The organism is Acinetobacter oleivorans DR1 (assembly GCF_000196795.1).
In the GTDB taxonomy this organism is placed as follows: domain Bacteria; phylum Pseudomonadota; class Gammaproteobacteria; order Pseudomonadales; family Moraxellaceae; genus Acinetobacter; species Acinetobacter oleivorans.
This window is the reverse complement of record NC_014259.1, coordinates 2,824,053-2,881,723: the sequence shown is the minus strand read 5'-3', so window position 1 is coordinate 2,881,723 and position 57,671 is coordinate 2,824,053. Positions and strand designations below refer to the sequence as shown.

The 57,671-nt window shown below is 39.4% G+C and carries 53 protein-coding genes and 3 pseudogenes (1 of these 56 only partly in view); 27 read left to right on the top strand and 29 right to left on the bottom strand.

Annotated elements, in window-relative coordinates; all coding sequences use genetic code 11:
• Positions 1-472 carry the 5' portion of an NADP(H)-dependent aldo-keto reductase gene (locus AOLE_RS13535; protein WP_013198496.1) on the bottom strand. It extends 578 nt beyond the left edge of the window, so the window shows 472 of its 1,050 coding nt (coding positions 1-472); its start codon is at positions 470-472; the stop codon falls past the left edge of the window.
• A gap of 159 nt (positions 473-631) precedes the next feature.
• Entirely contained in the window at positions 632-1,339 is a 708-nt protein-coding gene (crp, locus tag AOLE_RS13530; RefSeq protein ID WP_004793675.1) for a cAMP-activated global transcriptional regulator CRP, read from the bottom strand.
• 241 nt (positions 1,340-1,580) lie between these two features.
• On the opposite strand from crp, the pseudogene AOLE_RS20765 reads away from it, so the two are divergent.
• The 3 genes and pseudogenes from AOLE_RS20765 to AOLE_RS13520 all read left to right on the top strand — a co-directional run.
• Positions 1,581-1,643: pseudogene (locus AOLE_RS20765) on the top strand (hypothetical protein); the annotation flags it as partial.
• A 135-nt stretch (positions 1,644-1,778) separates the two neighbouring features.
• Positions 1,779-2,201: an OsmC family protein gene (locus tag AOLE_RS13525; RefSeq protein WP_005041936.1), complete on the top strand. Its 423-nt coding sequence runs from the start codon at positions 1,779-1,781 to the stop codon at positions 2,199-2,201.
• A 94-nt stretch (positions 2,202-2,295) separates the two neighbouring features.
• Positions 2,296-2,721 carry a GNAT family N-acetyltransferase gene (locus AOLE_RS13520; RefSeq protein WP_013198495.1) on the top strand — a complete coding sequence of 142 codons (426 nt, stop codon included), beginning with the start codon at positions 2,296-2,298 and terminating at the stop codon, positions 2,719-2,721.
• On the opposite strand, the gene AOLE_RS13515 is transcribed toward AOLE_RS13520, so the two are convergent.
• On the bottom strand, positions 2,718-3,527 hold the full coding sequence (locus AOLE_RS13515; RefSeq protein ID WP_013198494.1) for a M23 family metallopeptidase: 810 nt from the start codon (positions 3,525-3,527) through the stop codon (positions 2,718-2,720). The genes AOLE_RS13520 and AOLE_RS13515 overlap by 4 nt on opposite strands.
• A 300-nt stretch (positions 3,528-3,827) precedes the next feature.
• Here AOLE_RS13515 and clpB point away from each other — a divergent pair, with 300 nt between their 5' ends.
• Positions 3,828-6,407, top strand: coding sequence for an ATP-dependent chaperone ClpB (gene clpB, locus AOLE_RS13510; protein WP_013198493.1), 2,580 nt, complete (start codon positions 3,828-3,830; stop codon positions 6,405-6,407).
• Positions 6,408-6,457: 50 nt separating this feature from the next.
• Here the strand turns inward: clpB and AOLE_RS13505 are convergent, their stop codons facing one another.
• Positions 6,458-6,952, bottom strand: coding sequence for a CinA family protein (locus AOLE_RS13505; protein WP_013198492.1), 495 nt, complete (start codon positions 6,950-6,952; stop codon positions 6,458-6,460).
• Positions 6,953-7,221: 269 nt separating this feature from the next.
• Between AOLE_RS13505 and AOLE_RS13500 the strand changes: the two genes are divergently transcribed.
• Complete coding sequence (locus tag AOLE_RS13500; RefSeq protein WP_013198491.1) at positions 7,222-7,638, top strand: hypothetical protein; 417 nt, start codon at positions 7,222-7,224, stop codon at positions 7,636-7,638.
• Positions 7,639-7,656: 18 nt separating this feature from the next.
• Here the strand turns inward: AOLE_RS13500 and rlmKL are convergent, their stop codons facing one another.
• Positions 7,657-9,867 carry a bifunctional 23S rRNA (guanine(2069)-N(7))-methyltransferase RlmK/23S rRNA (guanine(2445)-N(2))-methyltransferase RlmL gene (rlmKL, locus tag AOLE_RS13495; RefSeq protein WP_013198490.1) on the bottom strand — a complete coding sequence of 737 codons (2,211 nt, stop codon included), beginning with the start codon at positions 9,865-9,867 and terminating at the stop codon, positions 7,657-7,659.
• A gap of 239 nt (positions 9,868-10,106) precedes the next feature.
• Between rlmKL and AOLE_RS13490 the strand changes: the two genes are divergently transcribed.
• From AOLE_RS13490 to AOLE_RS13470, 5 genes are all read left to right on the top strand, one after another.
• Positions 10,107-10,451 (top strand): hypothetical protein, encoded by a 345-nt coding sequence (locus AOLE_RS13490; RefSeq protein WP_013198489.1) that lies wholly within the window; start codon positions 10,107-10,109, stop codon positions 10,449-10,451.
• Between the two features lie 122 nt (positions 10,452-10,573).
• Positions 10,574-11,590: an aspartate carbamoyltransferase catalytic subunit gene (locus tag AOLE_RS13485; protein ID WP_013198488.1), complete on the top strand. Its 1,017-nt coding sequence runs from the start codon at positions 10,574-10,576 to the stop codon at positions 11,588-11,590.
• A 12-nt stretch (positions 11,591-11,602) separates the two neighbouring features.
• The gene (locus AOLE_RS13480) at positions 11,603-12,838 is read left to right on the top strand and encodes a dihydroorotase (RefSeq protein WP_013198487.1); all 1,236 of its coding nucleotides are present in this window, start codon (positions 11,603-11,605) and stop codon (positions 12,836-12,838) included.
• Positions 12,839-13,051: 213 nt separating this feature from the next.
• The gene (locus AOLE_RS13475; RefSeq protein WP_013198486.1) at positions 13,052-14,467 is read left to right on the top strand and encodes an OmpA family protein; all 1,416 of its coding nucleotides are present in this window, start codon (positions 13,052-13,054) and stop codon (positions 14,465-14,467) included.
• Positions 14,468-14,560: 93 nt separating this feature from the next.
• Positions 14,561-15,340, top strand: coding sequence for a Rossmann-like and DUF2520 domain-containing protein (locus AOLE_RS13470; RefSeq protein WP_013198485.1), 780 nt, complete (start codon positions 14,561-14,563; stop codon positions 15,338-15,340).
• 13 nt (positions 15,341-15,353) lie between these two features.
• Here the strand turns inward: AOLE_RS13470 and AOLE_RS13465 are convergent, their stop codons facing one another.
• Complete coding sequence (locus tag AOLE_RS13465; protein WP_013198484.1) at positions 15,354-15,980, bottom strand: glutathione S-transferase family protein; 627 nt, start codon at positions 15,978-15,980, stop codon at positions 15,354-15,356.
• A gap of 281 nt (positions 15,981-16,261) precedes the next feature.
• Between AOLE_RS13465 and AOLE_RS13460 the strand changes: the two genes are divergently transcribed.
• From AOLE_RS13460 to AOLE_RS13445, 4 genes are all read left to right on the top strand, one after another.
• The gene (locus tag AOLE_RS13460) at positions 16,262-16,873 is read left to right on the top strand and encodes an immunity protein Imm33 domain-containing protein (RefSeq protein WP_013198483.1); all 612 of its coding nucleotides are present in this window, start codon (positions 16,262-16,264) and stop codon (positions 16,871-16,873) included.
• A gap of 33 nt (positions 16,874-16,906) precedes the next feature.
• The gene (locus tag AOLE_RS13455) at positions 16,907-17,113 is read left to right on the top strand and encodes a hypothetical protein (protein WP_013198482.1); all 207 of its coding nucleotides are present in this window, start codon (positions 16,907-16,909) and stop codon (positions 17,111-17,113) included.
• A gap of 2 nt (positions 17,114-17,115) precedes the next feature.
• Complete coding sequence (locus AOLE_RS13450; RefSeq protein ID WP_013198481.1) at positions 17,116-17,331, top strand: hypothetical protein; 216 nt, start codon at positions 17,116-17,118, stop codon at positions 17,329-17,331.
• 257 nt (positions 17,332-17,588) lie between these two features.
• On the top strand, positions 17,589-18,434 hold the full coding sequence (locus AOLE_RS13445) for an ADP-ribosylglycohydrolase family protein (RefSeq protein WP_013198480.1): 846 nt from the start codon (positions 17,589-17,591) through the stop codon (positions 18,432-18,434).
• Between the two features lie 59 nt (positions 18,435-18,493).
• Here the strand turns inward: AOLE_RS13445 and trmB are convergent, their stop codons facing one another.
• Positions 18,494-19,210: a tRNA (guanosine(46)-N7)-methyltransferase TrmB gene (gene trmB, locus AOLE_RS13440; protein WP_013198479.1), complete on the bottom strand. Its 717-nt coding sequence runs from the start codon at positions 19,208-19,210 to the stop codon at positions 18,494-18,496.
• 145 nt (positions 19,211-19,355) lie between these two features.
• Here trmB and AOLE_RS13435 point away from each other — a divergent pair, with 145 nt between their 5' ends.
• Both AOLE_RS13435 and AOLE_RS13430 read left to right on the top strand, forming a co-directional pair.
• Entirely contained in the window at positions 19,356-21,794 is a 2,439-nt protein-coding gene (locus AOLE_RS13435) for an ExeM/NucH family extracellular endonuclease (protein ID WP_013198478.1), read from the top strand.
• 207 nt (positions 21,795-22,001) lie between these two features.
• Complete coding sequence (locus tag AOLE_RS13430; RefSeq protein ID WP_005303579.1) at positions 22,002-22,613, top strand: glutathione binding-like protein; 612 nt, start codon at positions 22,002-22,004, stop codon at positions 22,611-22,613.
• A gap of 64 nt (positions 22,614-22,677) precedes the next feature.
• On the opposite strand, the gene AOLE_RS13425 is transcribed toward AOLE_RS13430, so the two are convergent.
• A complete protein-coding gene (locus AOLE_RS13425) occupies positions 22,678-23,022 on the bottom strand; it encodes a hypothetical protein (protein WP_005303582.1) in 345 nt (114 codons plus the stop codon).
• A gap of 172 nt (positions 23,023-23,194) precedes the next feature.
• Positions 23,195-24,760 (bottom strand): alkyl hydroperoxide reductase subunit F, encoded by a 1,566-nt coding sequence (gene ahpF, locus AOLE_RS13420; protein WP_013198477.1) that lies wholly within the window; start codon positions 24,758-24,760, stop codon positions 23,195-23,197.
• 267 nt (positions 24,761-25,027) lie between these two features.
• Between ahpF and AOLE_RS13415 the strand changes: the two genes are divergently transcribed.
• Positions 25,028-25,246 (top strand): DUF1653 domain-containing protein, encoded by a 219-nt coding sequence (locus AOLE_RS13415; RefSeq protein WP_013198476.1) that lies wholly within the window; start codon positions 25,028-25,030, stop codon positions 25,244-25,246.
• A 45-nt stretch (positions 25,247-25,291) separates the two neighbouring features.
• Positions 25,292-25,879 (top strand): O-methyltransferase, encoded by a 588-nt coding sequence (locus tag AOLE_RS13410; RefSeq protein ID WP_013198475.1) that lies wholly within the window; start codon positions 25,292-25,294, stop codon positions 25,877-25,879.
• Here the strand turns inward: AOLE_RS13410 and AOLE_RS13405 are convergent.
• Positions 25,871-26,905 carry a helix-turn-helix domain-containing protein gene (locus AOLE_RS13405; protein WP_013198474.1) on the bottom strand — a complete coding sequence of 345 codons (1,035 nt, stop codon included), beginning with the start codon at positions 26,903-26,905 and terminating at the stop codon, positions 25,871-25,873. The genes AOLE_RS13410 and AOLE_RS13405 overlap by 9 nt on opposite strands.
• A 120-nt stretch (positions 26,906-27,025) precedes the next feature.
• On the opposite strand from AOLE_RS13405, the gene AOLE_RS13400 reads away from it, so the two are divergent.
• Entirely contained in the window at positions 27,026-28,219 is a 1,194-nt protein-coding gene (locus tag AOLE_RS13400) for an alkane 1-monooxygenase (RefSeq protein WP_013198473.1), read from the top strand.
• Positions 28,220-28,270: 51 nt separating this feature from the next.
• Here the strand turns inward: AOLE_RS13400 and AOLE_RS13395 are convergent, their stop codons facing one another.
• Both AOLE_RS13395 and ahpC read right to left on the bottom strand, forming a co-directional pair.
• Positions 28,271-28,480 (bottom strand): KTSC domain-containing protein, encoded by a 210-nt coding sequence (locus AOLE_RS13395; RefSeq protein WP_004793625.1) that lies wholly within the window; start codon positions 28,478-28,480, stop codon positions 28,271-28,273.
• 253 nt (positions 28,481-28,733) lie between these two features.
• Positions 28,734-29,297 (bottom strand): alkyl hydroperoxide reductase subunit C, encoded by a 564-nt coding sequence (ahpC, locus tag AOLE_RS13390; protein ID WP_003652649.1) that lies wholly within the window; start codon positions 29,295-29,297, stop codon positions 28,734-28,736.
• Between the two features lie 352 nt (positions 29,298-29,649).
• Here ahpC and hrpA point away from each other — a divergent pair, with 352 nt between their 5' ends.
• Positions 29,650-33,507 (top strand): ATP-dependent RNA helicase HrpA, encoded by a 3,858-nt coding sequence (hrpA, locus tag AOLE_RS13385; protein ID WP_013198472.1) that lies wholly within the window; start codon positions 29,650-29,652, stop codon positions 33,505-33,507.
• A gap of 95 nt (positions 33,508-33,602) precedes the next feature.
• On the top strand, positions 33,603-34,709 hold the full coding sequence (locus AOLE_RS13380) for a beta-ketoacyl-ACP synthase III (RefSeq protein WP_013198471.1): 1,107 nt from the start codon (positions 33,603-33,605) through the stop codon (positions 34,707-34,709).
• A 104-nt stretch (positions 34,710-34,813) separates the two neighbouring features.
• Here the strand turns inward: AOLE_RS13380 and AOLE_RS13375 are convergent, their stop codons facing one another.
• From AOLE_RS13375 to benA, 7 genes and pseudogenes are all read right to left on the bottom strand, one after another.
• On the bottom strand, positions 34,814-36,070 hold the full coding sequence (locus tag AOLE_RS13375; protein WP_013198470.1) for an OprD family outer membrane porin: 1,257 nt from the start codon (positions 36,068-36,070) through the stop codon (positions 34,814-34,816).
• Positions 36,071-36,113: 43 nt separating this feature from the next.
• Positions 36,114-37,472 (bottom strand): aromatic acid/H+ symport family MFS transporter, encoded by a 1,359-nt coding sequence (locus AOLE_RS13370; protein ID WP_013198469.1) that lies wholly within the window; start codon positions 37,470-37,472, stop codon positions 36,114-36,116.
• Between the two features lie 478 nt (positions 37,473-37,950).
• A complete protein-coding gene (benE, locus tag AOLE_RS13365) occupies positions 37,951-39,144 on the bottom strand; it encodes a benzoate/H(+) symporter BenE (RefSeq protein ID WP_013198468.1) in 1,194 nt (397 codons plus the stop codon).
• Positions 39,145-39,201: 57 nt separating this feature from the next.
• A complete protein-coding gene (locus AOLE_RS13360; protein WP_013198467.1) occupies positions 39,202-39,987 on the bottom strand; it encodes a 1,6-dihydroxycyclohexa-2,4-diene-1-carboxylate dehydrogenase in 786 nt (261 codons plus the stop codon).
• Between the two features lie 21 nt (positions 39,988-40,008).
• Positions 40,009-41,025, bottom strand: coding sequence for a benzoate 1,2-dioxygenase electron transfer component BenC (benC, locus tag AOLE_RS13355; RefSeq protein WP_013198466.1), 1,017 nt, complete (start codon positions 41,023-41,025; stop codon positions 40,009-40,011).
• Between the two features lie 52 nt (positions 41,026-41,077).
• A pseudogene (benB, locus tag AOLE_RS13350) lies at positions 41,078-41,597 on the bottom strand (benzoate 1,2-dioxygenase small subunit).
• Positions 41,594-42,976, bottom strand: a complete 1,383-nt coding sequence (gene benA / locus AOLE_RS13345) for a benzoate 1,2-dioxygenase large subunit (protein WP_004793610.1) — start codon at positions 42,974-42,976, stop codon at positions 41,594-41,596. Before benA ends, benB begins: the two are co-directional and overlap by 4 nt.
• 106 nt (positions 42,977-43,082) lie before the next feature.
• Between benA and AOLE_RS20005 the strand changes: the two are divergent.
• Positions 43,083-43,212 (top strand): annotated as a pseudogene (locus AOLE_RS20005) (hypothetical protein).
• Between the two features lie 44 nt (positions 43,213-43,256).
• Complete coding sequence (locus AOLE_RS13340) at positions 43,257-44,216, top strand: LysR family transcriptional regulator (protein ID WP_004702719.1); 960 nt, start codon at positions 43,257-43,259, stop codon at positions 44,214-44,216.
• Positions 44,217-44,265: 49 nt separating this feature from the next.
• Here AOLE_RS13340 and AOLE_RS13335 read toward each other — a convergent pair whose 3' ends face one another.
• The 7 genes from AOLE_RS13335 to AOLE_RS13305 form a co-directional block, all read right to left on the bottom strand.
• Complete coding sequence (locus tag AOLE_RS13335; protein ID WP_013198465.1) at positions 44,266-45,147, bottom strand: SphA family protein; 882 nt, start codon at positions 45,145-45,147, stop codon at positions 44,266-44,268.
• 183 nt (positions 45,148-45,330) lie between these two features.
• Complete coding sequence (locus tag AOLE_RS13330) at positions 45,331-46,392, bottom strand: NADH:ubiquinone reductase (Na(+)-transporting) subunit F (RefSeq protein ID WP_013198464.1); 1,062 nt, start codon at positions 46,390-46,392, stop codon at positions 45,331-45,333.
• 14 nt (positions 46,393-46,406) lie between these two features.
• Positions 46,407-46,769 carry a phenol hydroxylase subunit P4 gene (locus AOLE_RS13325; protein WP_013198463.1) on the bottom strand — a complete coding sequence of 121 codons (363 nt, stop codon included), beginning with the start codon at positions 46,767-46,769 and terminating at the stop codon, positions 46,407-46,409.
• A gap of 59 nt (positions 46,770-46,828) precedes the next feature.
• Positions 46,829-48,355 (bottom strand): aromatic/alkene/methane monooxygenase hydroxylase/oxygenase subunit alpha, encoded by a 1,527-nt coding sequence (locus tag AOLE_RS13320; protein ID WP_000211828.1) that lies wholly within the window; start codon positions 48,353-48,355, stop codon positions 46,829-46,831.
• 45 nt (positions 48,356-48,400) lie between these two features.
• Positions 48,401-48,667, bottom strand: coding sequence for an MmoB/DmpM family protein (locus tag AOLE_RS13315; RefSeq protein WP_000049450.1), 267 nt, complete (start codon positions 48,665-48,667; stop codon positions 48,401-48,403).
• An 11-nt stretch (positions 48,668-48,678) separates the two neighbouring features.
• The gene (locus AOLE_RS13310; RefSeq protein ID WP_013198462.1) at positions 48,679-49,680 is read right to left on the bottom strand and encodes an aromatic/alkene monooxygenase hydroxylase subunit beta; all 1,002 of its coding nucleotides are present in this window, start codon (positions 49,678-49,680) and stop codon (positions 48,679-48,681) included.
• Positions 49,681-49,701: 21 nt separating this feature from the next.
• Positions 49,702-49,989 (bottom strand): phenol hydroxylase subunit, encoded by a 288-nt coding sequence (locus tag AOLE_RS13305; RefSeq protein ID WP_000193471.1) that lies wholly within the window; start codon positions 49,987-49,989, stop codon positions 49,702-49,704.
• A gap of 370 nt (positions 49,990-50,359) precedes the next feature.
• Here AOLE_RS13305 and mobR point away from each other — a divergent pair, with 370 nt between their 5' ends.
• The gene (mobR, locus tag AOLE_RS13300; RefSeq protein WP_013198461.1) at positions 50,360-52,030 is read left to right on the top strand and encodes a phenol degradation transcriptional regulator MobR; all 1,671 of its coding nucleotides are present in this window, start codon (positions 50,360-50,362) and stop codon (positions 52,028-52,030) included.
• Between the two features lie 57 nt (positions 52,031-52,087).
• Here mobR and AOLE_RS13295 read toward each other — a convergent pair whose 3' ends face one another.
• Positions 52,088-52,288, bottom strand: a complete 201-nt coding sequence (locus AOLE_RS13295; RefSeq protein ID WP_075382609.1) for a heavy-metal-associated domain-containing protein — start codon at positions 52,286-52,288, stop codon at positions 52,088-52,090.
• Positions 52,289-52,454: 166 nt separating this feature from the next.
• Here AOLE_RS13295 and AOLE_RS13290 point away from each other — a divergent pair, with 166 nt between their 5' ends.
• From AOLE_RS13290 to AOLE_RS13280, 3 genes are all read left to right on the top strand, one after another.
• Complete coding sequence (locus AOLE_RS13290; protein WP_013198459.1) at positions 52,455-54,926, top strand: heavy metal translocating P-type ATPase; 2,472 nt, start codon at positions 52,455-52,457, stop codon at positions 54,924-54,926.
• Between the two features lie 75 nt (positions 54,927-55,001).
• Positions 55,002-55,403, top strand: a complete 402-nt coding sequence (gene cueR / locus AOLE_RS13285; RefSeq protein ID WP_013198458.1) for a Cu(I)-responsive transcriptional regulator — start codon at positions 55,002-55,004, stop codon at positions 55,401-55,403.
• A gap of 28 nt (positions 55,404-55,431) precedes the next feature.
• Complete coding sequence (locus AOLE_RS13280) at positions 55,432-55,839, top strand: GFA family protein (protein ID WP_013198457.1); 408 nt, start codon at positions 55,432-55,434, stop codon at positions 55,837-55,839.
• Positions 55,840-56,473: 634 nt separating this feature from the next.
• On the opposite strand, the gene AOLE_RS13275 is transcribed toward AOLE_RS13280, so the two are convergent.
• Entirely contained in the window at positions 56,474-56,830 is a 357-nt protein-coding gene (locus AOLE_RS13275) for a four-helix bundle copper-binding protein (RefSeq protein ID WP_013198456.1), read from the bottom strand.
• Positions 56,831-57,283: 453 nt separating this feature from the next.
• On the bottom strand, positions 57,284-57,613 hold the full coding sequence (locus AOLE_RS13270) for a hypothetical protein (RefSeq protein ID WP_023274287.1): 330 nt from the start codon (positions 57,611-57,613) through the stop codon (positions 57,284-57,286).
• Positions 57,614-57,671 lie beyond the last annotated feature (58 nt).

Sequence of the window (57,671 nt, the reverse complement as noted above, 5' to 3'; positions counted from 1 at the left end):
TGGTATCGTAATCATTTTGTGCTTGCTGGTTGCCATAAGCTAGCGTACCGAAAAAGTTGGTATGACGTTCAGGCCAATGTAGTTGATAGAGATCGATATAGTCGGTTTGGAGACGTTTCAGGGAGCCATCTAGGGCTTTAGCAATATGATCGTTGTTGAAGCACGTATGGCCTTCTCTGATGTGAGTTCCTCCAAAGCCTGGCCCTGCAATTTTAGAGGCAAGAAAGACTTTGTCACGTTGACCATTTTGGGCAAACCAATTGCCAATAATCGTTTCAGTTGCACCATAGGTTTCAGGTTTTGGCGGAACCGAATACATCTCTGCCGTATCCCAAAAATATAAACCGTGTGCCAGAGCATAATTGAGTTGTTCAAATGCTTCTTGTTGGGAGTTTTGCTCACCGAATGTCATGGTGCCTAAACAAATTTCTGGAAGTTTGAGGCCTGTGCGACTAAGTGGGTTAAATTGCATACAGCGGAATCCTTGGAAATTTTGAGTTAGCCTAACGGAGAATATGTATTCAACTTAAATCATAAAATTAGAATAGTTTGTAAGTTTTGTGTATTAACTCATTGTTGCATATAAAAAAAGCAAACCGAAGTTTGCTTTTTATTAAAAACTTAATAAATATTATTCTTCATCATCATAGTCTTCATCAGAAACAGGTGCTTCTTCTAATGAAACATCAAAAATAAGAATAGCTTTACCATCTGTCTGTATCATGCCTTGATCTTCTAAGGTCTTAAGTACACGGCCAACCATCTCACGTGAACATCCCACAATACGGCCAATTTCTTGACGTGTAATACGAATTTGACGACCGTTTGGCAAAATCATTGCTTCTGGCTGTGAAGATAAGTCAATTAAACAACGTGCAATACGGCCAGACACATCAATAAACGCAAGATCTGTCATTTTACGAGTTGTATTTTTTAGACGGCGAACAAGTTGTGCAAAAACAGCATAACTTAAGTCCGGATATTGTTTGCTAAGTTCGTGGAAGTTGTCATAAGAAATTTCTGCAATTTCACAGACATCACGAGTACGAACTTCAGCTGTACGTTGAGGGTTCGGTTCGAAAAGCCCCATTTCCCCAAAGAAGTCGCCCGGATTCAAATACGCAACAACAATTTCACGTTCGTCATCTTCACGTAAAATAATTGAAACTGAGCCTTTTAAAATTAAATATAAAGATTTCGACTCTGTTCCGGCATCAACAATTGTGGTTCGTTTTGGATATCTGTTGATGTGAGCACGTTTTAACAATGCTTTAACGGATTCAGGTAGTTGCCCCGGAGATAAAGCATCTGTGCTGAGTTGTGAAAAATTTGAAGTCATGCTTAATATGTTCCGAATAGGGTAAACAATTCACACAAGCCCGAGATGAGCTATTACACAGAAGAGATGAAATTCCTTATCAACTCATTTTATGTTAGTGTACAAAACAAGGGTCTGTTGACATTTCACAGATGGTTGCGACATAAGACAATTCTTTTAGACGTTACCAAGCAAGAGCTATGAAATTTAGCCATTCTAAATAAATAGATCTTAACAACGGAACGTACAAAATAACATGGTCTTGCGCTGTGCCTGCGCTGCTTAAATGGCAACTCAGATTATGGCTGAAATTTCACAAACTATATAACAAAACTGGACAAAGGATTGCCATTGTCTGGGTTTTGCGTCTTATTTGGATTAATTTTTAGCTCTAACGCAATCCATAGATGAAATGTCAACAGACCCTGCTTAAATTTATAATTTTTTTTAGGTAGTTGCAATGCAAACAAGTGTACATTGGCTAGAGAATGTTGCTTTTGAAGCGAAATCGGATAGTGGGCATAGTGTCATTATGGATGGCTCACCTGAGTATGGTGGTGAAAACCGTGGTCCACGTCCTATGGAATTGCTATTAATGGGACTTGGTGGGTGTGCTTCGTTTGATATTGTGACCATTTTAAAGAAATCTCGTCAAGATGTGACGAATGTTGTATGTAATTTAAAAGCTGAGCGTGCTGACACAATTCCGGCTGTTTTTACTAAAATCCACTTACACTTTGTGGTAACGGGTAAAGCTGTTAAAGAAAAACAGGTTGCAAAAGCGGTTGAATTGTCTGCTGAAAAATATTGTTCAGCGAGTAAAATGCTTTCCGATGGTGGTGTAGAAATTACCCACGACTTTGAAATTATTGAAGCGGAATAAGACAGTTTTTTGATAGCTAAAAATTAAAAGAAGCTGACATTAGGGTTGGCTTTTTTATTGTCAAAAATAACTAAAAAATAAGAGGAGGGATGAAATGAATATTCGTACTGCTAAATGGGAAGATACTCAAGCAATATGCGATTTACTTAAACAGATGGGCTACCCACAGCCACTCACTCTTATCCAAGAAAAATTTGAAATACTGCATAATGACGCTAACTCACAAATTTTGGTTGCTGAAGAAAATGGCAAGATTTGTGGCTTTTTATCTCTTTATTTTATTCCGCAAATTGCCTTAGAAGGTGACTTTGCCAAAATATGCTATCTGTGCGTTGATGAGAATATACGTAGCAAAGGTGTAGGGCACTTACTCGTACAAGAAGCTGAGCAACAAGCCAAGCGCCGTGGTTGTGATCGAATGGAACTTCATTCTGGAGTGCAAAGACCTTTGGCACATCAATTTTACCTAAGAGAAGGCTATATCGAAGCACCAAAGTATTTCCGTAAAGCTTTAAATTAACGAGCTGTATTTAGAAAAAGCTGCGGATCTACCCGAGCATTATTAAGGCTCATGCCCCAATGCAGGTGAGGGCCTGTCACACGTCCAGTTTTGCCCACTAAACCTAGTGTTTCTCCTTGGCGGATATGTTGGCCTTTTTCTACTTTAATTGCGCTTAAATGGCAGAACATGCTGACTAGGCCTTGGCCATGATCAATCAACACGGTTTGACCATTAAAAAAATAAGATCCGGTTTGAATGACGACACCATCTGCTGGTGCAACAACTTTTTGTCCTATTGGCGCAGGGATATCTAAACCTGAATGGGGAGCACGTTCTTCACCATTAAAAAAGCGCTTTCTTCCAAAAGAGTTAGAAAATTTCCCTGAAGTCGGGCGTATAAATGCTGGTAAGGTTTGCCATGAACTCTTTGTAAATGAGCTATACACATCATTTTGTTCTTTAGCTTCTTGAGCATAACGGTCTAACTGGCTTTGGTTCGGGTTCACATAATCTTGGTTAGTGACTTTAATCCGTTGCTCCGCATAGGGATAGGGCTTAATTTCTATTTGAATAGGGGTTTTATTCGTGTCGAGTTGTACACTGCCAAGTGGGGTAGATAACGGAATACCCACAATAGCATAACGCTGCTGACCTTCCTGACTAATTAAAACCGGCTTTTGTTGAAAAGTGACCTGAGTAATATCAGCGGTTAATGGGACAACTGCGATGCCACCGGGTCTTCTTGAGTCTTGCGGAACTTGAGCGATTGCCAGTGCCGAAGTAAAAAGACAAGTTGTTGTTAATAGAAAGTGTTTAAAGTGCATTTTTCATTTCAAAACGAGTAGTAAACTAACAAGATAAACTAAAGCTTAATCAATAAATTCTCAATGAAGAGTTTGTGAAAACCGTAGTATGAATAAGCATGAAGCTAAATATTCAAGTATTTTAATAAAATGTAGCTGAACTGTACTTGAAATATATACAAAACAATCCCATATTATAATGGAGTTTTACTCATTGTTATTTTAATAACATTATGAAAAATATATAAAAATTTATTTGAAATCCGAAGAAATGTTCCCATCTATTAGACAAGTACAAATTTGTTGTGAGGAATAACAAGAATGCGTTTTGAAAAATTTACAAACCGCTTGCAGCAAGCCCTTTCAGATGCTCAATCTTTAGCGATGGGTAAAGACCATACCGCGATCGCGGGTATTCATATTTTGAGTACCCTTTTAGAAGAGCCATCAAATATTAGTTTGTTGCAACAAGCAGGTGCACGGTTACCTGAACTTAAACAAAAGCTTGAGCAAGCTATAAAAGATGCTCCGACCATTGCGAATCCGACTGGGGATGTCAATTTAAACCCTGAAGCTGTTAAAGCGCTTAATCTTGCAGATAGATATGCACAAAAAGCGGGTGATGAATTTTTGTCAACTGACTGGGTGCTATTAGGTCTAGCAGAAACAGGCGAAACTAAAAATATTTTAAGTGCCGTAGGTGTAACTCCCGACAGTCTACGCAAAGTAATTGAACATATTCGAGGTAGTGACAAAGTCATGAGTAATAATCACGAAGATCAACGTGACTCACTTAATAAATATACGATTGATTTAACTGAGCGTGCCTTATCTGGAAAACTTGATCCGGTGATTGGGCGTGATGACGAAATCCGCCGTACCATTCAGGTTTTATCACGTCGTACAAAAAACAACCCTGTTCTTATTGGTGAACCGGGTGTAGGTAAAACCGCTATTGTTGAAGGTTTGGCTCAGCGTATTGTCAATGGTGAAGTACCAGAAGGCTTAAAAAGCAAACGTGTTTTATCTTTAGATTTAGGGTCATTACTTGCTGGTGCTAAATATCGTGGTGAGTTTGAAGAACGTCTAAAAGCTGTTTTAAAAGATTTGGCAAAACACGAAGGCGAAATCATCCTGTTTATTGATGAGCTACATACGCTTGTAGGCGCAGGTAAGGGCGATGGCGCTATGGATGCAGGTAATATGTTAAAACCTGCATTGGCTCGTGGTGAATTGCGCTGTGTGGGTGCAACAACCCTAGATGAATATCGACAATATATTGAAAAAGATGCTGCATTAGAGCGTCGTTTCCAAAAAGTGTTGGTTGATGAACCAAGTGTTGAAGATACCATTGCGATTTTACGTGGTCTAAAAGAGAAATATGCCACTCACCATGGCGTGCAAATTTTAGACTCAGCGATTATTGCAGCGGCAAAAATGTCTCATCGCTATATTACAGATCGTCAATTACCAGACAAAGCAATTGACTTGATTGATGAAGCCGCTTCTCGTATTAAGATGGAAATTGACTCTAAACCTGAAGCACTTGATAAACTTGATCGCCGTTTAATCCAGTTGAAAATGCAATTGGAAGCTGTGAAAAAAGATGAAGATGTCGGCAGTAAAGCTGAAGTTAATCATCTTGAAAAACAGATTGCTGAAGTCGAGAAAGAATATAACGATCTTGAAGAAATCTGGAAATCTGAGAAGACTCTTGTTGAGGGTACTAAACAGGCTCAGGTTGAACTTGATAAAGCGCGTATTGCTTTTGAGAAAGCTCAGCGTGAAGGCGATTTGGCTGAAGCAGCGCGTTTACAGTATGGCGTAATTCCAGAGCTACAAAAACAACTAGAGCAAGATGAAGTTGCTGAAGAAAACGAAGAGCCAAAACTTATTCGTACTAAAGTGACTGAAAATGAAATTGCCGAGGTTGTGAGTGCTGCAACAGGAATTCCGGTTGCTAAAATGATGCAAGGCGAGCGTGAAAAACTGCTTAATATGGAAGAGTTTTTACATGACCGTGTTGTAGGTCAAGATGAAGCTGTTGTAGCGGTATCGAATGCAGTACGTCGTTCACGTGCGGGCTTGTCTGACCCGAATCGTCCTAGCGGATCATTCTTGTTCTTGGGTCCAACAGGTGTTGGTAAAACAGAATTAACCAAAGCATTGGCTAATTTCTTGTTTGACAGCGATGATGCCATGATTCGTATCGACATGAGTGAATTCATGGAAAAACATTCGGTTAGCCGTTTGGTTGGTGCGCCTCCAGGATATGTGGGTTATGAAGAAGGCGGTGTTTTAACCGAAGCTGTTCGCCGTAAACCATATAGTGTGGTGTTGTTTGATGAGGTTGAAAAAGCGCATCCAGATGTATTCAATATCTTGCTACAAGTATTGGATGACGGTCGCTTAACAGACTCACAAGGTCGAGTAGTAGACTTTAAAAACACTGTGATTGTGATGACCTCGAACTTAGGTTCACAAGATGTACGTGAGCTAGGTGAGGGTGCAACAGACGATGAAGTGCGTACCATTGTAATGAATGCAGTAAGTCAGCATTTCCGTCCGGAATTTATTAACCGGATTGATGAGCTTGTGATTTTCCATTCACTCAAAAAAGCACAGATTCGAGGCATTGCCGATATTCAGTTGGATCGATTACGTTCACGTCTGGTTGATCGTGATATGAGTTTAACTGTAGATGACACTGCTTTTGATTTATTGATTGATGCTGGTTTCGACCCTGTTTATGGCGCGCGTCCATTAAAACGTGCGATTCAACAACAGATTGAAAACACATTAGCGCAAAAAATCTTGTCGGGTGATTTTGTCGCAGGTGATACCATTTTGGTTAAAGGTGAAAATGGTCATTTAGTCTTCGACAAAATGAAACTCAGCTAAGCTTGTTCTGCTAAAACCGAAAAGAGAATATGGAAACATATTCTCTTTTTTTATGGCGAGGCTATTTGGTTTTTTGATGTGAGTAAAGCAATTAGGGTATCTGAAACTTTCTGAGTTAATGTCTTTAACTTTTGTTCGGGATGGCCAGATAAAAAATAATGGTAATGATAAATACGTTCTTGATAAGAAATGCAGATAAAAAAGGTACCTACAGGTTTTTCTGAAGTTTCACTTCCCCCAGATTTTAATAGCCCAGTACAACTTACAATAATATCGGCTTTTGGAAATAAAGTTTGTCCAAGCTTGCACATTTCCTCTGTAACTTGTGGCGACTCAGCTGTGTAAGTCTCTATTAACTTGGGATTAATATTTAAAATGCTAATTTTAATGCTGGGGTCATAACTCACTAAACCACCGAGTAAAATGTCTGCACCGCTATTTTTATGAATAGAAAATTGACTGGTTAAATAACCGGAACTGGCACTTTCAATAAAGGCAATTTTGAGTTGAAGATTTTCTAATAGTTGGCAGCAGTGCTGAAGCATTATTTCACCTCGAATGGTGTTTATTTATAAATAAAATCAATTTACAGATAAATTATAAAATTACAGTAAGTGATTTAAGGGAGTCATTCAAGTCTGGGATAAAAATCTATAAAACTACTTGAATATTCACAAAATGCCTGTGAAAAAAATCAGGTTTTAAAATGTTCAATGTTAATTGTCGGGAAGTTTATTTATAACATTGCGACATGCGTAAAAAATTGTTAATTTTGTTCGATATAACGAACAATAACAATTTTAGGATGAATGAAATGAACAATAAGCAAGGGTATATACTGGGAATTTTGAGCGGTGTATCTGTATTATTATCAAACACATGGGCAGCACAACCTATGTCGGAAAGTGCGCTTGCCACTCAAACAGGGGCGATAAACGCATCTTTACCCGTAATTATTGCTAAAGCTCAGGATGATGCTAAAAAACCTGCGATAGAACAAAAACAAGTACAGCAGGCGTTAGGAGATAACTATTTACAGCAAGTTCGATGGGATGCACTTAGAACCAGCGTACTTTCTCCATATCAAGAACAAAAACAGAATCATGTTGTTGATAGTAAAGAAAAGAAGAAATTAGAAATGATTGCGTTACCGGAAAGAGCAGATCGTTTTACTAAATATGATTTTGAGTCAAAAAATGTTCATGGTGAGGTTATTATTACCGTGAAGTAATAATAACCTCTAGTCTCATTAATACTGATCTAAACCAGGGTGCTGAATTTTCCATGCACGGTGGATTTTTTGATTACGTTTAAAATCAAGGCCGATAGTTTCAGAAGTGATTTCTTCAACCTGAAAAATAGCTTCGATCTCTTCGTCCATTTCAAAACCACGATAGTTATTCGAGAAGTACAGCGTGCCTTCACTGTGTAAACGGTTCATTGCACGTTTAATAAGTGAGATGTGGTCACGTTGTACATCGAATGTACCATAGAATTTTTTCGAGTTTGAGAATGTCGGCGGGTCAATAAAAATAAGATCGTATTGTTCATGACCTTCTTTTAACCACTCAAAACAGTCACTTGCAAAGAACATGTGTTGTTCATCTGCATGATCTACAGTTAAGCCATTTAAAACAAAGTTTTCTTTTGACCAGTTTAGGTAAGTGTTAGATAAATCCACACTTGTCGTACTTGCAGCGCCACCAAGCGCAGCATGTAAGCTTGCAGTAGACGTATAGCTATATAAGTTCAAGAAGTGTTTGCCACGTGCTTCTTGAGCAATACGTAAACGCATTTGACGGTGGTCAAGGAATAAACCTGTGTCGAGGTAATCAGTCAGGTTAACTAAAATTTTAGCTTTACCTTCTTGAACAATAAAACGTTTTGAAGCTGTACTTTGCTTCGTATATTGAGTTGTACCAGTTTGGCGTGCACGTGTCTTAATAAAGATAGCATCACGGTTTAAACCAGTAACAGCACGAATTGCAGCAAGCGCTAAATTAAAACGTTTTTTAGCTTTTTCTGGATCAATTGTTTTTGGTGGTGCATATTCCTGAACGTGTAAACGGTCACCATATAAGTCCACAGCGACATTAAAGTCAGGTAAGTCTGCATCATACAAACGTAAGCAATAAACATTTTCTTTCGTTGCCCATTTTTTCAAGGCAGTCATATTTTTTTGCAAACGATTAGCGAAGTCTTGAGCTTCTTCCATTTCAATAGGTTGAGCTTGCCAAGTTGCTAAAAATGGTTGAGTTACTTTTTCAGGTTTGATTACACCGAAACGAATATAAATTGGTAATTTACCATTCATTAAGCGTAAGGTTTCAGGTGCTTCAAATGCTAGAACATCAGATTGTTCAATTTGAGCTGCAATAACTGCTGCATATTGATTTGGGAAATGTTTTTGTAAAAGCGCTGATAAACCTAAGTATAGAGAACGGTTTGAAGCTTTTTCACCTAAACGTTCACCATAAGGCGGGTTGGTCACAATGAATGCAGTTTTGCCTTCAGCAGCAAAATCTGGCCAATCAGCTAAAGTACGCTCTTCGATTTGAATCTGACCTAATAAATTTTCAAAGCCTGCCGCAATAATGTTTTCACGGGTTGCTTTAATTGCTTCCCAGTCTGCATCGTAGGCATAAAATTTAGGTAAAGGTAATTGAAGTGCTTTTTCGTGACGTTCTGCTGCTTCTGCTTTAAGTGAAAGCCAAAGTTCGCGGTCATGACCATGCCAGCCATTAAATCCAAAACGGCGAACAAGTCCCGGTGCACGGTCAGTTAAAATCATTAATGCTTCAATGATGAATGTGCCCGAGCCACACATTGGGTCAAGTACAATCTCTGGATTACGCTGTTTGAGCTGAGCTTTTTGTAAAATTGCCGCAGCAAGGTTTTCTTTAATTGGTGCATCCGTCATGTAACGGCGGTAACCACGCTTATGGAGCGAGTCACCTGATAAATCTAGACAGTAAGTATGTTCAGTTTTACCTGCCAAAGCATAGATCGTAATTTCTGGTTGTTTGGTGTCAATGCTAGGACGGCGACCTACAGCTTCCATAAAGGAATCAACGACACCATCTTTTACACGCAGAGTAGCAAATTGCGAATTGACCATGATTTCACGTTCGGCATGCAAGCGAATTGCAAAGGTACTTTGTGGTGCAAAAACAAGTGACCAGTCAAAGCTCATTGCACCTTCGTAGAGTTCTTCTGCGACATCACGTGCATCGTGCGTAAAATCAAGTTCATAAGTATGAATAGGAAGTAAAATACGAGAAGCGAGACGCGACCACATACAGATGCGGTAAGCTTGTTCAAGCGTTCCTTCAATGATTAAACGTCCTGCTTTACGTTCTGTCACTTTGGTGCCAAGTTGTTCTATTTCTTCTTGTAAGAGGGGTTCTAAACCATCAGCACAAGTAATCCAATAGTGGTTTAAACGTAAAGAGGTATTCATAAACTCGATTGACCAAAACATATAAATATTAACGATGCAAAGTTTAACTTATTTTGATGTCTAAAGGTTTTTAAATTATTGCAACCTATCATTTAGCAACCAATAAACTGATTTTTAAAGAGTAATACCTTGTAATTGGTATGTATTTTGCTAGACCAAGATAATTGATGGTTATTTATTTAACAGACAAAGTCGATTTTTAACCATTTTTATAATTTTAATGGATGGGGACGTTATAAATGAAAGACATGATGGGGAATGGTTTTATTACGAATGCGGATGCTTTCTCAGTGGCCACACAAATATATGTACGTATGCGTCGGATAACAGGTCGGGTAATAGATGCAATGTATGTGATTCAAAATAAAGATTACGCAAAATATGTAATTACGGTGGCGTTAGAAACAGAGGATGATGAATTAAAACGATGTGTTGAGCGATTAAGAGCGTTAGTTGACACACTGCCAGAACCTTCTCAAAAAGAAACGCTCGCTGTTGCTAAGGTCGATGAAGAGCCAGAAATAACAGCCGAAGACATTTATCGGGCACAAGTTCCACATCATTATATTGGTGCTTTAAGGTAATCTCGAATAAGACCTTAAATTTTGGTCAATTTAGGGTCTTATTCTGTAAAGTTCTTCTGCGAAAAGAGCGGAATTCAGCTACACTATGCACGTTTTCGCGATTCGACCCATAGGAATCCATTATGCATATTGCAGCGTTGCATCAGCCGAGCCAGGTTCAGCTCAATCAGGACGGAAATTTAAAACATTTTTTAACAATTGAGGGACTTTCAAAAGAAAACCTCACGAAGATTTTAGATACCGCACAAAGCTTTTTAGATGATAATAATAATTTAATTAATCGTCCGCTCTTAGAGGGATTGACGGTTATGAATCTTTTCTTTGAAAACTCCACCCGTACTCGTACTACTTTTGAAGCAGCAGCAAAACGCTTGTCTGCCAATGTATTGAATATTGATATTGCACGTTCAAGTACATCAAAAGGTGAAACGCTACGAGATACGCTTTGGAACCTTGAAGCAATGGCTGCCGATATTTTTGTTGTCCGCCATTCATCTTCGGGCGCTGCACATTTCATTGCTAAAGATGTATGTCCAAAGGTCGCGATTATTAATGCTGGAGATGGACGTCATGCTCATCCAACGCAAGCGATGCTTGATATGCTTACAATTCGCCGTGAAACAAAGAAACCTTTTGAAGAGTTGAGTGTTGCCATTATTGGAGACATCAAACACTCTCGCGTAGCACGTTCTGATGTAGCAGCATTACAAACACTAGGATGTAAAGATATTCGCGTGATTGCACCGAATACATTATTGCCAGTGGGCTTTTCAGAATATGGCGAACACGTTCGCTTATTTAATAACATGGATGCTGGGATTGCGGATTGTGATGTGATTATTGCTCTACGTATTCAAAATGAACGTATTGACTCTCCAGCATTATCTTCACAGTCTGAATTCTACAGAATGTATGGTTTAAACAAAGAGCGTCTTGGTTTAGCTAAACCGGACTGTATTGTCATGCATCCAGGGCCAATGAATCGTGGTGTAGAAATTGACTCAAGTATTGCGGATGGGGACCAATCAGTTATTTTGAAACAAGTAACCAATGGTATTGCTGTTCGTATGGCTGTGTTGGCGCTGTCAATGCAAGGCCAACTCCAAGAGCAAGGTTTAATTGAAGCGATTACGTTGTAAGGAATGGATCACATGAGTATTGTAAAAATTGAAAATGTACGTGTGTTAGACCCAATCCAAAAAACAGACAACGTACAAACTGTATATATTCAAAATGGCAAGTTGGTTGCTCAATCAGAGCAAGTTGAACAAACCATTGATGGTCAAGGCAAATGGTTAATGCCAACCATGGTTGATTTGTGCGCGCGTTTACGTGAACCTGGTCAACAGCAACACGGTACACTTAAATCTGAAGGGAAGGCAGCACGTGCTAATGGTATTTTGCATGTGATTACTCCGCCAGATTCAAAGCCGATTGTACAAGACAACGGTGCGCTTATTCATGGCTTGATTGAAAAGGCATGGCTTGATGGCGGCATTCATATGCATATTATCGGTGCTCAAACCCAAGGTCTAAATGGTAAACAACCTGCAAATATGGCCGGTCTTAAAAAGGGTGGTTGTACTGCTGTTTCAAATGCTAACGCTGCTTTTGAAAATGATGATGTGGTTATTCGTACTTTGGAATATGCAGCGGGTCTTGGCTTAACGGTTGTGTTCTATGCCGAAGAACCACAAATTGCTAAAGATGGATGTACACACGAAGGCTTTATTGCTTCTCGCCAAGGTCTGCCAATGATTCCGGCGCTTGCTGAAACTGTAGCGATTGCAAAATATTTGCTTATGATTGAAGCAACTGGCGTAAAAGCTCACTTTGGTTTGTTGTCTTGTGGTGCATCGGTTGAATTAATTCGTGCGGCAAAAGCAAAAGGCTTACCTGTGACTGCTGATGTTGCAATGCACCAGTTACATTTAACTGAACACTTAATCGACGGTTTCAATTCACTTGCACACGTTCGCCCACCATTGCGTTCTGAGCAAGATAAAGAACTTTTACGTCAAGGATTAAAAGAAGGCGTAATTGATGCAATTTGTACGCACCATGAACCTTTAAGCAGTTCGGCAAAAATGGCGCCATTTGCTGAAACTCAGCCAGGTATTACCGCTTTTGATACTTATGTCTCTTTAGGCGTTCAACTCATTAATGAGGGTTTATTTGAACCTTTAGAATGGGTTGCTAAAGTTACGAGTGTGCCAGCACAGGTTGCGAATATGACCTCGCGTTGGGAAGATGAAGCTGGATGGGTATTGGTTGATCCTGCTTTAAGCTGGACAGTAAGCAAAGACACTATTTTATCGCAAGGAAAAAATACCCCATTGTTGGGTCAAACCTTGACGGGTAAAGTACTTCAAACTTTTGCTAACTGATAAAGTGCTTAGTTAAAGTAAATTTAAAATATGAACAGGTAGATCAATATGATCTGCCTGTTTTGTAAATACTAGATGGAAAATTGTATATAAATTATATAAAAAACAACAAAAGATTGAAGGAAGATTAGAATAAAAAACTATCAGCAAAGAGAAGTATTTGAATAATCAAAAATTGCTGGTTACGACGTATAAGATTCGGGAGAATAACCAATGTCGATAAACCCTATAGAATTGCTTAAAGAAAAAGTATCTTCAATATTATTAAATGAACAGGATGGATACCTAGGCGAAAAATCGAATGCTTTATCTAAGTTTTATCCAATTTTACTTTCATTATTAGCTGCTAAACCTGATCTTATCGGACAATTGAAAAATAGTTTGGCTCCTTCCTTATCAGACCTTTTTTCTCATAATGACCAAATCAAAAATACTGTACTTACCCATTTAAGTGGTACAGCACCAAATAATGAAATTGAAAGCACGCTCAACAGTGCGATTAAACCCAGCCTTAATGCAATTTCAGATGTTGCAGGAAATGACCAGCAAAGTATTGTGAATTACTTGCGCCAGCATGCAGATACTATTCGTTCATATTTACCAGCATGGGCAGTGGGTCTATTAGCTCCGCTAGGACTTGGTGCAGGTTTATCTTCTGTCACACCATCAACTGCACCTCCGCTTGCAGCAGCAACTGAAAATACAGGCAAGTCTCGTGGATTCTTACCGATTATTGCCCTCATTATTCTGGGTCTGATCATTGCGTGGTTATGGCGTTCTTGTCAGCATAAAGAAGCTGTACCAGCACCAGAACCGACGGCTGCCAGCGGTGTTGAAGCTGCTGCTGCACCCGCTAGCTTAACTTTAAGTACCGATGATAAAGGTACAGTGAGTGAGTGTCAGGCTGGAATTGGCGATCAGGGCTTCTTGGCAACGCTACAAACCAACGTTAAAAAGGTTTTTTCGACAACTCAAGATTGTAAGGTGGATACAAGCCAAACTTATGCAGCCTCATTTACCGACAAAGATGCGCTTGCAGGTGTGTTAGGTGCATTAAAAGGTGTACCAAATGCATCTTTAGAATGGGTAGGCGACAAAATTACTTTGAAAGCGGGTGATGCGGCAGCATTAGAAGCATTAACTGCAAAAGTAAAAGCATTGGTGCCACATACAGAAGTTGTCGGTGCAGCACCAGTAACAGCTGAGCAATCTGTAAGCAATAGCTTAACTGCTTCGCAAACTGCTCTAGGCTCAATTGACCCGAACAATGTCGATGTAAATGCTTTGGTGAAAGCACTTAACTTGCAAATTATTAATTTTGCGAGTGGTTCAAGTGACATACCTGCCGATAACAAAGCCATTCTTGACCAAGCTGCAACACTTTTAAATAAAGTGACTAGCGTCAAATTAAATGTGGGTGGTCATACCGACTCAACAGGTAACGCTGCTGCAAATAAAGCTTTGTCTCAACGCCGTGCTCAAGCAGTTGTAGATTATTTAAAATCTAAAGGTGTGGATGCTTCTAAATTAGTTGCAGAAGGCCATGGTTCTGATCAGCCAGTTGCAGAAAACACAACAGAAGAAGGTCGCTTTAAAAACCGTCGTATCGAGTTTTCAGTAGCCCAATAATCGACTGATTTATGAAAAATTAGTTATTTTAATTTGAAAAAAGCTTCTTATTTTGAGAAGCTTTTTTGTTGAGACAAATAATGTTGGATTGATATGAAAATCAGTTTGGTGGGAAGTGGGCGAGTTGCCTTTCATTTGGCAAAGGCTTTATTGGACCAAGGTCATAACATCGTACAAGTCTATGCGCGTGATTTTGATAAAACCCAAAAATTTGCAGAGAAAATTCAAGCAAAAGCATGCCAAACACTTCGCGAATTTCAACCGACTGATCTTATCATTCTAGCGGTTTCAGATAGTGCAATTGCAAAGCTTGTAAAACAAGTTCATGAATTCTTTCCGGACACACTCATTGTCCATACTTCAGGTAGTACTGATATTGAAGTCATCCGTCATGTACATGAAAAAGCAGGGGTGTTTTATCCATTACAAACATTTAGCTTAGAAAGAGATGTTGATTGGACTTCAACGCCGTTATTTGTTGAAGCAATAACAGATGTCGACCAGAAACTACTTTTAGATTTAGCAAATAGCCTAAGCAATCGAGTATATCAATACACCTCAAAACAACGTTTAACTTTACACTTAGCGGCTGTGTTCGCTTGTAATTTTAGTAATTACTGTTTTGATATGGCAAAGCAGGTTGTAGATAAAGAGCAGGTGGACTTTAGTTTGCTATATCCTTTGATTTTGGAAACAGCAAAAAAAGCGACTGAAAATGATCCAAAGCAAATGCAAACTGGGCCTGCGATGCGGGGTGATCAAAACATTTTAGCAATGCATCAAGACTTATTGGCTCAAGCAAATCAAGATGATTTAAAACAGGTTTATCAACTTTTAAGTGATGGCATCGTGAAACGCCATCACTCGGACTAAAAGTGATTTAAAATTAAGGTTCGCCGTTATTTCCCCATTTTAAGAAACCAGCACGTTGATTTAAACGTTCAAAATATTGGTCGACATTCTTAAGCGTTGGATGGTCAAAAGGAGTGGCCTTCCAGCGCTGTACAGATAGACCAATTGGAATGTCCGCTAGAGTGAACTCAGTACCTGCAACATAGGCCTGAGTTTTTGCGAGTTGTTGATCAAGAATCTGCATATGATGATTCCAGTCATCAATACCTTGCTCTAACAACTTTGGATCTTGATGATCTGGTGAGTGTCTCAAGAGAGACATAATTGTATAAGTCCAACTGTTATTCAGCTCGATCGCTTGCCAATCAATCCACTGGTCGACAAAGAATCTTTCTTTCGCTTGAGTAGGGTAAAGCTGATACTCTTTGTCATAAGCATTTGCTAAATAACGGATAATACTGTTGGACTGCCAAAGGACTAAATCACCATCTAAAACAACAGGAATTTGACCATTTGGGTTTAATTGTAAATATTCAGGTGATTGAGCAGAGCGAAAACCTCGTCCCCAGTCTTCTCTTTCATATTCAAGATCTAGTTCTTCACACAACCATAAGACTTTGCGAACATTAATGGAGTTATCGCGCCCTAAAATTTTTAACATGTGTTCTTGTCCTTAGCAATTTTTAGTATGGCAAGTACCAGTTTCTATAAATAGCTAGATTTGGCTCGATTGGCAATCAATAGTTAAAAAATATATCTATTAGGACATATATTCTAAATAAAAATCTAAAAATTTGATTAATAAGAATATATTTGAATTTTTAAGGAGAGTTGTTTGATAATATAGGAGTAATACTTTTAACCAGAATTGAAAAGATAAACTATTCAAAATAAGTGTGGAAATGAGTTGGTCTATATAATTTAATTAATAAAAGGTTATTAATGGAAGAGAAAGTTATTGAATTAAATGAGAAGAATATCCTAATGAGATATTCCTCTCGATTAAGTGAGCAAGCAAAATGGTTGGTAGAACTGATTGTAGATATGAGTCGGAAGGGTGTATCTATTGAAGATGGTGTAAAAATACAGTTTGGTTGGTCTTTTTTGATATTTCGAAATTTTGATGATAATCAGTTAATATTGTGTGAACCAGATTTTTCACGTAATCCATTTAGTGAAGAAAAAAATAGTATTGATTTTACACTTGAAGTTCAGGCACTACAAAATAGTTTTGCAAAGCATTGCGGGGTAGATCCTATAGCTACGTTATTTCAGGATAAAATTATTTTAGTAAAAGGATGTTTGGATAAAGAAAAACTATTTATGGAGCGTATAGAACCAGATTTAGAGAAAGGTGATTCTGGATGGTTCATTAATACACTTGAAGATGATAGCGAAGACATTGAATATGAAGCAATATATGCTTTTCAACTACTTTACTTACGACCTGAAATCATGTCTGTACTGATATTACCACCAGAATTTATAGTTCTAGTAGATAAGAATACTATTGAAAAAGTAATAAATGAAAAAAATGAAGTTGTTTGGAGCTAATAAAATTTTTGATAAAACAATGGAATATTTAGTATGTTATTGAAATATCCAGATAGTACTGTTGATTTTTCAGCAAGTCCAGCACATGCTTTGACTCCTTTTCAGGTATATGATCGGGATGAATGGGAAGAGTATTTATCTCACTATAATCCAAATGATTTTACTCAAATGAAACTCTTATTTAATGAATATTTTTTTAAAGTAAAAATAAAAAGTATAATATTCATCATAAAGCAGTAGTTATGCTCTCATTAGAGCAAGCTTTGCTGACTGAGAATTATAATTTCTCTGAATTATTAGAGTCTGATGATGAAACATGCTTTTATTTTCCTTGTAATTGGAAAATTGAAAAACCAAGATCTTTTTTTAAAGATACTTATTACTTAATGGTTACAAATTGGGGGGAGGAGGTAATCAATGCTGGTTATAAAATTTTACTTCCCAATGAATTTGTATAATAAAATAAGGATTGTATAATTTAGTAAATATTTTTAAATTTTAAAAATATTTCTAAGTAATTCTAGGATTAAAATATAAGAAAGGTTCTTATTAAGAAGATTATCTTATCTCAAGAATTATTTAATCATGAGAGTGAGTTCAGAAAAGAACTTGTGGAAGTTTTAATGCTTGAAGAAAGTGCAACACATGAGCCAGCTTACGTGGTTTTTGACAATTGAATAAAACACTATGTTTATTGTAAAGAGGCTTAATTCTGATGTTGACTGAAATTGCTATTGCAGATGCTTATGGCGCAGGTTTTGAATTTTGTAGCGAAGATAAGATTATTTCACAGAACAATTTAGATTTATACAGCAAGCATGAGTTATACGATATTTTAGGCAAGTATACAGATGATACGCAGATGTCGATTGCGATAGTGGAATTCATATTATCTGGTCAAGAGTGGAATAAAGAAAATATAGCTTCAAAATTTATAGAGTGTTTTAAAAGAGATGTGAGATTAGGGTATTCAGAAGGTTTCTTCAATTTATTAAGTAAAGTGGAGTCTAGCAAAGATTTACTTGAATTAATAATACCAACAAGTGAAAGAAATGGGGCTGCGATGCGTTCAGTTCCTATTGGCTTTCTAAAAAATAAAGAAGATGTAATTGCTTTAGCAAAGTTACAAGCACAAGTTACGCATGATTCACCTATAGGAATTCAATCAAGTTGTGCTATCGCGTTAGCTGCCTATTTTGGAACTCGCCAAAAAGGTTCTATTAGCGATTTAGAGAGTTTTCTAGAGTCAGAGCAATATGGAAATTGGGATTATAATTGGAAAGATAGAGTATCTTTAAATGCATATGATACGGTCAGTGCGGCATTAACGTGTTTATTAAAACATAGTTGTTTAAGTGAGCTTCTAAAGTCATGTATTAATTTAGGTGGAGATACTGATAGCGTTGCGGCAATAGCTGTTGGTTTAGCTACATGTTTTAGAGAATACAAAAAAGATTTGCCTATTCAACTTTATAATAATTTAAATGAAGATAGATACGGAATATCTTTTTTATTAGATTTAGAGAGTAAGTTTTTGGAAAAATGCAATTTAGATAATTAATTATGGCATTAAGTCATTAAAACTTAATGCCATAATTTTAAGTAAAAATAATATGCTCTTTACTTAATCTTTTTAAAGATAAAGTCATTAATCTTATGACCTGACTCAATACCACGGCGTTCAAACTTAGTCACTGGGCGCCACTCTGGACGTGGGTAGCTGTTGCCTTTACCTGCCAAGTTTTCAAGATCTGGACGGTTGTCTAATACATCTAGCATCCATTCAGCATACGGTTCCCAATCTGTTGCAGCATGGAACGTACCGCCAAGCTCAAGTTTTTGTTCAACCAACGGCATACGCTCATGAGCAACAAAACGGCGTTTGAAATGACGTTTCTTTTGCCAAGGGTCTGGGAAGTAAAGTTGAACGCAGTTAATGCTGTTGTCTGGCATTTCACGTAGAACCTGAATTGCATCTGCATCAAGTACACGTAAGTTTTTAACTTCAGCTATGCCCGCTTCATATAGGCATTGAGCAATACCAGGTACATGGACTTCAATACCCACATAGTTCCGTTCAGGGTTTGCTTTTGCCATAAGTACTAACGAACGACCCATACCAAAACCGATTTCAACAGTTAATGGACGCTCTGGGTGTTCGAAGTGTTGACGTAGGTCGCCAACAGGATATTCCAAAATTAAATCGCGATGTTGTTCTAATGCCGTGCGTTGAGACGTATTAAGTGGTGCTGAACGACGCATAAACGTCACAATTTCACGGTGTTCAGGCAAATTGTCTAAGTCTGCAATTTGCGTTTCTAACTGATCGATCGACATAACCTTGGCAATATTGAAATTCAAATGCGGTATTTTAAGTCTTCATGGGATCAAGTCAAATGTTTCGGTGTTTTTCTTCATGTAGATGTCATGATCAATATTTACTCTAAGAGACTAATTAAAACTCATATGAACACTTTTACTCATGAAAACTTTTCAATTAAGAACACTTTCGGTCTTTTTAAGTGCATTAGGTGCATTTTCATATAGCTCAGTTGCTCAAGCGCAGCTCATGTTTAGCCAATATGTTGATGGCAGCAGTAATAAAAAAGGCTTGGAAATTTATAATCCAGATGGCGCTACAGTTAATTTAGCCGATTATGAGATTCAACAATTTAATAATGGTGGTACAGCAAAGACTGTGGCTTTTCGTTTACAAGGCACGCTTGCGAGTAAGCAGAAGTTTTTAGTGGGACGCTCAGAGTTACAAACTGAGCTTGGAAGTAAAGTTAATCAGGTCGCTGCTTTATCTTTTAATGGAGATGATGCGGTTGTACTTGTCTATAAAGGTACGCCTGTAGATCGTTTTGGCCGCATTGGTGAACGCCCAGCTGCAGGATGGGGGACAGCAGTTTCAAGCCTCGGAAATAGTTTTAAGCGTATTGAAACAGAAAACCCAGCTTTAAGTGTTGATGCAACCGCAGCATTTGATTTGGAACATTCATGGTCGGCTTGGACAAACCGAAATGACTTTTCAAATTTATCAGGTTCTACAACTCAGCCTCCTGTTGAAACGGTAAGTTGTTCAAGCTCAGATACACCAATTGCTGACTTGGCAGCAGCAACTCAAGACCAGACTTATACTGTGCGTGGTGTGATTACAGCTGATTATCGTTATGCCAATGGTTTCTCTGGTTTTTATGTTCAGACGCCAGATACAAAAGCACGTGCAAATGTTAGCAATGCGATTTTTGTTTATATCCCAAATAGCAGTACGGTCAAAGGTGGACAAGTTGGCGATGAAGTTATTTTACGTGGTCGTTTAACGTCTTATCAAAATCAGCTACAAATAGATCAATTACAACAAGATATTCAAACCTGTAACAGCAATATGGCAAATCAGGTTCAGCCGATTAGCCTCGAACTTCCGTTTGCTAGTTTAACGGGTGGCTCAATTAATTCACCGCAGCGTTATCAAGGTATGTTGGTTAAACTACCTCAGACTTTAACGGTGAGTGAGAACTATAATTACGGTCGTTATGGTGAACTCTCATTAAGTTTAGGCCGTTTATATATTCCAACCAATTTATATCCAGCGTTATCTCCTGAAGCTAAAGCTCTAGCTCAGAAAAATTTATTATCGAAAATTATTTTTGATGATGGCTATAACAATCAAAACCGTACACCATGGTTACCAAGCAATTTTAGCGCTGCCAATACGTTACGCTCGGGTTATCAACTTAAAAATGCTGAAGGTATTTTAGAATATCGTTTTAATGGTTGGCGTGTGCAACCTGTGCTTGGACGTAATCAGCCTGAAGTTATTACTCAAACAAACCCGCGTCAAAGCGTCCTTACTAAAAATGCTAATCACATTCGTGTAGCTTCATTTAACGTTTTGAACTATGACAATGGCGCAACAGGTTTCCCAACAGAGCGTGGTGCGACAACACAAGCTGAGTTTGATAAACAGCATCGTAAAATTGTGAGCGCATTAAAAGCGATTGATGCCGATGTTTACGGTTTAATGGAAATTGCGAACAATGGTTATGGGCCTAACAGTGCAATTGCCAATTTGACCAAAGCTTTAGGTAGCGATTGGAAATATGTGGTTCCTGAAAATCTAGACCGTTTAGGTGGTGATGCAATCGCAGTTGCTATTATCTATAACAGCAAACGTGTTAAGCCTTTAAATAAACCTGTTGTGCTTGATTTAGGCGACAAGAACCGAACAACTTTGGCGCAAAGTTTCCAAGCAGTTCGTGGTAATAAAACGTTTACTGTTATTCCAAACCACTTGAAATCGAAAAGCTGTAGTGGGGTCGATGCTAACTCTACTGACGCAGACCAAAAAGATGGTCAAGGTTGCTGGAACCCAACTCGTGTAAAAGCAGTTGATCAAATTGTGCAATGGCTCGCGAAAAATCCAACTCAAGTGCAAAAGCAAAATGCTTTACTTGTAGGGGATATGAATAGTTACGCAAAAGAAGAGCCTATTTTGTCATTTGAAAAAGCGAACTATAAAGTTTTACTTAATGACACTAAGGTCGGACAGGGTACTCAGGCGTATAGCTATGTGTATGGTGTTGCGAGTGATGCCAACGGTAATGGTGGAGCAGGTAACTTAGATCATGCAATTGCTGATGCAGCTTTATATCCAAAAGTGGTTCGAACCTTTGCATGGCATATCAATGCAGATGAGCCAACGGTTCTAGATTACAACGAAGAATATAAAACGGATGAGCAAAAGGCATTATTCTTTGGTGAAGATGCTTATCGTTCTTCGGATCATGACCCTGTAATTGTCGATCTAGATTTAAATGGAAAAGACTCAAGTCATCCTGACGATGATAAGAAAAATGGGATTTTTGATTTCTTAACTGAATTAGTGAATTGGCTGAGCCAGCTTTTTAAACGTAATTAAAGGAAAAATTGCGTGACGCAAATGTGTTTTATCATATTTTAAACAATCGTCACGCAAGACAACTTGCAAGGAATGACTTTTTGAAGAATATTAGATGGTGTAAGTATTTTATAAGTTTACGCTTTTTTACAATTAAAGAATTGTGCAAACCTTGCAGGTTTTCTAGAAGCAATTTAAAACGTTAATATGAGATAACAAGGATCAGATATGAAATTATATTATTCGCCAGGCGCATGTTCTTTAGCTGCACATATTATTTTAAATGAAATTAATGTTGATTTTGACTTAGAACGGGTAAATTTAAAAACTCATAAAACAGAAAAAGGCGCAGATTATTACGAGATTAACCCAAAAGGATATGTACCAGCTTTAGAAATTAATCCGGGTTTAATGTTAACTGAAAACGTTGCGATTTTACCGTTCCTTGCTCAGCATGATCCTAAACAAGACTTAATTCCTCCATCAGGGATGGGCCGTGCGAAAGTATTGGAATGGTTGGGATATTTGAACTCTGAATTACATGATGCATATGCAGTCTTCTTTGGGGCGCCGTTAACGACTGATGAAAAAAATAAAGCTTATGCAGAAATTGATCGCCTTTTAAAATATATCGATAACTATTTGGCTGAGTCTGATTATGATTATTTGGTAAATGATAATTTCGGTCCAGCAGATGCTTATCTATTTGTTTTAACAAACTGGTCAAATTCAATTGAACATGATTTAACACCATATAAACATATTATTGCTCTACGTAATAAGGTAGCAGAACGTCAATCTGTACAAATTGCGATGCGTGATGAAGGTCTAATTTCTTAATCAGTTTTTAGACATTAATAAAAAGCCCCTGTATGAACAGGGGCTTTTTTTATGCTAAAGATGATTAGTGTTGAGCATCTTTTTTCACATCAGCAGCAGTATTTTCAACAGCTTGGGCAGCATCAGCAGTTGCCTTACGAGCAGTCGCTTCAGTTTTTGCAGCAGCTTCAGCGGTTGCGTCAGCAGCATGGTCAGTTGCAGCATCGATTTTTGCAGTAGCATTATCAGTTGCAGTAGCAATATCGCTTGCAGCTTTGTCACCAGCTGATTTGATATCTGCAGTTGCTTGTTGAGCAGCATTTTCTAAGTGTTCACCCGTTGTCGCACCTGTTTCTGGAGCTTTATCTTTATTACATCCAACAAGGGCAACGGTCGCAGCAAGACCTAAAGCAACAAGTAATTTATTCATTGTGTTTTTCCTTCTAATTCATGGCATCCAAATATGGATGTATAAAATATAAACATAAACTAACTGATTAATAAAGATCGAAAATTGTTAAAGAGTTGTAACTCTAATATTAAAAAAGCCTAGCATTTTGTAATGCTAGGCTTGGGTTAAATCATACTGGTTGGACTGAATTTTATTGCCCAGAACGGATGATGTAATCAAACGCAGAGAGTGATGCTTTAGCGCCTTCACCTGTGGCAATAATGATTTGCTTGTAAGGCACAGTCGTACAGTCACCCGCAGCAAATACACCTTTGACATTGGTTTCGTTGCGATCATTCACAATGATCTCACCACGGTTGGTTAACTCAACTTCACTGTCTTTTAAGAAGTCAGTGTTTGGTAATAAACCAATCTGTACAAAGATCCCTGCAAGCTCTACAACATGCTCTTCATCAGTGGCACGGTCTTTATATTTAAGACCAGTCACTTGTGAGCCATCACCTAACACTTCTGTGCTTAACGCATTCATAATCACAGTTGTGTTTGGCAAGCTATGCAGTTTGTTTTGCAACACTTGGTCAGCACGAAGTTTTGTATCGAACTCAACCAAAGTCACATGCTCAACAATTCCTGCAAGGTCAATTGCAGCTTCAACACCTGAATTACCACCACCAATCACGGCAACACGTTTGCCTTTGAACAATGGACCATCACAGTGTGGACAGTACGCGACACCACGGGTACGGTATTCTTGCTCACCCGGTACATTCATTTCTCTCCAACGTGCACCTGTTGAAAGGATCACTGTTTTCGATTCAAGTTTTGCACCGTTTTCAAGTTCAACTTCAACCAGACCATTGATCGTTTGGTTTGCACCTGTGATTTTGCTGACACGTTGCAGGTTCATGATATCAACATCGTATTCACGAACATGTGCTTCCATCTCGGCAGCAAACTTAGGACCTTGAGTCTTTTGCACAGATGTGAAGTTTTCAATGTCCATGGTGTCCATCACCTGACCACCGAAACGTTCAGCTACGATACCTGTGTTAATACCTTTACGTGCTGCATAGATTGCTGCTGTTGCACCCGCAGGTCCACCACCAATCACCAATACATCAAAAGCATCTTTGGCATTGAGTGCTGCTGCATCTTTTTCAGCTGAGTTGGTGTCAAGTTTTGCCACAATCTCTTCAAGGGTCATACGACCTTGACCAATGTGTTCATTGTCTTGGAACACCATTGGTACAGCCATGATTTTGCGTTGTTCCACTTCGTCTTGGAAGAATGAACCATCAATCATGGTTGCTGTTGTATTCGGGTTATAAATCGCGATCAGGTTAAGCGCCTGTACCACATCCGGACAGTTATGACAGCTGAGTGATACAAACACATCAAAGTTAGCTTTGAGGTTTAAACCTTTAATCTGGTTGAGCACTTCATCAGAAACCTTCGGTGCATAACCAGACACCTGTAACAATGCCAAGATCAAAGATGTAAACTCATGACCCATTGGTAAGCCTGCAAAGAACACACGAGGTTGTTCACCTGCTTTAGCCACACCAAAGCTTGGACGACGTGTATTGTTGCCATCAAAACGGGCAGTCACTTTGTCAGAAAGCTCAGCGATTTCTGTCACTAACTCTTTAATTTGAGCAGCTTTATCTGATTCATCTAAAGCAGCAACTAATTCGATTGGACTTTCTAAACGTTCTAAGTAAGCTTTTAATTGAGTTTTAATGTTTTGATCTAACATCTGTTTTTACTCCAATGCATCCAAATTCTTTCAATAGATGCATAGTACGTTAAAACACAAAATAGGTGAAACAGTATGTTTTTATAGATTTAATCGGTTTTTTGAATGTTGGTTAACACTTATAAGTAATATCAAGAAGTTAAAGTGGAATTTGTCTTTTGGTCGTCTTTATTACTCTTTTTTATCTTTTAAAGTGAAAGTGTTTAAAAATTTATATATGTTATATGGCTGTAAAGATTTTATGTCATAACATTAAAAGGTACTTTCATGTCATTGCAACGCGGCATTTATCAGCATTATAAAGGTAATCTCTATCAAGTTTTTTCTGTGGCAAAACACAGTGAGACTGAAGAGGAACTCGTGGTTTATCAGTGTCTTTATGGTGACTATTCAACATGGGTACGTCCGCTTGATATGTTTACTGAAACGGTTCAAATGGCTGATGGAAGTATCGTGCCACGATTCAATTTAATTCAAAGCACTTAACTCAAACGGTTGTCATATAAAATAACGATTTTAAAGGGTGAAGATATGCCAAATACTTTTTTCTTACAAAGAGTTGCAGATTTATATGACACCTTTAAACGACATGATGGCCAGCAGTCAGATCGCTTGCTACGCTATCGAAATATTGAGGCTGAATCTGCAAAACTTCTGTCGCAATTTATCCGAATGCAGCAAGCCAAATCAATTTTAGAAATAGGTACTTCAACGGGTTATTCTACTCTATGGCTTGCTGAGGCTGCACAATCGACTCAAGGAAAAGTAACGACACTTGAGATTGATGCCAATCGTAGTACCGAGGCGAAACGCCATACGACTGAATTAGCATTAGATGAAGTGGTTGATTTTTGGATAGGGGATGCAGCCGATTATTTAAAAGAAACTCACGAAACGTTCGATTTTATTTTGTTAGATGCTGAGCGTAATGCTTACGAAAATTATTGGCCCGATTTAAAGCGTCTGATGAAGCCCAAAGGTGGTGTTCTTATTATTGATAAGGTTATTTCACATGCGGCTGAAGTAAGTTCATTCTTATCTTTAATTAAAAAAGATGAAAATTTTATGAGCAGTATTTTGCCAGTAGGCGCAGGTTTAAGTCTGGTGGTTTTAAAGTAGGTTCGCTTTCTTGAGATATTCTTGCCGATAAGCTTGTGGACTACAGCCTTGTACTTTATTAAATGCACGGGTGAAATTGGCAGGGTTGGAATAGCCCAGTTCATAGGCAATATGGGTAATGGTAAAGGTAGAATTCTCTAACAAATCAATGGCACGCTCAGTACTGATCTGTTGCTTTAAATTTTGAAATTCAACGCCTTGCTGTTGTAAATAGCGTTGCAAAGTTTTGGTCGAAATATTTAATACTTTGGCACACTCCATTAGGGTTGGAACTTGATTGGCTTGCCGCAACATCATGCTGACCCATTCAACAATTTCACCTTGATGATAGATCTTCTGGATTTGTTCCTGACAGCGTTGTTCAACTATTTTTAGACTATGGGCGTCAGCTAGAGGCAAGGGTAGTGCTAATTGTTGTTGATCAATCACCACGCGTATACCTGAAAGCCACGTATAGTTAAAGTGGAAATTGGCTTTTACTAAGGATATGTAACGTTCTTGATAGCTAGGCTCTGGAACACTCAAATACACTTGGTAGCGTTGTAATTGCTGACCTGCCAATTCTAACAAGCTGTAGTAAAAGGCTACGGCAATCGCTTCAATATGAAAGGCCAAACATTGCTTATTCATCTGCAAAATCGGTTCAAATAATAGTTCAACCTTTTGCTGATTGGTCGGAAACTGAATGCTGAGCTTAAAACTCGGCATAATCAGTCTAAAATATTGTGCAATTAGCCTAAGGGCATGTTCCAGATTAGGACTGGTCATTAGTGCATAGCCGACCAGACTATGTGAGCTGAGTTTTATGTTTTTACCCAGTTCAAAGGCTAGGTCTTGAGTGTTGGGCAGACTTAAACCCATCTCAATGAATTGTTCAATTTGTTGAATCGACAATAATTCTGTTTTTGATAGTTCTTGTTGGAATGCCCTCAGTAAATCATTATCGTATTGATGCGTACCGATTAAAATTTCAATCAGTCGTAAATAATAACGTGATGGAATAACAGGAATCTGTTGCTTCTGCACAAGAAAAACTCAGCAAAGTCTTAAAATGATAATAGCAAGTCTTAAAATGATAATATAGAGGGACTATGAACGAGCACAATCAATTCAAGCAAAACATTTTGTGTTTGATTGGAGTCTCTAATGAATATGCATACTCAACTGGATGTCGAGCAAGCGACAACAACATTTAAGGATAAAAAACGTCATTTATGGCTATTGGGTTTGGCTGTACCAACCATTGCAATGGGTGGGTTAGCAGGCTATCAATTTGGTCCTAAAAAAACTAAAAAATTCTTCGCTTCATTTGGGCCATTATTTATTCATGGTGTTATTCCTGCATTAGATAAACTGATTGGGGAAGACAAGGAAAATCCGCCATTAGACGCAATCGCGGATTTAGAAGCAGATCCGTATTATGCTCGCATTGTTAAACTTTTTATTCCTTTGCAATATGCGACCAATATTTATGGAGCATATTTAGCCAGTCGTAAAAATACACCTCTTGCTGATCAGGTTTTACTTGGAACTTTGGTGGGAATGGTTAATGGGATTGCCATTAATACGGCACATGAACTCAGCCACAAGAATGGGCAGCTTGAACATTATTTATCTCATTTAGCTTTAGCGCCTTCGGGTTATAACCATTTTCGAATTGAACACCCTTATGGACACCACCGCCGAGTTGCGACACCTGAAGACCCAGCATCTTCACAATTTGGTGAAACCTTTTGGAAATTTTTACCGCGGACTGTAATTGGCAGCTTTAAATCGGCGATTGAAATTGAAAAAAATCGTTTAGAACGTAAGAAATTGCCTTTCTTCTGTAAGGAAAATGAGCTGATTCATGGCTGGGCAATGTCGGCTGTGTACCATGTAGCCATGTTTGCGAAATTTGGTGCGCGTTCGATTCCATTTCAAGTTACTCAAGCTGCGTATGCAATAACTTTGTTTGAATCGGTGAATTACATTGAACATTATGGTTTAAAGCGTGCAAAGAAAGAAAATGGCCAATATGAACGTACTTTGCCAGAGCACAGCTGGAACAATAATAATGTGGTGACTAATCTGTTTTTGTATCAATTACAACGCCATTCAGATCATCATGCCAATCCAACTCGTAGCTTTCAGACCTTACGTCACTTTGAAGATGCACCGCAATTACCAGCAGGTTATGGTGCAATGATTTTGCCTGCATTTATTCCATCTTGGTGGTCAAAAATTATGGATGATCGCGTTGTCGAGCACTATAAGGGTGACCTTAGTAAAATCAATATGCATGTTGATGTGAAGGAAAAAAAGTTAGAGAAATATATTGGTCAAAATGACGCGGCTTAATAGCCAAAAGATATAAAAACAGATCAGCCCCATTGGGCTGATTTTTTATGATTAAGCAGAAATACGGAGTCTATTAAAATGCAGATCAAACTCAAGATATTTGTGAACAAATGCAGTTTTATCATTGGTACGTAACAAATTATTGTAGATAAACTCTGGAACTGGATGGTAGAGCTCACCTGAGCCATTGCTATAGAAAATTTTTAAATAGCGTGAAGAAACATCGTATTTCCAAGAGGTTACAACAACAGATTTTTCCATATAACTACTCCTACTTTTATTTGATCTTTTAATACATATATAAAGCTCTTTTGTTTCATAATTCGACAGTACTCTAAGTTAAGCAGGCTGACAATTCATAAATGAATATTGCTATAAATTTATAAGTATAAGAATTGTAAAAAATTAGCTATAAAATTTGGGTGTGGAATAGAGCTTAGATTTATAAAAATAACCAATAAAAAAACCACCCTAAAAAGGGTGGTTTTCAGACGTATTGGTCTAATCTAAAAAATTAGATTTTACCAACTAGGTCGATAGATGGAGCAAGAGTAGCTTCGCCTTCTTTCCATTTAGCTGGGCAAACTTCACCTGGGTGAGCGTGTACGTATTGAGCAGCTTTTACTTTACGAAGAAGTTCAGACGCGTCACGGCCGATACCACCAGCGTTGAGTTCAACGATTTGGATTTTACCTTCTGGATCGATAACGAAAGTACCACGGTCAGCTAAACCTTCAGATTCAATAAGAACGTCGAAGTTTTTAGAAAGAGTCCAAGTTGGGTCACCAACTAATGGATATTGGATTTTTTTGATTTCTTCAGAAGTGTCGTGCCAAGCTTTATGAGTGAAGTGTGTATCAGTAGATACAGCATAAATTTCAACACCAAGTTTTTGGAATTCAGCGTAGTTGTCAGCTAAGTCACCAAGTTCAGTTGGACAAACGAAAGTGAAGTCAGCTGGATAGAAGAATACAACAGACCACTTACCTTTAAGGTTAGTTTCGTTAACTTCAACAAATTGGCCGTTGTGGTAAGCAGTTGCTTGGAATGGTTTAACTTCAGTATTAATCAAGCTCATCATTGTCTCCATGATTGAGGTTTATATTTAAACTTGTTTACGAGATGTAGAATAAATAAAAATTCTTTATTGGGGAAATAGTATTTTTACATGACTAAAATCGGAAAATTGAATAAGTGATAAATTTACGATTTTTAAGTCCCCAAACACTGTATTCGATTTGACTGCAAAAACATGTAAATCAAATGACAGTTATAGTAAAAGAAACTTGCATAACAACATGAAGTCTACTTAGTCAAAATTCAAGGGTAAAATTTTAAAAAATTAAAAATATATAAAAAACCAAGTGTTTTACCTGAAGGGCATTAGAGCGTAAAATAGAGGATTGTTGTATTTTCAGGAAAATTTGTCTGTGCAGAATGATTTAAATATTGATCAGTTGGTAATGGCAAGAGATCGTTACCGTTTAAATCGTTTGCGTAAAGATAAAAAAGCCAATACAGCAGAGATTGAAAAATTATTTGAACAATCGAATGCCAAAGTAAGGCAGCGTTTTGAACGCCTCCCTAAAATTAAACTGAATCAGGAACTACCTGTTTCTCAATATGCTGACCGTTTAATTGATGCGATTCAAAAGCATCAGGTCATTATTGTGGCAGGTGAGACCGGTTCAGGTAAAACCACTCAGCTTCCTCAAATTGCAATGTTAGCAGGCCGTGGCTTAACAGGTATGATTGGTCATACTCAGCCACGTCGTTTAGCTGCACGTAGTGTGTCGCAGCGTATTGCAGAAGAAGTCGGCGAAAAGCTTGGCGAATCGATTGGTTTTAAAATCCGATTTAATGAACAAGGTTCGCAAGATTCGATTGTACGGTTAATGACCGATGGTATTTTGCTTGCCGAGTTAGGCAATGACCGTTTCTTGTCTAAATATGACACGATCATTATTGATGAAGCGCATGAACGCTCACTCAATATCGATTTTATTATGGGTTATTTAAAGCAGTTACTGCCAAAACGCCCAGACCTAAAAGTTATCGTGACTTCGGCAACTTTAGATGTAAATCGTTTTAGTAATTACTTTAATGATGCACCAGTTTTTGAAGTAGAAGGTCGTAGCTATCCGGTTGAAGTGCTTTATCGTCCAATTTCAGAGATGAATATTGGCGGAAGTGATGACGATGAGTTTGATGATTTCGAAGAAAAATTACCTCGAGCAGTCGTACAGGCAGTAGAAGAATGCTTTGCTGACGCAGAAGCAAAAGGTCACCCCGAACATGCCGACATTTTAATTTTCTCAAGTACAGAGCAAGAAATTCGTGAGTTGCAGGAAACCTTGCAAAAGTACGGGCCAAGACATACCGAAATTTTACCGTTGTATGCGCGCTTAGCTGTTTCTGAACAACAAAAAATTTTTAGTCCAGGTGGTAAAGGCCGTCGTATTATTATTGCGACCAACGTGGCCGAAACTGCACTTACGGTTCCAAATATTCGCTATGTGATTGATAGCGGTTTTGCCCGTATTTCTCGTTATAACTACCGTTCACGTGTGCAACGTTTACCAATTGAAGCAATTTCTCAAGCTGCTGCTAATCAGCGTAAAGGGCGTTGCGGTCGTATTGCGGCGGGTGTGTGTATTCGTTTATATAGCGAAGAAGACTTTTTAAGCCGTCCTGAGTTTACCGAACCTGAAATTAAACGGACTAACTTAGCGTCTGTTATTTTACAAATGCACAGTTTAGGTTTGGGTGAGCTAGAAAACTTTGATTTTATTGAGCCGCCAGATTTCCGACTTGTAAATGATGGCCGTAAGTTGCTGATCGAGCTAGGCGCACTTAACGAGAAGAAAAATGAGCTGACTAAAGTCGGGCAAATGATGGCACGTATGCCAATTGATCCACGACTCGCTCGTATGATTGTTGGCGGTGCTCATTTTGGTGTACTCAAAGAAATTTTAATTGTGGTCAGTGCTTTAGCTGTCCAAGACCCACGTGAGCGCCCAGCCGATAAACAGATGCAGGCTGACCAAAAGCATGCTTTGTTTAAAGAAGCAGATTCAGATTTTCTGTTTTATTTGAAACTTTGGGATACTTTAAATCCTAAAGGTGAAGCAGGTATGTCTGAAAATAAACGACGTCAGTTTGCTAAGCAGAATTTTTTAAGTTGGTTACGTTTACGTGAATGGAAGCAGACACACCAGCAATTGGTTGAGTTAGCAGAAGGTTTAAAACTTAGCTTTAATGAAAAAGCTGCAAATTATGAAAACTTGCACCGCGCATTGCTGACAGGCTTATTATCGTTCATTGCCAATAAAACAGATGAGCGCAATACCTTTATGGCGGTGCGTCAGCAAAAGGCTAAAGTTTTTCCAGCAAGTACGTTGCACAAAACCAATACCTCTTGGGTGATGGCTTTTGAGATGGTTGAAACCTCTCAAGTGTATTTACGTACTTTAGCCAAAATTGACCCTGAATGGATTTTGCTTGCTGCACGTGACTTATTGAAATATCACTATTTTGAGCCGCATTGGTCTAAAAAAGCTGGGATCGTAAATGCCTATGCTCAAATTTCGCTGTTTGGTTTAATTATTGAGCCAAAACGGTTAATTAATTTTGAGAAAGTTGACCAGCCTGCTGCGCATGAGATTTTCTTACGCGATGCATTAACCACTGGTAATTTGGGTACGATCCCACCATTTTTAAAACACAACTTGCTTAAACTTGAAGAAGTAGAGCGAGTTGAAGATAAATTGCGTCGCCGTGATTTAGTGGTCGATGAAGAAACGATTTATCAGTTTTATGCCTCTAAGATTCCTGAAGAAATCGCAAGCCGTCGTAGTTTTGAAGACTGGCGCGCGACGGTAGAAGCGAATCATCCACGCTATTTATTTATTGAAGATGATTCACTCTGGCTCAATGACCGACCAACAACGCAGCAATTCCCAGATCATCTACACAATGGGCAGCTACGTTTAGCAACAACATATCATTTTGACCCGAGCCATGATGAAGATGGTGCCACTGTTCAAATTCCTGTGCAGGCGCTGCCTCAAGTTGATGAAAATATTTGGTCATGGGGAATTCCGGGTTGGCGCCAAGATTTAATTGAGGCATTACTTAAAGCTTTACCTAAAGATAAGCGTCGTAATGTAGTGCCTATTCCTGATACTGCTCGTAAGCTCATGCAAGGCATTGATGCAGTACATTTACGTGAACATATTTTTAGTTATTTAGCTTTTGCCTTACGTGGTGAGCAAATTACTGACAAAGATTTCTCGTTTGAACGCATTGATCCATATTTGGTGCCTTTCATTAAGGTTATTGATGAAAAAGGTAAGCTGATTGCGAAAGGTCGTGATTTACCTGAGTTAAAAGCACGTTGCCGCGTAGAAACACATCGTCCAGTTAAACAGCAAAAAGGTGAGTTTAAGGACTTTCCTGAAAACTTTACTTTTGAGGCTTCTCATAAAGTTACGGGCGTTGTAGTAAAGCAATATCAGGCTTTGGTTCCTACAAAAGCTTTTGCTGACCTCGAAGCTAAAGATGAGTCAGGCATTGTTATTCAAACGTTTAACGATCAAGCTGAGGCGATTAAGCAGCATCGTGAAGGGATTATCCGTCTCGTCCATATGCAACTTGGCGATTTGGTTCGCCAGTTGAAAAAGCAGATTTCAAAACCGCTTGCTTTGGCATATTCACCTTTGGGTGATAAAGCTAAGCTTGAGCAGATGTTGGTCTATGCTACGTTGCAAATGGCAATTACAACTTTGCCAATTAATGCAGATGAATTTAATAAACTACTCGAGCAAGTCAAAAAGCAATTTTTGAGTCATGGTCAGCAAGCACTTGAGCAATTAAGTGACATTTATATCCAGTGGCAACAAATTCGCCGTCAGCTTTTGGTGCTTGATGCAGGTGTGTTTGGACGTAGTATTGATGATATTGAAGATCAGTTAGATCTCATGTCACTTGGCAATTTTGTTTACTGCCAACCCGTCGATCTTTGGCAGGAATATCCGCGTTATTTAAAAGCGCTGCTATTGCGTTTAGATCGGTTGCCAAATAATCTACAGCGAGATCATGCCGCTATTGATGATGTCGATCCATGGATGGACAAGGTATTTAAATTCAAAAACAATTCCAAAATCAAAGAATTGTATTTGATGTTGGAAGAATTCCGCATTTCTTTATTTTCTCAGCCGATGAAAACCAAGATGCCTATTTCACCAACTCGACTGCAAAAGTTATGGGATCGTTTGGGAATCAGTTAAGATAGATCGGGGTCTGTTTATGTTGTTGTTTAGCCTACAACGCAATTTATAAATGAAAGATTAACAGACCCTATTCATTTTTTTAGGAGTTTTACATGGGCATTCGTATCACAGGTACTGGGTTATTTCACCCAACAGAAATCATTTCTAATGAAGAACTGGCCGACAGTTTAAATGCTTATGTGGAACAATATAACCAAGAGAATGCAGAGAAAATTGCAGCAGGTGAACTCGAAGAATTACGTGGTTCTAGTGCTGAATTTATTGAAAAAGCGTCTGGTATTAAGCGCCGTTACGTGATTGAGAAATCAGGTATTCTTGATCCAAATCGTTTGCGTCCTCGTTTGTCTGAACGTTCAAACGATGAACTTTCACTTCAAGCAGAGTGGGGCGTGATTGCTGCGAAACAGGCAATGGAAAATGCAGGTGTAACTGCTGAAGATATCGATGTTGTAATTTTAGCATGTTCAAACATGCAGCGTGCTTATCCAGCTGTAGCGATTGAAATCCAGTCAGCACTTGGCATTCAAGGGTATGCCTACGACATGAACGTTGCATGTTCAGCTGCTACTTTTGGTTTGAAACAAGCAGCTGATGCAATTCGTTCAGGTGCTCGCCGTGTTTTATTGGTGAACGTTGAGATTACATCGGGTCACCTAGACTACCGTAACCGTGACTGTCACTTCATTTTTGGTGATGTTGCAACGGCTTCTATTATTGAAGAAACGACTACTAAGACTGGTTTTGAAATCTTAGATATTCATTTATTTACGCAATTTTCAAACAACATTCGCAATAACTTTGGTTTCTTAAACCGTAGTGAAGATGCAGTGGTTGACGACAAGTTATTCCGTCAAGATGGCCGCAAAGTATTTAAAGATGTTTGTCCGTTAGTGGCAAAAATCATTAATGCGCAGTTGGAGAAAATGCAGTTAACTGCAAACGATATTAAGCGTTTCTGGTTACATCAAGCCAATGCCAACATGAATGAACTAATCTTGAAATATGTGGCTGGTAAAGAGGCCGATCTAAGCCGTGCCCCAATTATTCTAGATGAATTTGCAAATACCTCTTCAGCAGGTGTGATTATTGCTTTACACCGTACAGGCCACGAAGTAGATAATGGCGAGTATGGCGTGATTTCATCTTTCGGCGCTGGTTATTCAGTGGGTTCGATTGTTGTACAAAAGCATGTTGCTTAAGCTACAAGATTAATTAAAAAACGCTCGTAAGAGCGTTTTTTTATGAGCGAAATAAAATAAAAAAGCAGGCCAAAATTAGCCCGCTTAGATTGAATCAAAAGTTATTAAAACTTTTTTGTGTAGTTTACAAACAGGCGATCTTCACCAAAGTCATTGCCGTGTTTAACGTTGTAATCAATACGAATGTATTGCAGAGCAACGCCTTTTAAGAATGGCTGCTGAAACGCATAATTTAAAATCACATTCGACTCAGTCTCGTGGTTTTTCTCGCCATTGGCTGCTTTAAAGTCATGTCCGTAAACATATTTCACCATTGCATTTAGGCCTGGTACATAGTCTTTAAAGTCATAGCCATACATTACATGATAGGACTTTTCGTCTTCTTTAAAAAATCCGGTGGTATTCCAGTTAATGAAATAAGTCTCTGGCAAAAAGCCATCTGGTAGAGGGTAAGCCGACTCACCCATAATTTGTTGATAACCTAAACCAAATGTATGATTTTTTACTTTAAGTGTTTCTAACACCCCAATGTTTTGCGCATCAATATCAAAAGTATTGCCGTCATTTTTAGCATTGAAGTACTTAAACTTAGAGGTGAGAGCAAAGTTAGGTTGTTTCCAATTATGCTCTAATCCTACATAGTGCTTGTTGTAGAGGTCTTCCAAATTACCAAAGTAATATTCACCCTTGAGTGAAGGTGTAAATTGATATCGCAGATCAATGTAGTTTAAACCATCAGATTCTTTAGTAATTCCATTTGCCGTGAATGAAAACTTTTTAAAATCTTCTTCATTTCGTGGTGACACTTTTTCCACTCGGCCAATTTCAGCATAAAGCTGATCTGAAAGTTCCGACTTAAGATTGGTTCCCCAATATGAAGCAAGTAATTGTCGGCTAGCATCGACAGCCGTTACAGGTAGGTCTAACCAGAGTTCACCAACACTTAAAAGGGTTTTGTCATATCCTAGTTTTAAAGTCGCGCCGTATTTTAAAAAGTCTGATGCTTGTGACTGAGTTTCTTTATTAAAAGGCAAAACCGTGTCCGCAACGTGTTTGTCTGAACTCAAGCGAACGGCGTATTGAACAGAAGCATCTGCACCAATCGTAATGGGCTTATCTGCAATTTGCAGAGGGGTGTCATGCATTTTCGATTTATAAAATAACGATGCTGCTTGAGACCAACTGCCTGTGTCTTTGAGTGCATCATTATCAAAATTACGATTGATATAGGCATTTTTTAAAGTGAATTTCCATTCATCTTCGGGCTGCTGATTTGGATTTGCAGCGAATGAATTGCCACACATCAACACTAAGGTCGCAAAAGTTAAAGCACATGGTTTAAAGCGGTGTAATAATTCCATAATCCATTTCCAAAAGATGCGCCAGTCCTCGGCGCATTTATGTTTACTGCTGGGTAAGCGTGTTTTGAGGGTTAAAAGTTGATGGCGTTTGTGCAGCAACAGAGGCTTTTAGATTGACCATAAATATTGCAAGTGCAGCAATCACACCCGGAATTGCAATCGCTAAGAAATTCATTTGGTGAGGAAGCTCAAGTGTGAGAAGGGCTCCTGTTAAAACTGGTCCAATAATCGCACCGATACGACCAATGCCAGATGCCCAGCCCATGCCAGTTGAACGAAGTGCCGTTGGATAGAACTGTGCAACGAAGGTGTAGAGTAAGATTTGCGAACCAATTGTGGCAGCACCAGCAATCGCAATCAGGCTATATAAAATAAATTGTGGACTATTGATGCCAAGCAGAATTAAAGCTGCTGATCCCACAATAAACATGATCGTAATAACAGGTTTTAAATGGAATCTGTCTGCTAAAGCACCGCCACCAATTGCACCGACCATACCGCCAATATTAAGTGCAAAGAGGAATAACATGCTCGCACCTAATGAGTAGCCCGCTTGCAGCATGAGTTTAGGTAACCAGCTTCCTAAGGCATACACCATGAGTAAGCACATAAAGAAAGCAATCCAGAACATAAATGTGCTGAAGGTACGGCCTTGTTGGAAAAGCGCACGGACAGGTGCATCTGTGGTTGTGCTTTCGTTTAACACCAGTTGTGTATTGACGTTTACCTGCGTTTCTGGCGCAATTTTACAAACAATACTTTTTGCCTGCTCGCTATGGTTTGATTTCACTAAAAAGGTGAGAGATTCAGGCAAAAATTTCCAAATGAGTGGGAGCAATAATAGGGGAATACCCGCAATTAAAAACATGATTTGCCAGCCCATGTCTTTAACCAGCCATGCACCGAGTAGCGCTGATGTCATGCCACCAATTGCGTAACCGCTAAACATGATTGCGACTAATGTACTGCGAATTTTTTTCGGTGCGTATTCGGTCATAAGCGCAACGACGTTTGGCATAACGCCACCAATACCAAGACCTGCAATAAAGCGCAAAATAGCAAACTCAGTTGGTCCGTTGGCAAAGGCACCGATAAAGGTAAATCCGCTAAATAAGGTGACACAAATCAGGATGGTTTTTTTACGTCCCAGTTTGTCTGAAAGTGTGCCGAAAATCATGGCACCAAACATCATACCAAATAGAGCAGCACTGGCGAGTAAACCAGCTTCTACCGCAGTTAATGACCATTGTTGCATTAACAGAGGAAGAGCAACCCCGTAAATAACTAAATCATATCCATCAAAAATAATAATAAGTAAGCACCAGATTAAAACTTTCCAATGAAAAGATGTAAAACTGGCTTTATCAATTAACTCATTAATATTAACCTTGCTAATATCCATTTTCTTCACCTCCAATTTGTGAAGCATCGTGTTATTTTTTAATAAACTATTTTGTTATTGGATTAGAGTCAAAAACCTAATTGATATATCTTTATGTCTTTAAGGTATTGTGCTTTTATTGGTTTAATTGTTTGAAAAATATGTATTTATTTTTATTGCTTTAGTTGGTTTTGTTGTGTCTTTAAAAGGGGATTAAATATTGTATGATGAGAATTTTAAGGATTTTATAGATGTTTTTTTATAGATTTTATTGATGATAATCACAGCTAAAAATATAGCTAATTTTATATTATGAATTGAAGTGAAAATATAAAAAAAAATACTAAAGTCTATTATTTAATTATTTTAGAAATTGATCTTAAAAATGAAATTTAATCTATATTCAATAAAAAATCGCAAAACCAGAATTAGCAAATTATTTGCATCCTGATTTGGCGATTGAGGCTTTATTTTAGTGGCGGGCGCTTAGATAAAAAACTTAATTTGTGGCTGAAGTTGAACGTGGGGTGAGAATGAAATGGGCGATTACACCAATACAAATACCCCAAAAGACTGAGCTTAATCCAAGAAAATGCATGCCCGATGCTGTGGCTAAAAAGGTAATAAGAGCAGCATCACGTTGACTATCATTTTTCATGGCAACAGAAATATTGGTGGCAATCGCTCCAAGCAAGGCTAAACCTGCCAGTGCTGCAACCAACTCTTTAGGAAGTAAGCTAAATAGCATGACAATACTGCCAGCAAATAAGCCACCTAAAATATAAAAAATCCCGTTGGCGATTCCTGCGATGTAACGTTTTTCTTTAAGTTCATGCGCATCTTTGCCCATACATAAAGCAGCGGTAATTGAGGCAAGCACAATCGTAATACCACCGACACAGGCAACGGCTAAAGAAGCAATACTGGTGATAGTAATAATGGGTTTGGCTGGTGTGTCGTAACCGCTGAGTTTCATAATCGCCATACCCGGTAAAAATTGGCCGGTTAGGCTGACTAAAATGAGAGGAACAGCGAGGTTGAGTGTTGAGTTCCATGTCCATTCGGGACTAATCCACTGCGGGATCGCTAAACTAAAACTCACATCAACCGGATTCATTTTTCCTAAAATGAGGCTCAATAAAACTCCAGCAGCTAACACCCAAATCATGGTGTAGCGCGGCATTAAACGTTTGGCAATTAAAAAGACAATAAGCATGCTAAAGACAATAAAAGGCATACTATCAGATGCGGTAAATAGACCAATACCAAATTGAAAAAGAATACCCGCCATCATGCCGGCAGCGACGTCTTGCGGAATCCACTTTAGTAATTTGTCGAAGTAACCTGTAATGCCAATTAAAAAAATAACGATGGCGGAAGTAATATAGGCGGCTACCGCTTCATTCAACGAGATGTTTGGAAATAGGGTAACTAATAGGGCAGTGCCCGGTGCTGACCATGCGGTTATGACAGGAGTTTTATATTTAATCGAAAGATAAATACCTGAAACGGCGGCACCAATTGAGATTCCCCAAATCCATGACACCATCATGTCGGTGGACACATGAGCACGCTGAGCAGCTTGGAAAAAAATAATCAGTGGGCCTGAGTAAGAAATTAAAACCGCAAGAAAGCCCGCAACTATTGCTGATATGGACCAGTCATTTTTTAATGTCTTGAACAGGGTTGCCATGTGTGATTGCCTCCATGCAAATCATATTATTTACCCAATCATATAAAAAGATCAGGGTTAACCCTGATCTCCACCTCCGACTGAAATAACCGAGCCAGTCATATATGATGCTTCGTCTGATGCAAGAAATAAAATTGCATTTACTTGTTCTTGAATTGTGCCATAACGGCCCATAAATGTTCGATCTATTGTTTGATTAACCACTTGCTGCATCCAGTCTTTTTCATTTTGACTTAACGGATTGGCATTACGTGGTACTTTGCGAGGTGGGGCTTCGGTTCCACCCGTCGCAACGGCATTGACTCGAATTCCATCTTTAGCATGTTCAAAAGCAAGCGATGCGGTTAAAGCATTTACCCCACCTTTAGATGCAGAGTAGGGAATACGGTTAATACCACGGGTTGCAATTGACGATACATTTACAATCACACCCGATTGTTGCTTAATCATGGCGGGCAACACAGCGCGGCAGCACCATAAAGTTGGAAACAATGAGCGATTTACTTCCTTAATGATCTCTTCTTCAGAAAACTCTTCAAAAGGTTTCATCCAGATCGCGCCACCTACATTATTAATCAGGATATCTACCCGACCATAGTGTTCGATGGCTTTTGCAACTACCGCTTGCGCGCCTGCATAGGTTTCAAGGTCGGCATTAATCGTGACGGCATTGCCATTTGCACTCTGAATTTCTTTGAGAACTTCTTCAACATATTCAGAGCGGTCAGCCATGATGACTTGGCCGCCTTCAGCTGCTACTTGTAGTGCCACACCACGACCAATACCTTGGGCACTACCCGTAACAATCACGACTTTATCGGTAAATCTTTGACGGTTTGACATATATAACTTCTCCACCTTGAATTAGTTTGCAGAGAATTTTTCAAACAAGAAGTTAGCAGGTTTGATATTTTCAGTTTCTAACCAGCCACGTACCGCTTCTACCATTGGTACTGGGCCACATAGATAAACATCGACGTCGCCACCGTTTAACCATTCACTTTCAATATGACCAGTGACATAGCCTTTGCGTTCATGGTTGCTCTCAGGGCTTGCGACCACAGTGCGATATTCAAACCACGGGAATTTCGCTTGCAACTCGTTGAGCTTTTCTAAAGCAACCAAATCAAAGTCATTGGTTACACCAAAGACTAAACGAACAGGCTGTTCTGAACCTTTTTCTTCAAGCACTTGTAACATCGACATAAATGGGGCAATGCCAGTACCACCTGCGAGCATCAGCACTGGACGCGCTACATTACGTAAATAGAAGCTACCGAATGGGCCGGTAAATGTCATTTTGTCGCCAGCTTGGGCATTTTTGCTCAAGAATTCACTCATTTTGCCGTTCGGTACGTTACGGACCACAAAGCCCGTTAAGCGATTGCCCGGTTTTGAGCTAAATGAATATGAACGTGTTTCACCAGTTTCTGGAATCGCAACGTTGACGTATTGACCTGCAAGGAAATGAATATCTGGTTGACCTTCATCAAGTTGAATATCAAATGTGATCGTTGAGTCTGATAAGTTTTCAACGCGGGCTAATGTACCTTGGAAGCTATGAATTGCTGTTTTGCAGACATCTGATGAGGCTTGAATTTGAAATACGGCATCTGAGGTTGGGCGACATTGGCAAGCAAGAATATAACCTTGCTCAGCTTCTTCTGGTGTTAATGCATCTTCAATATAGGTTTCTTCTGGCATGTCATAACTACCGGACTCGCAAAATGCGCGGCAAGTTCCACATGCACCATCACGGCAATCCAAAGGAATATTAATTTTTTGGCGATAGGCTGCGTCAGATAGGGTTTCGCCCTGAGCTACGTTAATGAAACGTGTAACACCATCTTCAAATTGAAGTGCAACATTGTGGTTTGACATGGCATGTATCCTACAAAATATTTGAAACTTTTACCCTCAGCCAACAGTCCGTTTAACTGAGGGGGTATGTCTTAAAGGTGGTAGATATCAATCACTTGATTGATGTAGTCATTTTTCAAAACGACATACTTGCTCAAGATCTTTGGTTGATCACCTGAAAAATCGATCACATAACGTGACATACCGAAATAGCTGTAATTTGTCTTGTAACGGAAACTCAAGGTATTCCAGTTAAAGCGCACAGTAACTTTGTCGCCATCGCGTTCTACGACTTCAACGTTGGCAATATTGTGGCTTGTGCGTGTGTCCGGCATGGTTGCAGATGAGCGCTCGGTTTTAATACGGAACACACGATCTTCTAAACCTTGACGGTCTGGATAATAAATAAGTGAAATTTCAGATTGTGGATCTTCAGTTAATCTATCGTCGTCGTCCCAAGCTGGCATCCAGAAAGACGCTTCTGGTGCATAGCATTCAATCCAATCTTCCCATTGTTCATCATCTAAAAAACGAGCTTCACGATAGAGAAACTGAGCAATATTTTCTAAAGTTGCTTTGTCTTGAGCACTCATGCTGTTTCTCCCTGATCAGCAATTTCTTTCTCTGATGCAATCGCATGTTTCATGGTGTGTAACCAATATTGATGTTGGGCAAGATAAAGACCTTCATCTTCAGTTTTGATACCACTTAACATTGGTTTTAAACCGATTTCATTCGCTGCATCGTCTGGTCCATAAATCCAGTGTTTTGAACCACGGCACATGTCATTCCATTCAAGTGCAATACCTGCGTAGCCTGCCTGACAAGCACGGAACTCTTCTAAATCGTCTGGTGTTGCCATGCCTGAAGCATTAAAGAAATCTTCATATTGACGGATACGACGTGCACGAGCTTCGGGTGCTTCGCCTTTAGGAGCAATACAGTAAATGGTAACTTCAGTTCTATTAACCGAAAGTGGGCGAAGTACACGAATTTGCGAACCGAACTGGTCCATCAAATAAACATTTGGATAGAGACACAAATTACGTGAGCGCTCAATCATCCATTTCGACATTGCTTCACCGTATTTTTCGGTGTATTCATCTGCTTTCGGGAAGTTTGGGCGGTCTTCTGGGTTTGCCCATTGTGTCCAAAGCAACATGTGACCATTTTCAAAGCCATACGAGCCACCGCCTTGTTTACCCCAAGAACCTGCACTCATGGCACGGATGTTATCGGCAGCTTGAGTTTCTTTACGGTGTTGAGTTGTTGCTGCGTAGTTCCAGTGCACAGCAGAAACGTGGTAACCATCGGCGCCATTTTCAGCGGTGAGTTTCCAGTTACCTTCGTATGTATAGGTAGATGAACCACGTAAAACTTCAAGGCCATGTTCAGACTGATCAACAATCATGTCAATGATTTTGGTGGTTTCACCCAAGAATTCTTCAAGTGAAGGAACATCGGGATTTAAGCTACCAAATAAGAAACCTTTGTAGCTCTCAAAACGAGCCACTTTTTTAAGGTCATGTGAGCCTTCTTGGTTAAAGCAGTCCGAGTAACCAGCTTCGCTTGGATCTTTAACCTTGAGTAATTTACCTGAGTTGTTAAACGTCCAGCCGTGGAAAGGGCAAGTATATGTTGCTTTGTTACCACGCTTGTGACGGCAAAGTTGTGCTCCGCGGTGTGAACACGCATTGATCATGGCATTCAGTTCGCCGTTACGGTTGCGGGCAATAATGACCGGCTGACGACCGATGTGAGTGGTGTAGTAGTCATTATTATTCGGAATTTGACTTTCGTGTGCTAAGTAAACCCAATTACCTTCGAAGATATATTTCATTTCGAGGTCAAATAGGGCTTCGTCAGTAAATACTGAGCGATGAAGTTTAAATTCACCTGTATCGATATTATCTACAAGTAATTCATCAATACGGTCAAGATGGCTAGTATTGATTACAGGAATACGTGGCATGTCCGTTCTCCGACTTTCCAAAAGTGTGGAAGTCACCAAGGCCTTAGCTACGATTTACAAGGTCTTGATATCCTAATATTGTCAATGAAGCGCATGAGTGCGCTGGGTGTTTAACCGTGAATTGATGAAGATGAATCACTGGAAGATTGGCAAGAGGGCTTTTTCACAAAGCAATTCATCACTTCATCGGTTTGTTGCTTGTATATACCTTAAAAGAATGGTTAAACTGTGTCTAAGACTGAATTTGCATTTTTTTATATCTTAAAGGTATGGATGCCTTATGGAACTAAGACATTTACGGTATTTTGTGGCTGTTGTTGAAGAGCAGAGCTTTACAAAAGCTGCGGAAAAACTATTTATTGCTCAACCACCTTTGAGTCGGCAGATTCAAAATTTGGAAAGTGAGCTTGGAATTCAACTGTTTGAGCGTGGAAGCCGTCCTTTACAGACAACCCCAGCCGGACATTTCTTTTATCAGCACGCCCTTAAACTTTTGTCGAATGCTGAAGAAATAAAAAGTATGACCAAACGTATTGGTCTGATTGAACGCAGTGTGACCATCGGTTTTGTCGGGTCTTTACTCTATGGTTTACTGCCTCGAATCATTTATTTATTTCGGCAACAACAACCTCATTTGAATATTCAATTGATGGAGTTAAGTACGACTGAGCAACTACAGGCATTAAAAGAAGGGCGTATTGATGTTGGATTTGGACGTCTAAGAATTAGTGATCCTGCTGTGAGACGTATTTTGCTACGTAAAGAACGCTTGGTGGTTGCTGCGCATACGAGTCATCCGATTGCTCAGCGTACCGAAGGGGTATATTTGGCCGATCTCATTGATGAAAAGATGTTTATGTATCCCACTTCGCCGAAACCTAATTTTTCGACCCAGCTTTTAAATATTTTTGCCGAGCATAGTTTGGTTCCAAAAAATATGCATGAAATACGGGAAATTCAGCTGGCTTTGGGCTTGGTAGCAGCGGGTGAAGGTTTGTGTATTATTCCTGCCAGTGCCGATACCATTCGTTTTCCTCATTTAAACTACATTCCGATTTTAGATAACGGCGCAGTCAGTCCGATTTTCATTACGGCACGCGCAATGGACCGAAGTGAAGACTTACAGCTTTTATTTGATTGTATTTATCAGGTTTATGATCTTGAAGGTATTCCATATAAACGTACCGTTTTCACGCTCGATCAGAATCCGATAGATGATTCAGACGGTATCGATTTTTAAATAAAGTGAGGGCATAGCCTCAAAAGCTGAAGCTATGCGTTGATGTGTTTTAGAAAGCCCAAATCAATTTTAGCCAGCTGGTATGGCCTTCGGGACGATATTCGACTTCGGTTTCTTTTAAAAATTTGGCTTCAATAGACCAGTTTTTATCGGCATATTGAATGCCTGGACCAATTGCAAAAGCTTGTCCTTTAAACCCAATGTCACTTCCGTTTACTTTGTCATCTGTAGTTTGTTTAAAAGCATAGCCTTCAACTGCAACTTTGAGTTTGGGGTTAATGCGATAACCTAAGCTATAGTCACCCGCAATGTATTGTCCAGACTTATAGTCGGTCGCGTCGTTAGGTGTATTCCAGCTATAAGACAGTTTAGTTGAAAGGTCTAAACCTGCTGCATTGGCATAACTATAGGCAAGAATAGGTCGAATGGTGTGATAGTTTTTGCCGAGATTAGCTTCAACTGGATGTGTCGTACTTGGAGTGTCGTATTCACCTGTTCCCAGTACCGTTTCGAGGGCTGCAATCCAGTGATGATTTCCTTGATGCCAGCCGAGCATGCCACCCAAAATCAAGTCTCCGAGACCTTGGTTTGAGTCAGCCATTCCATTTACTTTAAGCCGTAGATCGACCAAGGGCTGGGCTGCATAAAACCCGAGTTGTCCATCCAGAATTTTTTGATCGGTCATCCAGACCAACCGCGGAACCACAGCGTTGACATCAACATGGAACTGGTCGGGACCATTTTGAAAATCTGATGCGTGATAATTTTGATAATAACTGAGTAGATAGACACCAGCAGGTGGTAAGGCACCCGCCATCATACCTTCGGCACCTAATGCAAAAGAGTCTGAGCCATTTTCTGTCGCAAATGCAGAGGGAAGGTAAAGGGCGCTGATTGCACCACATATGATTGCAGCAATTTTGTTATTCATAGAATGTCCTATTCTGTATTGTTTGGCTTGTCACTAAAAAACGTTATTCCTTAACGGTCTTTAAAATTTGAGTCTGTTTAACCTGTAAATTTGGAATGCAGAACTCCTGTGAGCTTTGTATTTGCTTTCTAAATCACAAATACAAAGCTCATTTGAAAAAGTGGATTGTTGAATGGTTTGTCTTTAGATGTGCTTAAACAAAGCCGAACGCGATTGTCCAGCAGCACCATCGGCTGCACTTAAGAAACGTTCAGTATGAATGTCTCGTTCGAATAAGCGGCTTTGCATGAGTGTTGAAATTGCCGAGTCGATCATGATTGGTGGGCCGCACAAATACGCTTTGTGTCCACCACATCGATTTTCAAAGTAATCGGCAACAGCCTCATGCACGAATCCGGTAAATCCAGTCCATTGGTCTTCTGCTTTTGGTGCATTCAGGGCAGGGATATAGCGGAAGTTTGGATAGTCTTTTACGAGTTGTTCAAACAATTCTCGATTGTACAGCTCTGCCAAGTCTCGTGCTCCTTGGAAGAGGTAAATGGTGCGACTATCTCCAGATTCAAGCAAATCTAAAATCATCGATTGTGGACTTGAAAGACCTGAACCACCTGCAATGAAAATGGCATTTTGATCATCTGACTTGCGTACGAAAAATTGACCATAAGGGCCTGAAATATCGAGCTGATCACCTGTGGCAAGTTGTTCATGTACATAAGTCGTCGCTGCACCGCCTTCAACTTTACGAATATGCAACTCAACAATGCCCACTTCACTGGGTGAATTGGCAATTGAAAATGCACGAGTTCCTTCAATATCTGGAAATTGGACATTGATATATTGGCCAGCTTGGAATTCGATTGGGCGATCTAGTTGTAGTCGGATTCCTTTAATGGTTGGCGACAAGTCTTTTATATCAATGACGGTCGCTTGATAGTCTTGAACCAAATGACCTAAGAAATCTGGGTCTTCATCGACATCGGCTTCAATGACCATGTCGGACTGTGGTTTGCAGCAGCAGGCAAGCACCTTATTTTCATCACGTTCAATATCCATGAGTGCAAATGGCGAGGCTTCACCAACATCATAAAAACCGTCAGTGACTTGAACCTTACATGTCCCGCAAGTGCCATGACCACAGGCAAAGGGTAACCAAACGCCTTGGCGTAAAGCGGCATCTAAAATTGTTTGGTCTTCTTCTACTTCAATCGTTGTTCCGATCGGTTCAATGGTGACTTGATAACTCATGACACACCTCCGAATTAAACGTAGCTGTCGTTATAGCCATTTAATTCTGGCGTAACGAAACGAAGTAGTGACTTATGCCCAAAACCAAGCTCTGCCAAGCTTTGTGTACTCTCTGGGCTAATTGTTTGACCATCTAAGGTGTATTGCACTTTTGACCAATCAATTTTGGCAAAATCTGGATGTTGGGCAAAACCACCTGTAATTTGTTGCTCAATCAACTGTCCCAAAGTTTGTTGAGGTGAGGCAAGCATGGCATGTGCCGAGCAAAAAAGTGTGTGATGATCCCAACCCACATAAAGTAAGAATTGATCGCCATAATTTTTTTGCAGATCAAGCGGTTCAAATTGATAGTTGTTGTGTATCGCGCGAACAGTCATGTTCAATCTCCTTATTTCCTATCAGGCAGCTTGATGACTGCCTGAATAATTCCTTGTGCTTAAGCTGCGTTGCCTTTCCATTTTTTCCAGCGCTGTTGGTCTGGTGAACCTTCAATATCCAGATTGTCGGCGCCGACATTCATGCGGTAATAATCGCGGAGCATGGTTTCGAGGTCACCGCCACCACAGTTGCCTTGCAAAATTTGATTTACAGGTAACCATGCTTGTATATATTTCTCAGGCTCACGTTCGAAAATGTCATGACAGCCATCTGAACAGGTATGGTAGCGTTCGCCTTGGTAAATGCTATGGCGATAACTAAATTGAGTCGGATCATCACCCATTTCGGTAAAGGTCATAGGAATCTGACAAACCTGACAAAGCTGTGGTAAACCTGCGCTGTAGAAACGCTTACCTTCAGCTTCCATTTTGCGGGCCAGCTCCCATTTTGGACGGTAGTATTTATCGAAAGTGTCTGGATATTTAGCCGATAACCAATCCATTTCTTCGTCGGTTGGAATCCAAGTATGGAAACCAGCAGCATGACCAAAGTTATAGAAAATCCACCATGCCTGATGTGAGACATGCTCTTTTTCTTTTACAATGACATCGCTATATTTCGGCATACGAATGCCATAACGGCTTAAATCTTTAAATAGCGCACCACCTGCCTGTTCAAAATAAACCTCCCAAGCTTCTTTCCAAGACATCACTTTGTTTGGCAGCATGTAATCCATCATCATGCCCACAATTGAAAGCAAACGCGTTCCACGCCAGAACCATTTATCAATCCATTCCTGCACAATCGGCACGTTGTCTTCATGTTGTTCGAGCAAAAATTTTACGATTTCAAGACCAAGCGTCATGTGGCGCGCTTCATCTGACTGTGCACTAAAACCAAAGGTTACGGTTGCCATATCGCCGTTATAAGCTGCACCTGACATAAACGGCACAAACAGTAAGTTGGTAAGTACATATTCAAAAGCAAAACTAATCGCTAATAAAAATTCGAAAGGTCCGGCAGAACGGGCATCTTCAAAAAATGATTTAGGCACAGACAAATACCAAACGCGGTCATGCATATGTGCCCAGTCCTGAAAACCATCAAAGAACTTGTTGTAATGGCTCATGGCATGAATCTGGGTTTGTACATGACGCAGCTCATCAATCGACTGCATCTGAGAAGCAATACGTGCTCCAATACCACTAAACTGGCGGCCTACATGTGCATAGCCTTGATAGGCCTGGTATTCAAGTGGGGTCACCGCTGTTAAAAAGAGTTTGATCGCATTTAAGTAACGTTCATTGCTGACATTCATCTGACCATTGTTTTGAGCAAAGGCATCAAAAATGGCATACAGTTTTTTCTCTTTTTCTGCCTGATATTTCCAGTAAGCATCCATGGTTAAACGGAATGGATCTTCCCATTTAGACCAGTCCGTAATTTTGATGCCTTCAAATTCTTCATAAGGGAACGCGTCTTTACGGTCAGCATAGGAAAAGTCCCAGTCCAGATCACGGGTTAATGCGCGGTAACGATCTTTAGCATTTAACTTTTTGCTGGTTTCTTTGGTTTGAGTTGTCATGATTGATCATCCTTAAATTTTTGTTAAACAACGTCTATGTTGTGATTAATTCCAGTGAAGGCGGAAAGTATCGTCATCTTCTTCGACGTTGCCGCCTAGCGTAATCATGTTGAGTTGTAACGATTGAATGTCCCAATCTTGGCCTAGTTTTTCAGAAACGGTTTCGGCTTTAATGACCAAATCAGTTTCACTTTCAATTCGAATCATGGCGGGTAAATACTGAATTGAAGCTTCAGGGTTATCTTCTTCAATCGCTTCGAGGATGTAGCGTGAAGTATCGTTGTCTTGTAATGCGAGATAGACTTTAGACATGTTGCTTCTCCTTAAGCTTTTGCCAGTTCTGGTTGTAGACCGAGTTTTTTTGCGCGATCAATCACAACTTGTTCTGCTTGATCAATTGCCTCTGCTGTTAAGGCTGCTGTTGCCCAAGGTGTAAAAGCTGCTTTTACTTGAACTAAAGACTGGGTGAACCATTCATTTAATAGCTGTTTGTTATGATCGGATTCTGCTGCCGCAGTTTTAATGACGGTGTCTGACCACTTACGTAAATCACCTAAAGTGTCTTTCATAAACTCGGTCAGCATGGCTAAGTCGCGAGCATTTTGAGTGACTAACCACTGATCAAACTGTTGATAGACGAGCTCTGTCACAAAGCCGTCAATCACAAGGTTCTGTAATAAGAAAAGTTTGAAGTAGTCTTGCTCGGTGAGGCTTTCTTCACACAGACGGCGTAAGCCTTGCCATGCAGGATGTTGCATCCAAGCCTGTTTTGCCTGTTGTAATGAATCGTCGCTATTACCATCTAAAGCTAGACCAATGCGTGAGATGTACTGCGCAATTCCTAAATGATCCATCGCGGCATAAATACAAGCTTGGGTAAGCACGGTGCCGTAACCATAGGCACTGCCAGACATCATGTGTAAGTTTGCAGTTTGTTCAACGTGGCGAAATGGCAATAGGCACTCAATGACCTTAGCTTTGACTTCATCAGACAAGTGTTCTGCAAGCTGACGTTTTTCAAAAAAAGCAAAATTACTTTCGGCGGTGTCTTGTAAACGCGCACGGTGTTGAACATAAGTTCCATAATAGAATTGACGTGGATCTTTAAATGCATACCAGTCTTGCATTTGCAGGGCAGTATGGGTTTTATCATTTAAGGTCTTTTCAGGTTTCCACAAAGGACGATAGTGAAAGTTAGTTTCTGCCTGTACATCAAAACTTACTTCTTGATATCGAGTTGCTGGCTTACTACCAAATCGTCTTTCGATATAGGCGTAGTTCTGGCGGATAGGTTCGACATTTGATGTCTTGATTTCTAAAGTCATGGCTTTATCTCCTTATATTTTTTACATTTGATCATCGTGATCGTTGCTATTACGTTGCGTGCCGACTAAGGTTGCTTCAGTGCCATAGCGCCATTTTTCTTCCTGAGCATCATTAAAAGCTTGCTGTTCTTGGGTCATTTCAACCACTTGATTGGTCTTACAAAAATCATTAAATGCATGTTTAGGCAAAACCAGTTCCACAAATAGACTTGGGTCATGAATGGCAAAATCGAATTCGATAAACTCTGCATTTAAGTCGCCAGTGACCCGAATATATTTGGTTAATGCTTCGACTTGAGGTTGCGTCATGCTGTACTCCATCAAGACATGGTCTTGAAATTGATGAATGCTCCTTGCTCTCGCTATAAGCTTTACAAAAGCTATGCCAACTTTATTTTTATAATTAAAAACAATTGCTTAGTATTTTTATTGAAAGTGCAGCATTTTTAAAATTCACCATTTCATGAATTTTTTTGAATGGTGAAATAGAGATATTCATGATTTGATGAACAGGGTCGTAGAAATTTCTTTTTAGAATGTTTGAGGCTTTAAAAAGGAGAGATTTAGAAATACTTTTTTAGTATGAAGTTATGTCTTTAAGGTACTAGGACATTTATCTTGTTCTTCGATAAGATGAGATAAAACCCAAATGTGTTTAATGGATTAAAACAGATCACTCATGGCTCGAGTAAAATACGATACAACGGGACGATACGCAGATCATCCGCAAGAAATTCACGATTTGCTGTCTAAACTGCAGTTTGATACTGCCCACGGCCAAATCTGGTTTGATGAATATCGGATGCTGCTTTTACACACCAGCATTATGGGATATTTGCGTAAAGACTTAGCACACATGATTGGGCTTGAGCGGACTAAGCGTTTCTTTATTCGATTGGGGTATCAAGCTGGGTTGAAAGATGCAGAAGTTACTACAAAAATGCGCCCCGATTTAAATGAACACGATGCTTTTATGGCGGGTCCACAAATGCATGCGATTCGCGGAATGGTTCAAGTACAGGCCAACCAGCTCAATTTAAGCCACGACAAAAAACAGTTTTATGCTGATTTAAATTGGCTTAACTCTTTTGAAACCGATGTGCATTTAGAGCATTTTGGCCCAAGTGATGAACCTGCGTGCTGGATGCTTCTGGGTTATGCGTGCGGCTACAGTAGTTTTGCGACGGGCATGACCATTATTTATCAAGAAATAGAGTGTAAAGCTTGCGGCGATGAGCATTGCCGTATTATTGGTAAGCCTTTAGAAGAGTGGGAAAATGCAGATGAGCTGATTCAGTTCATGTCACCCGAACCCATGGAAAAAGAACTGATTGCATTGCAGGCTGAACTGTTTGAACTTAAAAAATCAATTTATAGCGATAGTGAAGCCGATTACCAATTATTTAGTTCAGTGGGTAAGTCAGCATCTTATAAACAGGTCTGTGCATTACTAACAAAAGCAGCAGGTTCGAAAGTTTCTATTTTGCTACAAGGCGAAACAGGCGTTGGTAAAGAAGCTTTTGCACGAGGAGTCCATGCAAATAGCCAAAGAAAAGACCAACCTTTTATTGCGGTAAATTGTGCAGCGATTCCACCAGAATTAATTGAGTCCGAATTATTTGGCGTAGAAAAGGGTGCCTATACAGGGGCACATCAATCTCGCTTGGGTAAGTTTGAACGAGCTAATGGCGGTACTATTTTTTTAGACGAAGTGATTGAGCTTTCTCCTCGTGCACAAGCAGCACTATTACGCATTTTGCAAGAAGGTGAATTTGAGCGAGTTGGAGACTCACAAACTCGTATTTTAGATGTCCGTGTAATTACAGCAACCAATGAAGACCTTGAACAAGCTGTGAAAACAGGACGATTTCGGGCAGATTTATATTATCGCTTAAATATTTTCCCAGTGCAGATTCCGCCTTTGCGAGAGCGCCGTGAAGATATTCCTTTACTGGTTGAACATTTTCTTCGTCGCTTTGAAAAAATGTACGGCAAAACCATTCAGGGCGTAAGTGAAAAGACCAAAGTTTTTATGCAGCAATATGAATGGCCGGGCAATATTCGAGAGTTGGAAAACTTATTAGAAAGGGCGGTTTTATTAACGGACGATCAGCAACTGATTAAGTTAAATGCCATTTTTCCACAGATCAAGCATGACCCAGAGCAGGCTGTAGCTGTTAAAACTGACTTTGAGCAATTATTACAGGCAGAGTTTAATTTAGAAGAACACGAAAAGCAGTTAATTTTAACGGCTTTAAAAAAGGCAAATCATAATGTGTCTGAAGCGGCACGTTTATTAGGGCTAACTCGGGCAGCACTGGATTATCGAATTAAAAAATTTCAGCTTTGAGTCAATATCAATAAGCTCAAAAATAAAGGCCTAACTTTAAATGTTAGGCCTTATTCATTATTGCACTTGAGCTGGAAAACCATCTTCTTCAAGCGCTTCGGTAATTTTATCGACGCTTTCACTGCTTTCAACAGTCACGATTTTGGTCGTTAAATCTACATCTACTTTTGCATTTGGGTCGATATCTTGAATCGTCGCAGTCACACCACGTGCACAGCCGCCACAAGTCATATTTTCAATAAGTAGTTTCATGTTCATACTCCATCAAGAATGAGATGTTTGTTTGGATAACACTGAGTCTAAACCTTGTCATGATTGTAAGGTCAAGACCAAATTTTTAAAAAAATATGCTTGACCTTCCCATGATGGGAATCTGTATGCTCAATACAGAATATTAAATTTTGCAAATTTGCAGAGGTGTTTGATGGACTCAAAAAACACAAAATTGCCAGCATATAGTGAAACACTTCCAATCGAAGGCATGACCTGTGCCTCGTGTGTAGGTCGTGTCGAAAAAGCACTTAAGAAAGTTGAAAATGTAGAGATTGCTAACGTTAATTTGGCAACAGAAAAAGCCGTTGTTTATTCAAATCAACCGATTCAGCGCGAAGCACTAGTTAAAGCAGTTGAACGAGCAGGTTATGATGTTCCAAAAGCTGCGCCAGTGGAGTTGTCTATTGAGGGCATGACCTGTGCATCTTGTGTTGCACGTGTTGAAAAAGCCCTTAAAAAAGTAGACGGCGTTCAAGAAGCCACAGTCAACTTAGCAACAGAGCAGGCTTGGGTACAAGCAGATGCATCAGTTAATGTTGAAGACTTAATTCGCGCTGTTAAAAAAGCAGGTTACGACGCGAAAGCATCTGAAAAAAATCAAGATGAGCAACTCGATAAAAAAGCGTCAGAGTTAGATCAGCTTAAAAAAGATTTGATCATTTCGGTTGTGTTGGCTTTACCTGTGTTTATTCTGGAAATGGGCTCACATCTCATTCCAGCTTTTCACATGTGGGTCATGCATACGATTGGTCAATACAATAGCTGGCTTTTACAATTTGTTTTGACCACATTAGTTCTCGTTTTCCCTGGCCGCCGTTTTTACCAAAAAGGGATTCCGGCTTTATGGCGTTTAGCGCCAGATATGAACTCGCTGGTTGCTGTTGGTACCTTGGCTGCCTACAGTTTCTCAGTCGTGGCAACTTTTATGCCGCAGGTTTTACCCCAAGGCACGGTCAATGTTTACTTTGAAGCGGCTGCCGTTATTGTCAGTTTAATTTTGCTTGGGCGATATTTTGAAGCCAAAGCCAAAGGAAGAACCTCGCAAGCCATTCAACATTTGGTTGGAATGCAGCCCAAAACAGCTCGTATTCAGCGTGACGGTCAAGTGGTGGAAGTTGCTGTTGCCGAAGTGGTCAGTGGAACTATTGTAGAAATTCGCCCGGGTGAACGTGTGCCAGTCGATGGTGAAGTGGTTGACGGACACAGCTACATTGATGAATCTATGATTACGGGTGAGCCAGTCCCTGTTGAAAAGAGAATAGGACAGCAGGTGGTTGGAGGCACGGTTAATCAGAACGGTAATCTAAACATTCGGGCAACCGCAGTGGGTAGCTCATCTGTACTTTCACAAATTATTCGCATGGTTGAACAAGCCCAAGGTTCTAAACTTCCGATTCAGGGTTTGGTCGATAAAATTACTATGTGGTTTGTACCTGTAGTGATGTTAATTGCTGCAATTACTTTCTTGGTTTGGTTTATTTGGGGGCCAGAGCCTGCGCTGACTTTTGGTTTGGTGAATGCTGTTGCGGTACTGATTATTGCGTGTCCTTGTGCGATGGGGCTTGCAACACCAACTTCTATTATGGTCGGTACTGGACGTGGTGCTGAGTTAGGTGTCTTGTTCCGTAAAGGTGAAGCTTTGCAGCTTTTGCAAGAAGCACAGGTCGTTGCAGTTGATAAAACCGGAACACTCACCGAAGGTAAACCTACACTGACAGACTTTAATGTGCAATCAGGTTTTGAACGTGAACAAGTGCTAACTTTAGTTGCTTCAGTCGAAGCCAAGTCTGAACACCCAATTGCCCTCGCGATTGTTCAAGCAGCAGAAAGCGAAGGCTTAAACTTATTACCCGTAACAGCATTTAACTCGATTACTGGTTCAGGTATTGAGGCTGAAGTATCAGGTCAAAAAGTACAAATTGGCGCAGACCGTTATATGCACCAACTTGGTTTAGATACCAACTCATTCCAAGCGATTGCTGCTCAATTAGGTGAAGAAGGCAAAACACCACTATATGTCGCTATTGATCAGAAACTAGCTGCAATCATTGCTGTGGCAGACCCCATTAAAGAGACAACCTATGCTGCGATTGAGGCCTTGCATCAATTAGGTCTCAAGGTTGCCATGATTACAGGAGACAACCGTCATACGGCGCAAGCGATTGCTAAAAAGCTGAATATTGATGAAGTTGTGGCAGAGGTTTTACCTGAAGGCAAAGTGGACACAGTTCGCCAACTGCAACAACAATATGGTCGTTTGGCCTTTGTCGGTGATGGCATTAACGATGCACCAGCCTTGGCGCAAGCAGATGTCGGTTTAGCCATTGGTACAGGAACAGATGTTGCTATTGAAGCTGCCGATGTTGTGTTGATGTCAGGTAGTTTAAAAGGCGTACCGAATGCAATTGCTCTAAGTAAAGCAACCATGCGAAACATACGTCAAAACCTGTTCTGGGCATTTGTATATAACGTTGCTTTAATTCCAATTGCAGCAGGTGCGCTTTATCCAGCATTTGGTGTGTTACTTTCACCTATGTTTGCAGCAGGTGCGATGGCACTTTCTTCGGTTTTTGTTTTAGGCAATGCATTACGCTTAAAAGGTTTTCATGCGCCCGTACAGTAAGGGTGCTGAAAATTAACTTTTGGTTTAAGATCATGACAGCAGGTCTTAAACCAAATTTAATATTTGAGGTGTGAGATGAATATCGGTCAGGCATCCAAACATTCAGGCATTTCGGCGAAAATGATTCGCTACTATGAAGAAATCGGTCTACTTGAAGCAGCTCAGCGTTCTGCTTCTGGCTATCGCATTTATTCAGAAACAGACCTTAAAACTTTAAACTTCTTAAAGCATGCTCGTGAGTTAGGTTTTTCATCTGAACAGATGAAAGAGCTTATTTCGCTTTGGAAAAATACAGATCGGCATAGTGCAGAGGTGAAAGACTTAACCGTAAAACATATTGCCGAATTAAAACAGAAAATTGCCCATCTCCAAGAAATGGTCAATATTTTGCAGGCTTCAGCCGATGATTGCTGTGGTAACCAGCAAGCTTCTTGTGCGATCTTAGATCACATTGAAAAAGGTGTGGGTGTAAGCTAAGTTTCATTAAAATAAAAAAGGAAAAATCATGGCTTACACAGCTTCTTGTCTTTGTAATGGGATTCAACTGCGTATTAATGCCGAATTAGAACCCTTTATGGTTTGTCATTGCACGCAGTGCCAAAAAGCTCAAGGTGCTGCTTTCGCTGCCATTACTCAAGTACAAAAAAATGACTTAAATATTGTGCAGGGTGAAAACCTTTTACAGGCTTATTTTGCATCGCCTAATAAAAAGAGAGTGTTCTGTAAAACCTGTGGTTCACCGATCTGGAGTGAGCGTTTAGATAAGCCAGCAGTGGTACGTTTAAGAGTAGGGCTCATTAATGAAGAAATATCGACATCTGTCATTTCTCATGCTTTTGTGTCTTCAAAAGTGAACTGGTATCCAATTTGCGATAGTGCTCGCCAATATCAAAATGGGGTAGAAAACCCTTAAATATTAAGGTTAGACCGTATTTTATTCATTTGTAAAAAAACGTGAACAAGACTAGCCATGAATAAATAATGTGCTATAACTGTACCTAAGGTAATCGTAATATCTCCTCGATCCACAGGGAAACTTGGGACAGGGCAAAAGATACGATAGGACCTTACATATAGCTAGCAAAGAGCATGTAAGAGATGGATAGACACAAATCTTAGATTGCTCACCGTTGCAGAAAAGCCCGTGAAACGGGCTTTTTTAATGCCTGTAAAAAGCTATTTAGTGGATGATCAGACTATAAATAAAGTTTTTTTATGACGTCTTTTTTTACCATTCGTTCTTAAGCAAATAAAAAGATGTAGAAATAATAAAATTTTTTAAACATACAGACTATTCTGTATTGCAATTTAATTTATTTATAGGTACATTTACTTAACGGTTTAAAGTTCAAGTTTAATAATGGACTCATGGTCGTTGTGGGAGATCTAAGAGCCTGCATTCTTCCCCAAGATGCGGGTTTTTTTTATGCCTATAGAAAAGTGACGATTAACTCGATTTAAATAAAAAACATATAATTTTCTGTTATTTATTAAGTTTTAATAAGCCTACGATCTAAAGATTGCGTAGGCTTTACATGTTTAAAAATTTAGGCGCGATAGGCCAAACACGCTTGAGCACAAGCCAAACATGCTTTAGCACAGATCTGACAGTGCTCATGTTCATGTTTGCTACATTCTGCTGCACAGAGTTGACAGGCATTGGCGCACAATTGCATGGCTTGTTCAGCAAGCTCAGAATTTCTTAACTCTAAAGATGTACACAGTTGGCAGGTTTCTACACATGTCATGCAATGCTTAATACACTCTCGCATCATCTGGACATGTTCCTCTTGCAAACATGCAGCTGCGCACGTTTTACAAGCGATCATACATTCAATACAGGCTTGAACTGAGGTAGAGGTGTTACAAAATAAAGCCGAGTTTGTTTCTTGTTGAATTTCCATAAGAGTTCTCCTATCGAAGACTATTATTAAAAAATGGAATATCGTTATATTTTCTATTTTAGAAGATCATTTTTAAGGCATGGCTGTTTGAGATGAAAGGTCTACAAATCGCTAATACATAATTAACCTCGTAGTAGAATGTTACATCCAGCTTTTAGCTTAAATGCTCGTATTTTTTGAAATAAGGATTGGGTTAAATTTAATTGCATATAATACTTTTGGCTAATTTCTTATTGTGTGAATATTAGGCAAATTAGGAATGTGAACTTTAAAGGACACGAAATGGAAAACGTTAATCAATACGCTCACGGAGCTGAGCATGAAGTCCACATCCATTGCAAACGATCATTAAGCACATTAATACTGAGTATGTTCGTATTAATTACAACTGGTCGTTAAAAGAAAAAGCACCCGAGGGTGCTTTTTCTATAGGTGTACTATAAATACATAGGTTTAAGAGTCTATAAAACCACGACGTTTTTTGTAGGCTTTACGGTCATAAGAAGGGATATTTGATTGCTGGAGATCAATCGCTAGTTGTTTCTTGCGTTGAAACTGAACTTCATTAAGAAGAGCAGCATAAATTTTGGGTCGGTCAGTTTTAAACTTATCTACATCTAATGGAATCTTATGTTCATTCTTGACAATGTATAGAACAGAGCAATTGCCATTTGTTTCATAAACCGTCCAACCAAGCCGCACAGCATAGAGTCCGGTTTTCTGATTTTTACCTAAATAAGATTTAAAACCATCGGGATGAGGGCGAACATAAGCATTCATCATGCATCCTCCATCATTTGATTTATTTGATGAAAGCGACAATCAATGAATTGATGGGGAG

Coding starts and splice junctions, on each gene's coding strand:
- benA (WP_004793610.1), bottom strand. CDS start 42,976: ATGCCACGTATTCCTGTAATCAATACTAGCCATCTTGACCGTATTGAT.
- AOLE_RS13465 (WP_013198484.1), bottom strand. CDS start 15,980: ATGTTAAAAATTTTAGGGCGCGATAACTCCATTAATGTTCGCAAAGTC.
- AOLE_RS13295 (WP_075382609.1), bottom strand. CDS start 52,288: ATGAACATGAAACTACTTATTGAAAATATGACTTGTGGCGGCTGTGCA.
- AOLE_RS13410 (WP_013198475.1), top strand. CDS start 25,292: ATGCCAAATACTTTTTTCTTACAAAGAGTTGCAGATTTATATGACACC.
- AOLE_RS13460 (WP_013198483.1), top strand. CDS start 16,262: ATGGAAGAGAAAGTTATTGAATTAAATGAGAAGAATATCCTAATGAGA.
- trmB (WP_013198479.1), bottom strand. CDS start 19,210: ATGTCGATCGATCAGTTAGAAACGCAAATTGCAGACTTAGACAATTTG.
- ahpF (WP_013198477.1), bottom strand. CDS start 24,760: ATGTTAGATCAAAACATTAAAACTCAATTAAAAGCTTACTTAGAACGT.
- AOLE_RS13470 (WP_013198485.1), top strand. CDS start 14,561: ATGAAAATCAGTTTGGTGGGAAGTGGGCGAGTTGCCTTTCATTTGGCA.
- benC (WP_013198466.1), bottom strand. CDS start 41,025: ATGTCAAACCACAATGTTGCACTTCAATTTGAAGATGGTGTTACACGT.
- AOLE_RS13480 (WP_013198487.1), top strand. CDS start 11,603: ATGAGTATTGTAAAAATTGAAAATGTACGTGTGTTAGACCCAATCCAA.
- AOLE_RS13320 (WP_000211828.1), bottom strand. CDS start 48,355: ATGACAACTCAAACCAAAGAAACCAGCAAAAAGTTAAATGCTAAAGAT.
- AOLE_RS13330 (WP_013198464.1), bottom strand. CDS start 46,392: ATGAGTTATCAAGTCACCATTGAACCGATCGGAACAACGATTGAAGTA.
- AOLE_RS13505 (WP_013198492.1), bottom strand. CDS start 6,952: ATGCTTCAGCACTGCTGCCAACTATTAGAAAATCTTCAACTCAAAATT.
- AOLE_RS13520 (WP_013198495.1), top strand. CDS start 2,296: ATGAATATTCGTACTGCTAAATGGGAAGATACTCAAGCAATATGCGAT.
- AOLE_RS13280 (WP_013198457.1), top strand. CDS start 55,432: ATGGCTTACACAGCTTCTTGTCTTTGTAATGGGATTCAACTGCGTATT.
- AOLE_RS13400 (WP_013198473.1), top strand. CDS start 27,026: ATGAATATGCATACTCAACTGGATGTCGAGCAAGCGACAACAACATTT.
- AOLE_RS13275 (WP_013198456.1), bottom strand. CDS start 56,830: ATGGAAATTCAACAAGAAACAAACTCGGCTTTATTTTGTAACACCTCT.
- AOLE_RS13445 (WP_013198480.1), top strand. CDS start 17,589: ATGTTGACTGAAATTGCTATTGCAGATGCTTATGGCGCAGGTTTTGAA.
- AOLE_RS13500 (WP_013198491.1), top strand. CDS start 7,222: ATGAACAATAAGCAAGGGTATATACTGGGAATTTTGAGCGGTGTATCT.
- ahpC (WP_003652649.1), bottom strand. CDS start 29,297: ATGAGCTTGATTAATACTGAAGTTAAACCATTCCAAGCAACTGCTTAC.
- benE (WP_013198468.1), bottom strand. CDS start 39,144: ATGGCAACCCTGTTCAAGACATTAAAAAATGACTGGTCCATATCAGCA.
- crp (WP_004793675.1), bottom strand. CDS start 1,339: ATGACTTCAAATTTTTCACAACTCAGCACAGATGCTTTATCTCCGGGG.
- AOLE_RS13370 (WP_013198469.1), bottom strand. CDS start 37,472: ATGGATATTAGCAAGGTTAATATTAATGAGTTAATTGATAAAGCCAGT.
- AOLE_RS13415 (WP_013198476.1), top strand. CDS start 25,028: ATGTCATTGCAACGCGGCATTTATCAGCATTATAAAGGTAATCTCTAT.
- AOLE_RS13270 (WP_023274287.1), bottom strand. CDS start 57,613: ATGATGAATGCTTATGTTCGCCCTCATCCCGATGGTTTTAAATCTTAT.
- AOLE_RS13325 (WP_013198463.1), bottom strand. CDS start 46,769: ATGACTGTTCGCGCGATACACAACAACTATCAATTTGAACCGCTTGAT.
- AOLE_RS13395 (WP_004793625.1), bottom strand. CDS start 28,480: ATGGAAAAATCTGTTGTTGTAACCTCTTGGAAATACGATGTTTCTTCA.
- AOLE_RS13525 (WP_005041936.1), top strand. CDS start 1,779: ATGCAAACAAGTGTACATTGGCTAGAGAATGTTGCTTTTGAAGCGAAA.
- AOLE_RS13430 (WP_005303579.1), top strand. CDS start 22,002: ATGAAATTATATTATTCGCCAGGCGCATGTTCTTTAGCTGCACATATT.
- AOLE_RS13375 (WP_013198470.1), bottom strand. CDS start 36,070: ATGGAATTATTACACCGCTTTAAACCATGTGCTTTAACTTTTGCGACC.
- AOLE_RS13310 (WP_013198462.1), bottom strand. CDS start 49,680: ATGACTTTAGAAATCAAGACATCAAATGTCGAACCTATCCGCCAGAAC.
- AOLE_RS13490 (WP_013198489.1), top strand. CDS start 10,107: ATGAAAGACATGATGGGGAATGGTTTTATTACGAATGCGGATGCTTTC.
- AOLE_RS13290 (WP_013198459.1), top strand. CDS start 52,455: ATGGACTCAAAAAACACAAAATTGCCAGCATATAGTGAAACACTTCCA.
- AOLE_RS13335 (WP_013198465.1), bottom strand. CDS start 45,147: ATGAATAACAAAATTGCTGCAATCATATGTGGTGCAATCAGCGCCCTT.
- AOLE_RS13425 (WP_005303582.1), bottom strand. CDS start 23,022: ATGAATAAATTACTTGTTGCTTTAGGTCTTGCTGCGACCGTTGCCCTT.
- AOLE_RS13340 (WP_004702719.1), top strand. CDS start 43,257: ATGGAACTAAGACATTTACGGTATTTTGTGGCTGTTGTTGAAGAGCAG.
- cueR (WP_013198458.1), top strand. CDS start 55,002: ATGAATATCGGTCAGGCATCCAAACATTCAGGCATTTCGGCGAAAATG.
- AOLE_RS13485 (WP_013198488.1), top strand. CDS start 10,574: ATGCATATTGCAGCGTTGCATCAGCCGAGCCAGGTTCAGCTCAATCAG.
- AOLE_RS13305 (WP_000193471.1), bottom strand. CDS start 49,989: ATGACGCAACCTCAAGTCGAAGCATTAACCAAATATATTCGGGTCACT.
- AOLE_RS13515 (WP_013198494.1), bottom strand. CDS start 3,527: ATGCACTTTAAACACTTTCTATTAACAACAACTTGTCTTTTTACTTCG.
- AOLE_RS13360 (WP_013198467.1), bottom strand. CDS start 39,987: ATGTCAAACCGTCAAAGATTTACCGATAAAGTCGTGATTGTTACGGGT.
- clpB (WP_013198493.1), top strand. CDS start 3,828: ATGCGTTTTGAAAAATTTACAAACCGCTTGCAGCAAGCCCTTTCAGAT.
- AOLE_RS13475 (WP_013198486.1), top strand. CDS start 13,052: ATGTCGATAAACCCTATAGAATTGCTTAAAGAAAAAGTATCTTCAATA.
- mobR (WP_013198461.1), top strand. CDS start 50,360: ATGGCTCGAGTAAAATACGATACAACGGGACGATACGCAGATCATCCG.
- AOLE_RS13380 (WP_013198471.1), top strand. CDS start 33,603: ATGGGCATTCGTATCACAGGTACTGGGTTATTTCACCCAACAGAAATC.
- AOLE_RS13455 (WP_013198482.1), top strand. CDS start 16,907: ATGTTATTGAAATATCCAGATAGTACTGTTGATTTTTCAGCAAGTCCA.
- rlmKL (WP_013198490.1), bottom strand. CDS start 9,867: ATGAATACCTCTTTACGTTTAAACCACTATTGGATTACTTGTGCTGAT.
- AOLE_RS13315 (WP_000049450.1), bottom strand. CDS start 48,667: ATGTCTAAAGTCTATCTCGCATTACAAGACAACGATACTTCACGCTAC.
- AOLE_RS13450 (WP_013198481.1), top strand. CDS start 17,116: ATGCTCTCATTAGAGCAAGCTTTGCTGACTGAGAATTATAATTTCTCT.
- AOLE_RS13435 (WP_013198478.1), top strand. CDS start 19,356: ATGAAAACTTTTCAATTAAGAACACTTTCGGTCTTTTTAAGTGCATTA.